The organism is Streptomyces sp. S4.7, from assembly GCF_010384365.1.
In the GTDB taxonomy this organism is placed as follows: domain Bacteria; phylum Actinomycetota; class Actinomycetes; order Streptomycetales; family Streptomycetaceae; genus Streptomyces.
In genome coordinates, this window is record NZ_CP048397.1 from 3097914 (window position 1) to 3155584 (window position 57671).

Below are 57671 nucleotides of genomic sequence, written 5' to 3' on the forward strand. Positions count from 1 at the left end.
CCGGGGGCGATGTCGAAGGGCCGGCTCAGATGGAAGCGGGTGCTGCGGCCCGCCTGCGCGTGCTCGTCGAAGAGCAGGCCGAGTCCGGTCGGTTTTTTCTTGGTACCCATGTCCTTTTGTCCTGTCCGGAGTTCGGGCCGCTGGCTCGGGCCGCGGCCGTCGCCCCTCAGCTCGCGAAGTGGATGAGGTTGGCCAGGACGATGCCGGCGACGCCCGTCCGGAACGCCACCACTCCTCGCCTGCGTGCCAGCAGTGCGTCTCCGTTACGGCTGAAGGAGGTGAACTGGCGCAGCCGCAGCGCCATTTCGGGCAGCAGGGCGGCGAAGAACCACCACGGTGCCCAGCCCACGGCCGATGCCCCGACGGTCAGCAGCAGGTCGACGGCGGACAGCGCGCCGATGAAGACCAGGTTGCCGCGCGCCGATGTGTGAACCGCGACCGTGCTGCGGCCGACGGCCGCGTCCCCGCTGATGTCCTTGGTGTTGGAGTAGCAGGACACCAGGATCTGCCAGAGGCCGAACAGCACCGCCTGCACGAGCACGATGGCGGGCAGATGGCCGGTCACGAAGCCGTAGGGAGCGACGACGATGACCAACGGGCAGCCCATGATGAGGACTTCGCCGAGGCCCCGGTAACTGAGCTTGAGACCCCAGGAGTACTGGAAGCCGGCGAACAGCACCAGCCCGGTGACGACGAGCGCCCAGAGGGGTCGCTCGGGGGCCGCGAACGCCGAGGCGGACCAGAAGACGGTGCCCCAGAGCAGGCTCAGATACCCGAACCGGGTGGCCTGGGGGACCGTCAGCGCACCGGTGAGCAGGGGCTTGCGCTCCAGGGGGCGCAGCGGAGTGCCGCCGGTGCCGAGGTAGTTGGCACGGTCGCTGCCGTCCTTGATGCCGTTGACGTCGTCGAGGGCCATGACGGCGGAGATGACGCCGATCTCCCCGAGGAGGAAGAGCAGCAGGGTCGTCCACGTGTCGGACGCGAACCGCACACTGCCGGCGAGCGCGGTCCACAGCACGAGCATGCTGAGGTAGTAGTCGAGGACGAACTCGAACTTGGCGAGCCGCGCGTACGCCACGAACCGGCCCCGGGCCCCGGATGCGGGTGCGCCGGCGGGCCCTGTGCCGTCGGTGCCCGCCGCGGACGCGGTGGCGACCCCGGACCGCCCGGCCAGTCCTACGCCGTCCGTGGCCTGGCGGGAGGCGTTCGTGACGGCGCCGCCGTCACCCGCGCCGGAGGCGCGACCGGAAGCCGGAGCGCCCGTGCCCGCACCGGGTGCGGTGCCGACGCCCGTATCCGCGCCGGAGGCGGAACGGCTCGCGACGGCTCCCGCCGCACGCCCGTCAACCGGAGCACCGGCCCCGTCGGTGGCCGTAACGCCACCGGCGCCGGTCCGCGTGCGGGACGAGCCGGCCGCACCGGCAGCCGCTTCCGACGGGCCGGACGCCGTACCCGACGTACCCTTCGCCGTGTCGACGCCGCCACCGGACCGGCGGCCTCCGGCACCGGATCCGGCGCCGCCGGAGGCGGGAGTGAACGCGTTCATCTCTTCTCCCCTGCTCTCCGCGGCCCGGCTCAGCCGGCCGTCGTCAGCTTTCCGGCCGTCGTCAGCTTCTCGGCGGCCCGGATGCCGGAGAGCATCGCCGCCTCCGAGATCGGCGAGGTGAAGTAGTCGCCCGCGAAGACCACCGGCGCGTGCTGGAGTCCGATGACGCGCGCGGACATCCGGTAGCGGCCGGGCGAGGGCAGCGGCATCGCGTGCGGGCGTACGGCGATCTCGAACGGCTCCGCCTCGTCGACCGGGAAGTCCGGCCACAGCTGGGTGACCAGCCGGGTCGTCTCCGCGTACTGCTCCTCCGGCGACAGCGCGAGGAGCCGGCGCGTCTCGGCGCGGCCCGGGTAGACGAACGCGAGGTGCTTGTCGACCGAACGCCCCTGCTCGTCCTTGACCTTGCGCGGGAAGGTGATGATCGTCTTGACCGGCGGGTCGTCCGCGCCCGCCGCCACGATGTGCGCCTCGGACGGCATGCTGCTGAAGTCGACCAGGTACGAGACCGACAGCGCGGGCTCGTACACCTGGGTCTCCAGGAACTCACGGGTGTCGCGGCCCACGATGTCGTTCGGCAGCGCGGCCGTCAGCTTGGCGGCGACCGGCGCGGTCGTGGCGACCACGACGTCGTCGAAGACCTCGGCGTGGCTCTCGCCGTCCGCCGACCGCGCGGTGATGTGCACCCGCCCGTCCGTCACCTGGAGGTCGGTGACCTCGTGTTCGAGCCGGATGTCCGCGCCCTCGGCGTTGCGCTCGGCGATGACCTCCATGCCGTTGCGGAACACGTAGAACTTCGCACCGGCCACCTGTGCCTGCATCGCCCGTACGTGCGCCGCGGAGATGTCCTCGCAGCGCCACAGCCAGAACGACTCGATCTCGGGCCGCAGCAGGTTGTCGAAGCCGCGCTGCGACAGGCTCTTGCGGGCGTACTCGGCCGCCGTCGTGCCGTCGTCGAACGGCGCCAGCTTGATCGGGTCGAAGATGTCGAGCTGCTTGCGCTTGAGCGTCTCCTTCATCGTCCCGGTCAGGAAGCCGATCCGGTCCTTGAGGGCGACGTGCTTGTACGTGAGCAGGCTGCGCAGCGAGTCGGAGAGCAGCTCGGCGGGCTGGCCCTTGTCCACGACGATGACGTTGTTGGACATCTCCACGAGCTGGTCCTCGAGACCGTACTCATGAATTCGCTCGAACATCAGCTTGTAAAAGCTGGTGAACCAGAGGTTGATGCCGACGGAGGGCTCGATCTCCGAACGGTGCCACGAGCGAGCCCGACCGCCGAGTCCGGCGGCCGCCTCGAAAATGACGACCTCGCGGCCCGCCTTGATCAACTCTTTGGCGGCGGCGCAGCCTGCCATCCCTCCGCCGATGACAGCGGTCCTCTCACGCTGGCTCATTCGCTTTACCCTCCAGGGAATGTCTCGGATTGCCCTCGACTGTTGTCGCCTGTTCTCGCCGCAATTTAGGAGGGTGAAGCGGCTGTTAGATATAGCAGTCATGCAGGGAATGACCCGCATACACCTGTCATTGTGCGCATTCACGCGCTGGTGGACCGTAGTGGGGGAGCATGCTGCCCAACCGTCGTCCCGACCCCCCGGACCACCCCGCGGTGGCCCGTCCGGGCCGGATGCGAAGGGCCGTGTGCGTAGGGCCGTGTGCGTAGGGCCGGCTGCGAGGAGTCGGGTACGAGGAGGCGGGTACGAGGAGGCGGGTACGAGGAGGCGGGTACGAGGAGGCGGGTACGAGGAGGCGGGCAGGAAGGGCCCGACCCGGCCCGCCGCCCCGAACCGCGCCCACCGCACCCGCGCGACCGTTCAACCGGGCGCGCCGCGCGAGGGGTTGTCATTGCCAGTGGGCTCGCGCGCTCCCTACCTTGATCGTGTGAACGGGATCGACACGCCGCCCCCAGAAACGGCGTTCCCCCTCGAAAGGTTGCCGAATGTTCGCCTCACTGGCCAGATTCACCACACACCGCAGCAGGCTGGTCCTCTATCTCTCCGGTGTGCTCCTCGTGCTCGCGGGAGCGCTGGGCGGTGGCGTGATATCGACTCTCTCCGCCGGTGGATTCACCGACAGTTCGACCGAATCCGCGCGGACGGCCGAGGTCCTGGACGGACGGTTCGGTTCGGGTGCCCCCAATCTGACCCTGCTGGTCTCGGACAAGCGCGGCGTCGACGATCCGGCCGTGGGCGCGGCCGGTGCGCGGCTCACCGAACGCATCGGCGCCGAGAAGGGTGTTGAACAGGCCCTGTCCTACTGGACGTTGGGCAAGGCCCCGGCCCTGCGCGGCGAAGGCGGGAACAGCGCCCTGATCCTCGTACGGATCACCGGCGACGAGGACCAGGTGCAGAAGACGCTGGAGCGGATCCAGCCGGAGTACGACACCAAGGTGGAGGGCCTCGACACCCGCGTGGGCGGCGTCGCGGTCGCCAACAAGGAGATCACGGACACCACCCAGGACGACCTCCTCCTGATCGAGATGGTCACCTTCCCGGTCCTGCTGGTCGTGATGCTGTTCGTCTTCCGCGGTGTGGTCGCCGCGCTGGTGCCGCTGATGGTCGCCGGACTGACCATCGTGTCCGTGCTTCTGACGCTCCGTATCCTCACGCTGTTCACCGATGTCTCGGTGCTGGCGACCAACGTCGCGACCGGCCTCGGACTCGGTCTGGCGATCGACTACGGACTCATCCTCCTCAAGCGCTACCGGGAGGAGTTGCACGGCGGCGCGGACACCGACACCGCCATCGCGACCGCGCTGCGCACCGCGGGCCGCACCGTCCTGTTCTCCGCGGTGACGGTCGCGCTCGCGCTCGCGGGCCTGCTGGTCTTCCCGTTCTACTTCCTGCGGTCCTTCGCGTACGCGGGCATCCCGACCGCCCTGCTGGCGGCGATCGTCTCCATCACCTTCCTGCCCGCGCTGCTGAAGGCGCTGGGCCCGCGGATCGACAAGGGCCGGATCCGCGTCCTGAACCGCGGCAAGGAGGAGCAGCCCCCGAAGCCGGAGGCCGAGCGCTTCTGGTACCGCCTCGCGACGACCGTGATGCGCTTCCCGATCCCGGTCGCGGTCGCCGTGATCGGTCTGCTGCTCTTCCTCGGCTCACCGTTCCTGAACCTGCACATGAGCCTCGCCGACGACCGCGTGCTGCCGGCCGACACCCAGTCGCGGCAGATCAGCGACATCGTGCGCGAGGACTTCAGCGCGCAGGAGTCGCAGGCGCTGAACGTGGTGCTGAACGACGCCCCGCCGACCGGGGAGCGTTCGATCGAGACGTACGCGCAGAAGCTCTCCACGCTCGGCAATGTGGCGCGGGTCGACAGCGAGGCCGGTTCCTTCGCGGCCGGTGAGCTTCTCGCCCCGCCCGGACCGGGCTCCGACCGGTTCAGCGCGGACAGCAGCACGTATCTCTCGGTGATCCCCAAGAGCGAGTCGCTGAGCGAGGAGGGCGAGCGCCTGGTCGAGGACATCCGGTCGACCGAGGCACCGTACGACGTCCAGGTCGGCGGCCCGGCCGCGGAGTTGGTGGACTCGCTGGACTCCATGTACGACCGGCTGCCGCTGGCACTCACGATCATCGGTGTCACGACGTTCATCCTGCTGTTCCTGTTCACAGGTTCCCTGGTGCTGCCGCTGAAGGCACTGGTCCTCAACTGCCTCAGCCTCAGCGCCACGTTCGGTGTGCTGGTGTGGGGCTTCCAGGACGGCCATCTGGAGGGATTCGTCGGTGAGTTCACAGTCACCGACACGATCACCTGGACCGTGCCGGTGCTGCTGTTCTGCATCGCGTTCGGCATGTCGATGGACTACGAGGTCTTCCTGCTCTCCCGCATCAAGGAGGAGTGGGACCGCTCGGGCGACAACCAACTCGCCGTGGCGCGCGGGCTGGAGCGCACCGGCGCGATGGTGACCGCAGCGGCGGGACTGATCGCCATCGTGTGGCTGGGCTTCGTCCTGTCGGGGATCTCGTACCTCAAGGCCATCGGGCTGGGCCTGGCCGTCGCGGTCCTGATGGACGCGACGCTCGTGCGCGGCGCGCTGGTGCCCGCGTTCATGCGCCTCGCGGGCCGCGCCAACTGGTGGGCACCGGGACCGCTGGCCCGCTTCCACCGCCGCTTCGGCCTGCGCGAGGCGCCGGACGAGCCGTCGGGTACGCCCGGGTCGCCGGGCACGTCCGACGGGAAGCCGACGCGCGAGAGCGTGCACTGAGGTTGTTCACCGAAGCCGGGCTCCTCGATCGCCGGGCGGGCGTTTCCGGCCCGTCCGGCGGTCGAGGAGAGGCGCGGCCTACGAGTCGCGCGCCTCTGAGCCCGCTCCCGTCTCGGAACCGGACGGGAGCGGGCTCATCCGGCCGGTGTCAGGACGGACGTGAAGCACGGCACGGGTGACTGCCCCGCCCGCGAGGGCGTCCCCGACATCAGGCGCAGCTCCGCGACCGCCATGTCCGGGGCCTGGGCCTGCGTCCGGGCGACGAGCCGGATCAAATCGGGGATGCGGTAGACCGTCACGGCGCCCGGCGCCGATTCGGCGATCTCGACCACGTGGTGGTCCAGCAGCCGGCCCACGAGCAGTTCGGCCGCCCAGGTGTCCATCGCCAGGGCCCGCGCCGCGCGGGGGATGTCGAACGGCGCCTCACCGGCACGGGCCAGACAGGCCAGCGCCTGGCTGTCCGGTGTGGCGAGCCGGGCGCACGCGCCCGCCATCCGCCCCCGGACATCGAGCGAGCCGCTGCCCAGCTCGGCCAGCCGGTGGTGGTCAGGCGCCAGCCGGGCGGCGAGTTCGGTGACGGACCACATCGGGCGGGCCGCGAGCTTCTCCCCCGCGGCCCGTACGCCCAGCGCACGGTTGCCGGCCATGCGTACGACCTGCCGGGCGGCGGCGACGTCCGCGCCGACGCGGTCCACCCCGGCGAGCGAGGCGAGCAGTTCGACGGCGTCGTCCGTCTCCATGGGGCCCAGCTCGACGTTGGCCGCGCCGGGCAGGCCCGGCAGCCGTACGCGCGAGGTGACGAGGACCGCGCTCCGCGAACCGCCGGGGAGCAGCGGGACGACCTGTTCGGGCCCGGACGCGTCGTCCAGGACCAGCAGCAGACTCCGGTCCGCGCTCCAGCTCCGGAAGATGCGCGCCAACTCATCCATCTGCTCCGGCAGTTCGTCCATCCGCATGCCGATGTCGCGCAGCAGGGAGCGCAGCGCCGCCGCGGGGTCGGTGGGCCGGTCGTTCTCGTCGTGGAGCCGTACGTGGAACTGTCCGTCCGCGAAGTGTTCACGCAGCAGATGCGCGGCCCGGACGGTCACGGTGCTCTTGCCCGTACCGGCGCCGCCGAGCACGGTCACGATCTGAGGAGCCGTCAGCAAAGTCGCGCTGCCCGACCGGGCGTGGGTGACGATGTGCGCCAGCTCCGCTCGTCGGCCCACGAAATCGGGCGTGTCGGAGGGGAGTTGGGCGATGACCTCGCGCCGGGGGCGGATGTCGGCGGCGGGCGCGGCGGCCCGTACGGCCGACTGCCTGCCCGGCGACAGTTCCAGCGACGGCGCTTCGTTGAGCACGTCGCGCTGGAGCCGCTGGAGCCGGTGCGAGGGCTCGATGCCCAGCTCCTGGACCAGATCGCGGCGGAGCTGTCCGAACGTCTCCAGCGCGGTACCGCGCTGGCCCGAACGGTACGCCGCGAGCATGAGCTGGGCGGCGAACTCCTCGTTCAGCGGGTGGTCCGCGGTGAGCTGCCGCAGCTCCGCCATCAGCCGGTGGTGCCGGCCGAGCCGCAGATCGGCCTCGACCCGCAGCTCCAGGGCGCCGAGGCGGGTGTCCGCCAGCTGTGAGATACGGGCGGCCAGCGCCGGGCCGGTCTCGATGTCGGCGAACGCGTCGCCGCGCCAGAGAGCGAGCCCGAGGCGCAGCGTGCGGGCCGCGCTCTCGGGGTCGCCGTCGCCCAGATCGGCGCGCGCCCGCGCGAGATGCCGCTCGAACTGCCACAGGTCCATCTCGTCGGGCGCGAGCCTGATCCGGTAGCCGTTCGGGCAGGTCTCCACCCGCTCCCCGGGGCCGCCCACGCCCGCGCAGTGCGGTGCCTTGCGGAGCTGGTACACGTAGGTCTGGATGGTCTTGCGGGCCAGCCTGGGCGGCTCGCCGTCCCAGAGTTCGTCGATGAGTGTGGAGGTCCGTACCTGTTCGTTGGCGTGGAGCAGCAGTGCCGCGAGCAGCCGCCGGGCCATCGGAGCGGACGGCGTACGGTCCCCTCCCTGGCCACTGATCTCCATCGGCCCGAGGATCCGGATGCGCAGTGGGTGGTCGCCGTCCGGATGAGAGCCGTCCGGGTGGGAACCGGAACGGTGAGCGCTTTCGGTCGCCGAGTGCGTCAAGACCTGTCGTGTCCTTTCGGATCGTCTCCTCGGGACGCCGTGAAAACGCTCAGCCCGAAACGGCCGCCGATGAACCGGCGGCGGCGGCTGCCGCGTGCGAACTGCTTCCCCGTTGCCCCGTTGATCTCTGACTCCGCTGAACCCTCCACGCCACGACGCCGATCCGGGGCCCCACGCCGGTGCGGCGGGGCTCGGTGTGGCGACCGTGAAGGTGAAGTGCTTTCTGCTGTAGAGTTTTTGATGATCTCTGCTGTCAAACGGAGTGTCAACAGCCTCATCGGGCTCACGGGTTCCCTCAAGCCCGATTCTCACACCCGCTCCACGGCCCCAGTTTTCGGAGTGTCCCTCCAGACACTTCCGCCCGCCGGACCTCCGTCCCTACAGGCCGAAGCTGTACAGGGCGACGAGCACGCAGATGACGAGCATGCTCACGGCGTTGAGAAACAGGTTGCGGCCGAAGTCCCGCGCCCGGACGTGCGTGAAGACCGCCACAAGAAAATAGAGAACGAGCGCCCACACGGTGACCACCCCGAGCCAGGGCACCCACACCCCGAGGACCAGCCCCGCGGCGGCGGCGAACTTCACGGGCGGCGTGACCCACCACCACTCCCGCGGAAAGCCCACACCCTCGAAACACTCACGCACGAACCGGACGGGCCCGAGACAGAGAACCCCGTCACCGACCTGGATCAGCGCCAGGACGACAACGGGCCACACGGGCTCGGGCAGGTCTCTCATCACCCGCGCAACGCCCGGACCCCCCTCGGGGTTGCGGCCCCACCCCCGCACTCCCCCTGATCGAGCGACCCATCCACCCCCGGTCGCCGACGCCGGCCCCCACACCGCGCCACCGCCCCTCACGCCCCACGGCAACCCGCTACACTGATGCGCGGTGCTCCGCGGCGACGGGGCACCCAGCGAATGCCTGGAACCCCCAGGGGCCGTGATCCACCCACCCGGGCGGATCACCACCAGCACTCTTCGCAACCATCCCCGCCTCCGTGGGATGTGTCGAAAACCCTTGAGGCCCAGGTCAGCGCCCTAGTACTGCAACGGCGTTTGGCATGACTGGTGGCCAGGTCTGTCGTTGATCTGACTATGGGTGGGGAACTCGGCGACATCAGGATGTGGGCGGCCGGGCTGGGCGAGTTGCACGAGCGGTTCGTGCACCGATTCGCCCGCTCCGAGCCGCGGGAGTCGGCACTTGCGTATATGCAGGGGCTGATCGCTCCGCTCGAGCGGAAGAACGGCTGGACGCTCGCGGAGGAGGCCGGGCACGCGGCTCCTGATCGAATGCACCGGCTGTTGAACCGGTGCGACTGGGACGCCGACGAGGTCCTCGATGACGTCCGCGACTACGTCGTGGAACATCTCGGTGACCCGGACGCGGTGCTGATCGTGGACGACACCGGGTTCCTGAAAAAGGGCGTCCGCTCGGCCGGAGTCCAGCGCCAATACTCCGGGACAGCAGGGCGAACAGAAAATTGTCAGGTCGGTGTCTTCCTCGCCTATGCCGGCGTCCACGGCCGCACGCTGATCGACCGCCGCCTGTATCTGCCCACGTCATGGACCGATGACCGCGAACGCTGCCGGTCTGCGGGGATCGAGGACACGGTCGCCTTCGAGACGAAAGTGGTGACCGCCAAGGCCATGGTCCGCCGGGCGATCACGGAGAAGATCCCGTTCCGGTGGGTGACCGCGGATGCCGCCTACGGCTTCTCCAAAGGGTGGCGGACCGAACTCGAGCAGGCTGATGTCTTCCACGTCATGGCCACCACCCGCCATGACACCGTCGTGTCCCTGAGGTTCCCCCGAGATGCGGAAGTCGATGACAGAGGGTCAGATGGTTCTCATGAGAGGAACATCGTCCATGGCTGCCCCCAGAAAGTACTCACTGGAGTTGCGTGAGCGTGCGGTGCGGATGTACCGCGCGTCGGATCCGAAGCCGCAGATCAAGAAGCTGGCCGTCGACCTTGGCGTCCACCCCGAGGCCCTGCGGGGCTGGATCCGGCAGGCCGAGGCCGATGCCGGCGAGCGGGATGACCGGCTGACTACCGACGAACACGCCGAGCTGGTGGCACTGCGGAAGGAGAACGCCCAGCTCAAGCGGGCGAACGACGTGCTGCGGACGGCCTCGGCGTTTTTCGCGGCGCAACTCGACCCGACCCGGCCCAGGTGACCGCGCTCCTCGACGAGCATCCACACCTGGGAGTCGAGTGCGTACTCCGGGAGCTTTCCATCGCCTCCTCCACCTACTACCGCTGGCGCCGCGCTGAGAAAGAGCCCTGCGAGCGGCGGCGCCGCGACGTCGAGCTCACCGAGAAGATCAAGGCGATCCATACCGGGTCCGGTGGCATCTACGGGTCGCCACGGGTGCACGCCATACTGAAACGCGAGGGCGTCCACGTAGGCCGCAAACGCGTCGAGCGGTTGATGCGCGAGGCCGATCTGGCGGGTCTCAGCCCGCGCCGGAGCGGTTTCACGCGCCGGGATCCCAAGGCCGCGCTCGCCCCGGACCTCGTCAACCGGGACTTCACCGCCCAGGGGCCGAACCGTCTGTGGGTCACCGATCTGACGATGATCCCGACCGCCGAGGGACCGCTGTGGCTGTCCGCGATCCGCGACGCATTCTCCCGCCGGGTCGTGGCCTGGGAAACCTCCGCCCGCGCGGACGCCGACCTGGTCCTGTCCAGCCTGGAGTACGCGCTCGCCTCCCGCGAGGTCGAGCCCGGCAAGCTCATCCACCACGCCGACCACGGCTGCCAATATACGTCCATCAAGCTGACAACACGCTTGATGAGGGCAGGAATTGACGCGTCGATGGGCTCGGTCGGCGACAGTTACGACAACGCCCTCGCGGAGAATCTGTGGATGCTGACGAAGACCGAGTGCGTCCGCGGCCGCGTCTTCACCACCAGGGCCGAAGCCAACCTCGCACTCTTCGAGTACTTCGACGGCTTCTATAACAGCCGGCGCATCCAGAGGCGGCTCGGCTACCTCAGCCCGATCGAGTTCGAGGAGAAGCACTACGCCGAGCAGGCAACGACCAAAAGAGCGAACCTGAAACCCCGTCAACCCTCCCTGACCAGCTGATCAGCACCTCCCGAGCAACGGGGGAACCTCACCCGCTGGGCGATGGACCACCCGGTCCACGACCTGTTTCCCTCACTGCCCCGGCAGAAATGGAAACGCCGTTCCTGCGGCAACGGCGCCCACGGCCCCCGCGTCTACGACTGGGCACGAGTGGAAGTCCGCCCGTGGCACCGCGAGGACCGCCGGCACTGGGTCATCGCCCGCCGCAGCGTCAGCCGACCCCAGGAAATCTCCTACTACATCGCTTACTGCCCCGCCGAGAGCACACTCGATGAACTGATCCGCGTCGCCGGCAGCCGATGGGCCGTCGAGGAATGCTTCCAGACCGCCAAGCAGGAATGCGGCCTGGACGACTACCAGGTCCGCCGCTACCCCGGCTGGCACCGCCACATCACCCTCGCCATGGCCGCCCACGCCTGCCTGACCGTCCTGCGGGCCCGCGCGCTCGTCACAGAGAAAGCAGAAACGGATCCTCCCAGCTCATCGCCCTGACCCTCCCCGAAATCCGGCGCCTGACCACCCGCCTGACCCGGCCCCACGCCCACCTCACCGACCACATCCTGCACTGGTCACACTGGCGCCGCCGACGACAATTCCAAGCCCGCATCAGCCACTACAAACGACGCGGCCACACACCACCAGAAACTGCCCACACATCAGAACAAAGACCGTTGCAGTACTAGCTCCGGAGCATTTCGCGTGTTGGACGGCTCCGTCGTCCGAGGCAAGCGGCCTGAAGCAGGGCGCATATTGGCATAGAGGCGGCCTTGACCAAAGTCCTTGGTAGCTGATGCGCTGGGGGAGTTGAGCGTTGAAACTCGGGGGGCTTCGTGGTCAGAGCGGTTCTCGGTGCGATGTGTCGCGCCCGTCGTAGCGAGGCGGATTCGCTCCTTCCGCTCGATGGACAGACGGCCCGCGCATGAGACTCCGGCGGGGGGTCACGATCGCCGTCGTGGCCGCCGGGGGTGCCGTGACGACGATGCTCGTGGGACTCGTCACGAACGCGGTGTCCGAGTCTGAGTGGCCTGGTTGGTTGGGGTGGTTGCAGCGGCACGCCTGGCTGTCGTTCGCCCTGCTGGGCGGGGCCATGGTCGGGCTGGCCGTGCTGCTCGCCGCGCTGTCGGAGACCCGGACACCCCCGCGGCCCACTGAGCCGCCTCATCCGGAGGACGGGTTGGAGCCTCCGGGGGCGGCTCTGGTGCTGCGATCGCTGCCGCGCGACACCGCGGCGTTCACCGACCGGAGCGCCGAACTCGAGGCCCTGATCTGGTCCGTGAGGGTCTCTCAGGAGAGCGGCTCGGCAATGCCCGTGCATGTGATCGACGGTATGCCGGGGGTCGGCAAGACGACATTCGCCGTGCATGCGGGGCATGTGCTCGCGGAGTGCTTTCCGGACGGGCAGCTCTTCGTGAACCTCAACGGGCATACGACGGGGCGCACACCGGTGCAGGCCAACGAGGCGCTGGCCTCGTTGTTGGCCGCGACCGGGGTGCCGGCGCAGCGGATACCAGTCGGCGACGACGTGGGCGCGGTCACCGAGGCGCGGGCCGCCATGTGGCGGAGTCGACTCGCGGACAAGAAGGCGCTGCTCATCCTCGACAACGCGGCCAGCTATCACCAGCTTGAGCCCTTGATCCCGGGCGGGAGCGGCTGTCTTGTGCTGGTGACCAGCCGGAAGCGGCTGGCGGCGTATGAGGAGGTGGTCCTGCCGGTGGCGGCGTTGCCGTCGGCGCACGCGGTCGACCTGTTCGTGCTGCTCAGCGGGCGTTCGGCAGACTCGCTCGACCGTGCCGTCCTCGCGGATATGGTGGGACTGTGCGGGCATCTGCCTCTGGGAGTGTCGTTGCTCGCAGCGCGGCTTCGCCACCATCCGTCATGGAGCGCCGATGACCTACGGGCGCGGCTGGTAGCAGCACAAGATCGGCTGGGAGAGCTCCGGGCCGGGGAGCGCGCGGTCGCCGCGACGTTCGCCCTGTCCTACCGGGATCTCGAACCGGATCAGCAACGCTTCTTCCAGCGTCTCGGCTTCTACCCTGGTACCGACCTCGACGTCTACGCCGGGGCCGCGCTCGGCTCGGTCCCAGTGGCCGCAGCGCGCGGGCAACTCGACGCGCTCTACGACGCCCATCTGATCGACGAACACCCAGGAAGCCGTTACCGGCTTCATGACCTCTTACGCGACTACGCCCGCGGTCTCGCCGACGAGGGAGGCACGATGGAACAAGTTCAGGCCGTTCAGCGCGTGTGCACCTACTACCTAGCCGCTCTCGCTGTCGCGAACGAACACATCCTGCGCAGCGGCGCCGCCGCACCAGCGCCGCCAGACGTTGACGTGCGGGTGGAGACCCCGCCCATGGAGTCGCGTACGGCGGCCCTGGGCTGGCTGGAGGACGAGCGGGCCAACGTCCTCGCCTGCATTCGGCGGGCGAACAGCCTCGCACTGCATGAGCTGGTCATCCGCATGGCCGCGGCCATGGCCCCCTTTCTTCGGCAGGCCGGCCCCTGGGACCAGGCCGTCAGCCTCCACCGCACGGCCGCCGAAGCCGCCCGGCATACCGGCGACCGGCGCGCCCTGGCCGGCGCGCTCGCCGAACTCGGAGTCGTACGACGCTTCATGGCCGCCTACCCCGAGGCGACCGAAGCCCTGAACGAGGCGGTGACGGAGTACGACGCGGTAGGTGAGCGGCGTGGCAAGGCGGACGCTCTGAACCAGGTCGGCATCGTCTCGTACATGATCGCGGACAACGACGCCTCGGCCAGCGCCCAGACCGATGCCCTCGCCCTCTACCGCGAACTCGGAGACCGGCTCGGCCAGGCCAACGCGCTCGCAGACCTCGGCATGGTGCGCCGGCAGACAAGCCAGTTCGACGCCGCGGTGGAAGCGCAGACCGAGGCACTGTCGATCTACCGTGAGTTGGGCGACCAGTACGGTGAGGCCAACTCACTGCGGGACCTGGGCATCGTGCACTGCCTCCTGGGTGAGTACCAGCTGGCCGCGCGGCGGCACCGTGAGGCGTTCGGCATCTACCAGGAGCTCGACGACCGGGTCCACCAGGCGTACGCCCTCAACGAGCTCGGAGTCGTACGGCGGCTTACCGGCGATCTGCCCGGTGCGCGGGAGGCGCACTCCGAGGCTCTGGAGCACTACACGGAGCTCGGCGAGCGGTTCGGGCGTGCGAACAGCCTCCGCCACCTCGGGGTGCTGGACCGCATGGAAGGGAACATCACCGAGGCGATCCGTGTCTTGGGGGACGCCCTGGGTGCGTACCGCGATCTCGGCAGCCGTGGCGGTGAGGCCGCCGCGCTGGGCGAGTTGGGTGTTGTGCAGGGAATGGTCGCGGAGCAGGGGGACGCTGTCGAGGCGTTCCGGCGGAGCCTGGAGATCCTCAGGGAGCTCGGCGACCGGTGCGGGGAGGCGGAGGTCCTGAACCACTGGGGAACGCTGCTGCACGCCTCTGGCGAGTGGGGAGCCTCGCGGGAGAATTTCGAGCAGGCGCTGGAATTAGCTCGTGACATCCGCTGTCCGTTGGAGGAAGCGCGGGGTCTGGAGGGGGTCGGCCGCTGCGACTGGATGGCCGACGGGCCCGCGCGGGCCGAGGGCTCGCTGCGCGAAGCACTCGCTGTGTACCGGCGGTTGGGCGCGAATGGGGCGGCTGACGCTGTTGAGCAACTGCTTGCGTCGCAGGCGGGGTGAGCCGGGCTTCTGACCGGATCACATCTGTCACCATGGGTAGTTGGGCTGCTACGTTGCGATCGGGTCTGTCGCCGCAACCGACGTCGTACCGTCACGAGGAGCGTTCAATGCCGTCACGCACGTCTGTTTCCGAGCCGCACGCCTCGGCGCCCGCCGGCCCGGAACTCACGCAGGGCGCGCTCGTTTTGGACCGAGTCGCGGCCCGCGTACGGCAGCGGCTGGCGGCCGAGCACGCCGCGGCGGACCGTGTCGGCGAGGGTGGTCACCAGGCTTCCCTGATCTGGTCCCGGCCTCTGTGAGCGTTCCCGCTCGATGACGCCGCGCGAGGACATCGCTCCCTTTCGGTCTTTCATTCTCAAGGTTGCCAACCGCTGCAACATCGACTGCGACTACTGCTACGTCTTCAACTCAACAGACCAGGCGTGGCGGCGTCTACCCGCCCGGATGAGCGTGGATGTGGCCCGAGCGGCTGGGCAGAGGATCGGTGAGCACGCTGCGGCGCACGGACTGGGGGACGTGCACGTCGTGCTGCACGGTGGAGAGCCGTTGCTCGCCGGTCCCCGGCACATGGCCGAACTGCTCGGCGCCGTACGGGAGGAAATCCCGGTCGGTGTGGAGGTCCGCTTCGAGCTCCAGACCAATGGGACGCTTCTCTCGAAGCCGTGGCTGGACCTCTTCGAGCGGCACGAGGTAGTCGTGGGCGTCAGCCTCGACGGACCACCGGCCGCGAATGACCGCCACCGGCTGACCCACGCGGCACGGTCAAGCATCGCCTCCGCCGTACGCGGCATCGAACTACTGCGTTCCCGACCGCACCTGTTCGCGGGACTGCTCGCCGTCGTGGACCTGGCCAACGACCCGGTCGACGTCCACGACTACCTGGCATCGTTCGAGCCTCCGGTGATCGACTTCGGTCTTCCGCACGCGACTCACGACGATCCGCCGCACCGCGACGATCCGAGCGTGCCCGAGTACGGCGTGTGGATGGGCCGCGTCTACGACGCCTGGCTCGGCCGGCCCGAGGACAGGCACAGCGTGCGGATGCTGGAAGACATCGTGGCACTCAGCTCCGGCGTGCGCGGCTCGGTGGAATCCCTCGGCCTGGCCCCGCCGACGAGCACCGTGATCGAGTCCGACGGCACGATCGAAGGTGTGGACACTCTGCGGTCCGTCGAGGAAGGCGCCTCCTGGCTGGGGCTCAGCGTCTTCAGGCAGTCCTTCAACGAGGTCCTTCATCATCCGAAGCTTCTGCACCGGCAGTACGGGAAGACCGCGCTCGCCGAGCAGTGCCAGAGCTGTCCCCTGGTGGAGGTGTGCGGCGGGGGCTACCTCCCACACCGCTTCAGCGCCGCCCGCGGCTACCAAAACCCCTCCGTCTACTGCGCGGACCTGGAGTACCTCATCCGGCATGTCCAGGGGTCCCTACGTCGGCACAGCTGGGACCCGCAGGCGGCGGCAACCCCACCCCCGTAGCCACGAGACCTGCCGCCAAGGAAAGATCAGGCGTTGCGACGCGCAGTGAAACGATGGAAGAGCGACAGGGAGATGTCGATGACCGTGACGATCCGCCCCGCCGACAGGCGGGACATCGTGGCTGTGGCCGAACTGATCGAGGAAATCGAGCGGTTCTACGGATCGACCGAGATCCAGCCGCTCGAGGAGCGCCGCTCCCAGGTAGAGGAGGCGCTCTTCGGCTCGCCGCCACTCGCGTCCGCACTCCTGGTCGAGGACGAGGCCGGCGACCTCGTCGGGCTCGCCGCCTACTCGTTCCTCTGGCCTGCGGCCGGCTCCTCCCACTCCCTGTTCCTGAAGGAGCTCTATGTCCGCAGCACTCTCCGCCGCCAGGGCGTAGGTGCCCGCCTCATGGACGAACTCCGCGCACTGGCCGCCGCACGCTCTGGGTGCAGCCGGGTCGAGTGGATGACGGACCGCGACAACCCGAACGCACGTGCCTTCTACAAGTCGCTGGGATTCGCGGAGTTCGATGGGAAGATCGTCTACCGGGTAGACACCAATAGGGGCTGAGGGCGGGTGCGACTGTGAAGGAAGAGCGGTGCGACCGGTGTGAATGCATCGTCGGGCTGGGATGCGCCTGCCCGCCTAACGGGGTCGTATCGGAGAAGCGTGCCGTGCCCCAGCCCACGCAGGAGTGGCGGCGCTTCCGTGCGGGCACAATCTTGATCTCGCCCACGCGGTACGCGCACCTGCCGGGCTGCACCCACCTGACCGAGGAGTTGGTGATGGCCCCGCGATGGGGCTGGATCACCGAACCGCCGCACGGGCTCTGGGACCGGTTGAACAGCAGCCACCCGGCGACCGCGACCGAGGGAAACACCAAACGGCAGGCGACACGACGGTGCGAGGAGTGCCAGTCGGCATTGTCGTGATGTAAGCCGCCGTAGGCACGGTCGCACGTGACCAACCTGGGCTCGCCAGGTCACCGTGCACAGGGCTGCAGCCGGACGCTGCAGTCCTGCGGGTTTGGGTGTGGACAGGTCTTTGCTTTCCGGCCGGTGGTCCATGTCGCGCAGCCGCCTTTGCTTACGGCGGCCCCGCTCCCCCATCGTGGCCAGGACAGCGGCTTGGTCGGCCGCCTGCGCCCAGGTCAAACTGCAGGAGTGGGGACGGCCGCGCGGCGGCTGCAAGTGCTGGTCGAGCTGTGCATGACCTTCACGGCTTCCAGGTGCAGGACTCAGGTCTCCCCCAAGGCTCACAGAGAGGGTGATCTGCGCATCGAGATGGAGATACGCACGGTTGCACCACAGCCCTCCGAGCTGGCGGCCTCGCCAAACGCACAGCCGCGCTTGGCCTGCCAAAGATGACGCCGCACACCGCCCCCGGCTCACGCCGCTGGTCGGACGTTCCTTGCCCTCGTCCTTCAGGACGGCGACAAGGCCACCGGCCGCCGGACGTTCTCCGGGCGTGCGGACTCGTGCTGCTCGAACCCGACACGCCTGGTGCCGCATGGGGCTGCCCGTCGTCTACATCCTCACGGCAGAGGAATCGGCAGCCTGGGGACCAGCACCTGGGACCTGAACTCGTTGCTTCGATTGGGACCAATACGTCCTCGACCAGATGGAGTTCGCCTCCATGGTTCAGTCAGGTGGCGCGGTGGTCAGCCGAGGGTGGGCCCACTCCCATGCCTGGTAACGGTCTTGCCGTTGGCGGCGGTAGCGGCCCTGGTGGCAAGCGCCGGTTCAGGCCCGCTATCGGGCTTGAGAAGCAGAGTTCCAGGGCGTGTCTCGGCTGGCGGCTACCCCACCCTTCAGCAGGCGCATCACACGGAGGGTCCCGTACGTGGCGAGGAACGCGCTCGAAGTATCAACCCGACAACCAGGGCACCTCACGCCCTTGTCCTTGTCCAGGTTCACGCCGGGCGGGACATAGACACTGGAGCCCAGGGGCCCGTAGAGAGCGCGGGATGACTGACCGGAAGTCATGTAGGGCTTGCGCCCCTCACGATGCAACACGAATTGCGTCTGTCACCTACGTACCCCTCTTGCCCCTCTATAGGGTGAAGATAAGAATCAGGGCACTGGGGCCTTCACCCGGAATCTTGGACACGGGCTATGCGGCTGGGGCCAGGGTAGTTGATGTTGAGTTGAGGGCTGTCTCGTAGGCGATGGGACTGCGTTGTCCGAGGCTGGAGTGGCGGCGTCGGGTGTTGTAGCGGTGGAGCCAGCGGAACAGGTCGAGGCGGGCTTCGCGCTCGTCGGCCCACGCCCTGCGGCCCTGGAGTGTCTCCCGCTTGCAGGTGGCGTTGAAGGACTCGGCGAGTGCGTTGTCCGCCGAGCTGCCGATGGCGCTCATGCTCTGCATCACGCCCGCCCGGCGACAGGCGTCGGCGAACGCCCTGCTCGTGTATTGGGCGCCGTGGTCGGTGTGCATGACGGCGCCGGCCAGGCTGCCGCGGCACCGTTCCGCGGCGGCCAGGGCGTCGGTGACCAGTTCGGCTCGCATGTGGTCGGCGATCGCCCAGCCTGCCAGGCGCCGGGAGGCGAGGTCGATGACCGTGGCCAGATACAGGAACTTCCCGCCGGTCAGCGGGAGGTAGGTGATGTCGCCGACGTACTTCGTGTTCACCTTCGCGGCGGTGAAGTTGCGGCCGATGAGGTCTGCTGCCTTCGCGGCGGTCGGATCCGCGATGGTGGTGCGGTGCTTCCTGCGCAGCCGCAGTCCGGCGAGTCCCGTGGTCTGCATGAGGCGGGCGACACGTTTGTGATTGATCCGCTCGCCGTTCTCGCGGAGCTCGGCGGTGATCCTCGGGACGCCATAGGTGCCGTCCGAGCTGTGGTGGATGGTGCGTATCCGCGCGGCGAGCTTCGCGTCGGCTGCCTTGCGGGCCGCCCTCGCGGCCGCGGTGTTGCGCCAGTAGTAGAAGCTCGAGCGGGCGATGCCCAGGATGGTGCACAGCCGCTTCACGCCGAAGCGGCGCTGGTGGTCGGCGACGAACTGGAAGCGGTTCACCAGCGCGTCTCCCCGGCGAAATACTTCGCCGCCTTCCTCAGGATCTCGCGCTCCTCCTCCAGCTCGCGGACCTTCTTGCGCAGGGCCGCGTTCTCCTCCTCCAGCGGCGTGGGCGGCTCCGCGGCTGTCTCCGCCCGGCGCCCCCTCGGCCGGTTCGCCCCGGCCGCCCGAACCCAGTTGCGCAGCGTCTCCGGGTTGACTCCCAGATCAGCGGCAACCGACCTGATCGTCGCTCCGGGCCGGGACCGGTACAGCGCGACCGCGTCCGCCTTGAACTCCGGCGGGTAGTGCTTCATGACCACGAGATGTCCGTTCTCAGATCCTCAGGATCCAGTGTCTCGTGTGCCCAAGATCAAGGGTCAAGGCCCAACCTCATACACCGCCCGCTCGCTCTTCAGCAGGCACTCGCTCAGGGAATCTTCCCCGAGCACGAGACCCGCTCTTGGAGCAGCCCTCAGCGACACCAGCTCATTGCAGCCGACGGGACAGTCCTGAAATCCCCGACCCTGGCTCGGGCCAGCCAGAGTGTGGACATGACGACCGGTGAGATCCGGTCTCACCGGATCGACCCCGCCTCCGTTGCCCAGATCGAAGGCGGTGGCGCTGAGGTATTTGGACCGAATTATGTCTTCTTCTCCGCCCGGAAGGGCGCCGACTACACGACCCGGGTCTTCCTCGACTCCCGGTATGTTCCCCACCTTCACCCCGGCGGAGAAGCAGCCGTTGCCGTTGAGGGGGTGCTCGACATCATGTCCTCCGCGCCCGGATGCATGGGAACCCTCTACGACGGCGCCATGCGGGGCGTGCACCGCGATGTCATCGCGAGATTCGGCGGTCTCGTCATCAACAAGCAGCACAAGGGAAATCTCCCGCAGTTCTACGAGACCCTGCGCCCGGGTCGCTGCAGCCACGAACTGTGGGCAGCCAACGGGCGCATCGCCGAGAAGATGCACTTCGCCGACGGAACCATTGAACTGGTCCCTGTGCCGATCAGGAAACTCGAACGGCGCGGTACTCGCACGTTCCGCTGGTACCACCTCTTGGTCAGGCCCTGCCGCCACGGTCGGCACGAATATCGGGTCGGAGTCGGCGCCACAAGCCGCACAGGCGAACGACCACCCGGCGAGAGCGACGACGAACGCGGCTTCCACCGCGCCGAGCATCTCCAGCAAATCCCCGAGTTCACCCGCACCCACCAGCTCGTCTACCCCTACCGCAGCGACATCGAGTCAGGCCACGCGCAACTCGACGCCTCACTATGGAACGGACGGCTGATCTCCTACGGAGTCGAAGCCCAGCAACTGCTCACCCTCGGCTTCGTCCTCGCGCAGAACTCGACCAGCCGCGCCCTGCACCAGAGCGGTATCCTCCTGCAGCCCGCGGGCTGATCCCAACCACGGCCAACCTCCTCCGCGCCCGTCCGGGACCCGATCCGCTACGATGTGGATCGAGCGCCCGGGCGGGTGCTGCACTGTGTTACATAAGAACCCCTCTCATCAGCACACCGCAGCCGCTCGATCCAGACGCTCACCACTTGACGGGAAGATCTGGACGCGGACTGTTCATCGACTTCCGTGCAAGGTTTCGCACAAGCCCCGCCTCCGTAGCTCAGGGGATAGAGCACCGCTCTCCTAAAGCGGGTGTCGCAGGTTCGAATCCTGCCGGGGGCACATGGGAAAAGGGCACCTACGGATCTCCGTAGGTGCCCTTCGGCGACTCAGGCGGCGTGTGGGGTGAAGGTGACGTGCGAGTCGCCTTCGTCGATTGTCAGGTTGAGAGTGCCGTCCAGGGCCTTGGCCAAGCGCCGCAGCAGCGGAAGAGTCGGCACGGTGTCTCCGCCCTCCATCCGGGAGACCTGGGGCTGCGTCATCCCGGCCCGCTCCGCCAGCTCCGCCTGGGACAGGCCGAGCTCGATGCGACGGTCGTAGACCGCCTGGCCGAGGTCGCCGGCCAGGCGGGCATCGACGTACTCCTGGTCGTACTCCACCGCCTCCCCCGCGAGTTGCCGGGTCCGGCGCGTCCTCCATGTGCTGTGGTTCATCAGCTCTCCTTGCGCCGTTCGTACGTGTACTGGGCATGGCCGTGCTCGGCCTCGCAGACCTTCTGGACCTGGTCTGCTCGGTGGCGTTCACCCCGGCCGCGTCCACCGTCACCCTCGGGGCCGTCCTGGACGCGGCGACGACCTCGGCAGTCGAACCGGGGTGGCGGCCGTACCGGGGGCCACGAAGGCCTGCCGAGCGTGGCGCGGTGAGCCGACCCAGGGGCGCGGCGAGGGGCTTCGGCGGCGTGTATGAGGGCGACGGCCACGTAGCCGGACGGTGGGGGGTCTGCTGGAGCAGTCGACGGTGGAGCTCGCCGGGTTCCCAGGGAATTCCGCCTCTTCAGATGCCGGGCGTGGAACGTTGAGGCAATTGATGATGGCGACGGATTTCCGCGATTCGCCTTTCGGCGATTGCGCGACAGCCGCCGGGGCGGGAATTACCGGGCCGGGCCGTGTCGGAAATCGGGAGTGCTAGCCGCCCCGATTCCCTGAATCCCCTCCACCCGTCCGGCGCGTCGTGCGGGAGCGGGGTCAGACCCGGTCGGGCGTTCCGTTCGCGGGCTCCTCCGAGGGGGCCGCGGGCTTCGCGGTGTCGGTTGCGCGGGGCCCCAGCCTGAGGATCACGGCGACGACGGCCAGGGCGAACAGCACCAGGCCCGCCCAGATCACCCACTTGTGGGACCACGGTACGAGAGCGTCGGCCTCGGGGGCCCGCCCGCCGTCCACGCCGGTGACCACGACCGCGAAGAGTCCCAGGACCGTGGCCCCCACCACGATCCTGCCGAGCAGCCGGGCGCTGACCGGCAGGGCGGCGTCGCGGCGCCGGGGGTCGCGCAGCCGCAGGCGTTCGCCCGGACGGGCCGGAGACATCAGGCGGACCAGGAGCAGGACGGCTATCGGGATCTGCAAGGCCCACACCATGGTGCGGAAGGGGCCGTCGAACCACGCCTGGCTGCTGTACAGCAGGGTGTGCCAGGCGCTGAGGATGTAGACGACGATGACGAAGCGGTGCAGGGCCAGCCACATGCGCGAACCGGTCCGGTGCCGCAGGTAGAAGGCGAGGCCGAGCGGGAGGGCCAGGTACATCGCCAACAGGCCGATCAGGATGGCGACACGGCCGGTGCCGGTGGCGTATCCGCCGGGTACGAAGACATCGACGAACGCGGTCCACACACTGCGCCCCAGCGACCACTGGTCCTGGTTGGTCCGGATCTGGTCGGTGAAGAAGAAGAACGCGTGCATGAACATCAGGGCGATGGTGGTCAGACTCGTGGTGCGGTGCCATTTCTCCAGCCGCGCGGCGGGCAGCCGGCGCCACCGGGGTCTCGGCCCGGAACGCAACAGCCCGAATATCACGGTCACATAGGCCCACAGCATCGCCGACCAGCCGAACGCCTGGCACATCCAGTACATCCAGAACTCGCCCGCGTCAGCCATGTCCGGCATGAGCTTGACGGTCGCCGAAGTCCCGTTCTCCGCACGGACGTAGAGCAGCCAGTAGATCAATACGGTGACCACCAGGGCCAGTGAGGCGTCCGGCACCGCTCCTCGCAGATCGGCGCGCAGCGCGGCCCAGTCGAAACGAGCGCGTTCTCTCGTCCGACGCGACGAAGGCGTCACAGATCCCGAGGACTTCGCCATCACTCAACTCCGGTTTCCGTACGGCTTGCCACGGGACACAGATGAGGGACAACCCGCGGCAACGTTGCTCTGTACCACGCTCCCTACGGGGGAGAGTAACGACGATTTTCCCGCCACGGTAGACAGCGATCCGGTCCCTCACAATTGACGGGCAAGAAAAACATCGCTGTCACCGGGAACTTATCGGCGGAGTTGAACGAGCGGGGCGCCTCGGTCGTACCGACGATTCGGTCAGGCCCGGGAACTGAACGCGGATGTCCGCCGACATCTCGTGCAGACGACAATTCCCGGGAGGTCGGTCATGGAACGACGTACGTTCTTGCGCGCTTCGGCTCTGTCCGTCGGTGCGGCAGCCGGAGTTGGGGCCATGGACGAGGGCGCGTCAGCGGTGTCGGCGGCGAATCCGCTGCGCGTGCAGGTGCCGATGTTCGACGGTGTGGAGGAGCAGGACTTCATCGCCCCTGTGGAGGTGCTGGGGCTCGCCGGCCGCGCGAGCGGCGGAGCGTTGACGACGACGATGGTGACGACCGGACGGCCGGCCACGGTCACCTGCACGTAGGCACGAAGGTCGAGGTGGACAAGGGCTGGTCGCCGCGGGAGGCGGGCGTGCTCGTGGTGCCGGGTGGCGGCTACACGGCCAAGGACGGACCGGGCGTGAACACGCTCATCACCGACAGAGGATTTCTGCGCCGGCTGGCCGCATCGCAGGCGCAGCCGGTGGGCATCTGTACGGGCGTCATGGTGCTGTCGGCCGCGGGGCTGACCAAGGGACGCAATGCCACGACCCACGCGGGCGCGAAGGCGGATCTGGCCGCTCAGGGCACGACGGTGATCAACGCGCGGGTGGTCGACGACGGCGACCTGATCACCGGCGGCGGCATCACCTCCGGGCTGGAGGTCGCGCTGTGGCTTGTGGAGCGCTACGTGGGCGCGGAACTGGCCCAGCGGGTGGAGACGGTGCTGGAGTACGAGAGGCGCGGCACGGTATGGCGGCGGCCATCGGGCTGAGCCACCCCACGGCCGCGAGCAGCACGGTGACGGCGTTGCGCCGAGGCGGACGGTCGGCGGAGGGCCTGGGCCAGGTAGAGGGCGCCGAGTGCGGTGGCCAGGGCGCCGAGGAGGAGGCGCAGAGCTGTCTCGGGGAGGTGGGGCTGGAGGCGGGCACCGAGGTAGCCGCCGATCGGGCCGCCGGCTCCGCAGGCAGTGCCGAGGGACCAGTCCGGTGCCACGTCACCGCTGCTGACCAGGGACAGCAGCGCGAAGGTGGCCGCGCCGACGACCGAGGTCGCGAAGGTGGAGGCGAGGGCGGCGAGGGCGGCGGGGGCGACCGGCAGGCCCCTGCCGACGAGGATCGGGCCGGGAAGCGAGCCGCCTCCGATGCCGTAGATCCCGCCCACCACCCCAACGGCCAGCGCCAGTGCGGTTACGGAACGGGCGGACGGTTCAGCGGTGGCGGTGCGCCGGTCGGCCCGGCGGAGCGTGCGGGCGCGCACAGCCACAGACCGAGCGGGAGGAGGAGGGCGGCGATGAGGAGCCGGAAGACGGTGGGCCCGGGGAGTGCGAAGACGCGGATGACGGCGCCGAGGACCACCCCGGGCAGGGTGCCGGCGACCAGGCGCCGGGTGAGCGGTCCGCGCAGGGCGCCGGTCCGGCCGTAGCGCCACAGGGCGCCCGGTCCGGCGATGACGTTGAAGAGGAGGTTGGTCGGCGTCACGGCGGGGTTCGGCACGCCGAAGACGCTCAGCTGGACGGGGAGCAGGAACACCGCCCCGGACACACCGACGGGCGCGGTCGACGTGGCGATCAGCAGCCCCGCGGCCAGCCCTCCCAGCACGGTCCACCAGTCCACCGTCGCCTCCGCCCGTCCGTCGCCGGACCAGTATCGACACCCCACGGCGGTGCGGCCGGCCGGCAACAAGATGTTCATGGCATGCACGGACTGCACGCCCGGAAACGCTCGCCGTGCCCGCCGGACGGACTTCCTCAACTGCCCCTGCCACGGCACCGTTTGACCACGGGATCGCAGGAGTTCGCGGCTCGCGGAGCGCACGGGAACGTACGGGGCGTACAGGGCGCAGAGAACCGGCAGCCGGCGCGCCTCGGCGCGGCGGAAGGTCCGGGGTAGGCCACGTGTACGTCGTCGGACGCGTCCCCGGTGACGACCCGCGCCGGCATGGCGGCCTCCACCGACGCCCTCCCGTCGAGTCCGTGGCCCAGCCCCCGTACCGCGGGATCACGGTCGGTGACTATGCCACGCAGAGCCCCGTTCTCGTACGAGCAGGGATCGGGGACCGCCCTCGGCCATCCTCCGGACCGCCCCGGCGGGCCGAACGTCCCGCACCTCATCGGCGGCGCGCGTCGTTCCTTCAAATGGACGATGATAGATGTACAGAGCACTCGTCGCACCGCTCGTTTCGCTTTCCTCTCGGGGCAAGGAGGTCGAGTCGTGTTGTTCATGGATCGCCGGGACGCCGGCCGTCGGCTGGCCGGTTCTCTGGGGCACCTCGGGGGCACCGGGATCGTGGTGCTGGGTCTGCCCCGTGGAGGGGTTCCGGTCGCCGCCGCGGTCGCCGAGGCGCTGGACGCGCCCCTGGACGTCTGTCTCGTACGCAAGCTGGGCGTGCCGTTCCACCAGGAGCTGGGGATGGGGGCGATCGGCGAGGGCGGCGTCCGCGTGATCAACGACGAGGTGGTGCGCATGACGGGCGTCACCGAGGACGAGCTGGCCGGTGTCGAGGCCCATGAGCGGCAGGTGCTGGAGAGCCGCGCCCGCCGGTACCGGGGCGGACGCGCGCCGATCGGGCTGGAGGGGCGCACGGTGCTGGTGGTCGACGACGGGGTGGCCACGGGGTCCACGGCTCGCGCGGCCTGCCGGATCGCCCGCGCCCGGGGGGCCGAGCGGATCGTGCTGGCCGTCCCCGTGGCGCCGCGGAACTGGACCGAGCGGATGGGCTCCGACGCCGACGAACTCGTCTGTCCGCACACCCCGCGCGACTTCTACGCGATCGGACAGTTCTACGTCGACTTCGCCCAGACCGACGACGACGAGGTCGTCGCCTGCCTGGCCGAGGCCGGCGATCGCCCGGCGGACGGCCGCCGGGCCGGATCAGGGCCTGTGGACATGGCCGGCGGGGATCGCCAAGCGTACCGGCCAGGGGGCGGTGAGGTGGGCGGTGAGATGGGCAGAGAGGCGTACATACGGATCGGCGGCGCGACGCTGCGCGGGCGGCTGACCGTCCCCGAGGGCGCGGCCGGGGTCGTCGTGTTCGCACACGGCAGTGGCAGCAGCCGGCACAGCCCGCGCAACCGTTTCGTCGCGACCGGACTGAACCGGGCCGGCCTCGGCACCCTGCTGTTCGACCTGCTCACCGAGGAGGAAGAGGCGGACCGGGCCAACGTCTTCGACACCGGGCTGCTGGCCGGACGGCTCACCGATGCCACCGGCTGGCTGCGCGGACAGCCCGAATGCGAGGGGCCGGCCGTGGGGTACTTCGGTGCCAGCACCGGTGCCGGGGCCGCGCTCTGGTCGGCCGCCGAGCCGGACGCCCGTATCGCCGCCGTGGTCTCGCGGGGCGGCAGGCCCGATCTGGCCGGGCCCCGGTTGCCGGAGGTGACCGCGCCCACGCTGCTGGTCGTCGGTGGCGACGACCTTCAGGTGATCGACCTCAACCGCGCGGCCCGGTCCCGGCTGCACTGCGAGAACCGGCTCGCGGTCGTTCCCGGTGCCACGCATCTCTTCGAGGAGACCGGCGCCCTGGAGCGGGTCACCGAGCTGGCCGGTGACTGGTTCACGGACCACATGACCCCGGCCGCTCACACGGCGGCGGGCTTCTGACCCACCCCCGGACGCCCCCTCGAACGCCACCCCCGGACGCCGGCTCCGGACGCCACCTCCGGACGCCCCCTCGAACGCCACCCCCCGACGCCGGCTCCGGACGCCACCCCCGGACCTCGGCGCCGGACGCCGTTGTCCGGCGTCAGCGTTCCGGCGCGGCCGCCGCCACCGTCGGCGGACCCCAACTCGTCAGCAGCCGGAGGTTCTCGGACGCCGACGACCCCGGGAGCGCGTGGTGGATCGTGAGGGTCTGGTCCGATCCGTCCGGGAGCTGGAGGGTTTCGAAGGACAGCGTCAGGGCGCCGACCAGCGGGTGGTGGAGACGGGTGGCGCCGTGGTGGTGTTCCTTGACGTCGTGGCGTGACCAGAGGCGGCGGAAGTCCTCGCTCCTGGTGGAGAGTTCGGTCACCAGTGACAGCAGCCGCGGGTCGTCCGGACGGCAGGCGGCGTGTACGCGCAGGGCTCCCACCGCGCCCGCGGCCCGGATCTCCCAGTCGTCGAACAGCCGGCGGGAGTCGGGCGACAGGAACAGCATCCGCGCCCAGTTCCGTTCCCTCGGGGGCAGTTGGTCCCAGTCGCCGAAGAGGGCCGCCGCCGTGCGGTTCCACGCCAGGAGGTCGGAGCGCCGGCCCGTGACGTACGCCGGTACGCCGTCCAGGGACCTCAGCATCTCCCGCAGCGCCGGGCGCACCCGCTCCCGCGCGGGCGGCGGCAGGGTGCGTCTGGTCGTGTGATGGCACTTGGCGAGCCGGGTGAGGTGGTCGTGCTCGGCGTCCGTCAGCCGCAGGGCGCGGGAGAGCGCGCCCAGGACCTCCGCCGACACGTTGTGGCCCCTGCCCTGTTCGAGACGGGTGAGATACGCGACCGACACCCCGGCGAGCTGCGCCAGCTCCTCGCGCCGCAGGCCGGGGACGCGCCGGTACCGCCCGTACGGCGGCAGGCCCACGTCCTGCGGACTCAGCCGCCCCCGGCGGGTGCGCAGGAACGCGCCGATCTCGGCGTGGGGGTCGAACACCCGACCGTCGCCGTCCGTCTCCACCGCCGTCTCCACCGCCCTCTCCGCCGCCGTCTCCGGAGCGTTCATAGCTCCCGACGGTACGCGCACGGCGCGAGCCGTGGCTGTCCCTGTCGGTAGCAGGAACAGGCGGCGCACGTACGACAGGGGACTGGCCGGTCCCCGGCCCGCCGGTGAGGCTCGCGGCATCCATCAGCAGCCGTGAGGGGACACGCCCATGTCAGAGAGCCCGGCCACGAGTGAACAACCGCCACCGGAGGTCTCCCGGCGCCTGCCCGCCCGGCTGTGGATCTCCCTCATGATCTTCAGCGGGGTGATCCTCCTCGACGGGCTCGACATCTCGATGATCGTCGTCGCCGTTCCCGAGATCCAGCACGAGCTGGGCATGACCACCGCCACCGCGCAGTGGCTGGTCAGCGCGTACATCCTGGCGTTCGGCAGCTTCCTGCTGCTGGGTGGGCGGGTCGCCGACCTGTTCGGCAGGCGGCGGGTGCTGGTGGTCTCGATGGCCGCGTTCGCCGTCGTGTCGCTGTTCGGCGCGCTCGTCGACGACGGGACGCTGCTCATCGTCTCGCGCTTCGTCAAGGGGATGGCCGCGGGCTTCGCCGCGCCGGCCGCCATGTCGCTGCTCACCACGACCTTCCGCGAAGGCCCCGAGCGCAACAGGGCGTTCGGGATCTTCAACGTCTTCGAAGCGTCCGGATACTCCTCCGGGCTGCTGGTCGGCGGTCTGCTCGCCGGGCTGAACTGGCGGTCAGTCTTCATCCTGCCGATCCCGCTCTCCGTACTGCTGCTGATCGGCGCGCTGCGCTTCCTGCCACCGGACCCGCCCCGTACGGCGCGCCCGCGGCTGGACATCGGCGGCGCAGTCACCCTTCTCGCGGGCATGCTGCTGCTCGTCTTCACGGTGGTCTCGGCGGCGGACGCCGGCTGGTCGTCGTGGCGGACGCTCGGCGGGATCGCCCTGTCCGGGCTGCTGCTCGCCGGGTTCGTCGCGATCGAGCGCACGGTGCGGGAGCCGCTGATCCGGTTGGGCATCTTCCGTAACCGGGGTCTGGTGGCCGCCAACATCAGCATCGCCCTGCTGTACGGGGGCGCCATGGGCTTCCAGTTCGTGCTGGCCCTGTACCTGCAGGATCTTCAGGGCTGGCGGCCGTGGCAGATGGCGCTGGTCCTGCTGCCCGCCGGGCTCATGGTGGTCGTCATCGGGCCCAAGCTCGGCGCGCTGATGAACAGGTTCGGCGTGCGCAGGGTGCTGATGGTGGGGCTGGTGGCCTTTCTGCCCTGCTATCTGCTCCTTCTGCGCATCGGTTCGGAGCCGGACCTGTGGACGGTCCTGCTGCCCGCCTCGCTGCTCTGGGGTGTGGGCTTCGCGCTCAGCATCGCGACGCTGATGGTCGCGGGCACCAGCGGGGTCCCCGACGAGGAGCAGGGGCTCGCCGCGGGCATGCTCAACAGCTCGCTCCAGGTCGGCGGAGCCGTCGGCCTCGCCGTCGTCACAGCCGCGATCATGCCAGGCGACGAGCTGTCCACGCTCCGGCCGGGATTGGTGGTCATCCTTGCGTTCGGGGTCCTGACGGTCCTGGCGCAGCTGCCCCGGAAGCGGAACTGACCTCGGGAAAGGGTCGCGGGAGGCCGGAGCGGCGGTACAGCGGCGGACCGGATCCTCCGCTTCCGCGGCCCCTGTCTCTCAACTGCGCTAATAGTGAGGGCTGTTGACTAACCGTCGATCCTCTGGCCAGGGTTCTGCTGGACAGCGGCGCGTACTCGGAGTGATCATGTCTCTGCCGAGACGCCAGAATTGGCATTTGCGACCGTGCGTACGACACCGTGAGGATGAGTCAGCTGGATGGAATTTCCGCTTCGACTATCTGACCGCACCGTTCTGGCTGCCCGAGGAAGGCTCGGCTCGTGACCCTTGAGGAGAACGAGTATCCGGTCGATCGCCGGCTCGATCACCCCGCCGACGGCCCCGCCGACCAGGTGGTCGACAGACCCTCCGATCAGCCCACCGACCCCCCGGGCGGTCGGCCCGCCGGCCACCTGGTCGGCCACTCTGCCGATCACCCGGTCGAGAAGGCGGCCCCGAAGACCACCGACCAGTCCGTCGAGCGAACCGCGGACCGGTCCGCCGGCCCCTCCGAACAGCGCCCGCCGACCCTGCTGCGGGTGCTGCTGGAACGACTCAACTGGGCCAAGTTCGCCGTCTTCGACGTGCAGTTCAGCCTGGCCGCGCGCCGGGCCGCGAAGGAGTACGGCAACAGCCGCGTCGGCAACGTCTCCGTCTCACGCATCACCTTCAAGCGGTGGCTGGCCGGCACGCAGTCGCCCCAGGGCGACGCGGCCACGGTCCTCGCCTACATGCTCGGCGTCGAGGTGGACCTGCTGCTCCAGCGGGTGCCCAGCCGCGAGGTCGTCCCCGCGCGGCTGCCGCACGGGTCGTCGCTCGCCACCGCCCGCTCGATGGACGCCCTGTGGTCCAGCTCCTCCCTCTCCCCCTCGGAGGCGGCGGCCGGGGCGGGCGGGCTCTGGTACCTCGACGGCATGCGGATCTTCGACGGTACGGCGGTGCCCGCCCAGATGTACGAGGCGACGTCGCAGGACGACGTGGTGTCGATCGCCGTTGAGGAGAATCCGCATCTACGCGCGTTCGTGGCGCCCGCTCGACGCGCCCTGCTCATAGCCTCGCTCGGCGGCAGCGGCGGCGAGGGACTCTACGTACTGGACTCGGCCCGCGCGCGCTACCAGCTCGACGCCGATCCGCGCGGGACGCTGCCGATACCGAAGCCGTACCGGCTGGACGACCTGACGTTCGGCATCGTGTGGGCGATGCTCAACCTGGAGGACAGCCTCCTCGCGGACGACCACATTCTCGACGGTGAACGACGTGAGCTGGAAAGCCATTTAGCGATGCCTCGCTCGGCCGTGGCGCGGTCGGCGATGCCGGAGCTGTCCCGGGTGGGTGCCGCCTGGCTGGGCTCGTACTTCTGCACACTGCACATCGAGCGCCATCTCGGTGAGGTGACGGAACCGCCTTTCCACTGGACGCGCGAGCAGACCGGCGAGGAGAGCGCGGCCTGGCTCTTCTTCCGGCACAAGCACGAGCACCTCGCCCGTGACGCGGCGCGGCGTGCCGATCCGTCCGTACGGCCGGGGCACGCGTTCTGCGTACCGGAGAAGGCGGTCAAGGACAGCGAGCCGTACGAGCGGATCCTGCTGTTTCTCAACGTCGCCCTGATGGAGATGCACGGACTGTCCGTGTGGATCTGCGCCGAGGAGGAGTACTCACAGATCGACGAATTCGTCCTGGCACCCGACGACCGGGTGATCGTGGCCAACTGGCTGCGCTCGGACGGTATCTGGCGTGTCGGCATTACGGATCAGCGGTCCCAGGTCCGTACGTACACCCAGGCGATCGACCATGCCCGCGCACGGAGCGTGATCGACGGACCCACCTCCGCGCACCGGCTGCGGGCCCTGGCAGACTATTTGTCGATCGACTGGCCCTGGCTGCTGCGCCGGTGTCAGGAGCTGGGGGCGTACGGGAGTTCCGGCATGCTCCGGCCGCGCAGCCGGCTGCTCAGCATGGACCAGCTGGACGAGGTCCTGCGCTTCGTCGGCGAGTTCGATCCGAAGTGACGGCCTGAGGGCGACCGGCTGTCCGAAGTGACCCGCGTCACGGGCAACCGCAGTCAAATCAAGCGCCGCCGCCGGCCATTCACGGCCTCCCTCACCAATTCTCCGCATCGTGAAGGACAAGCATGGTTGAAGCGCCTTGCCACTGGGCACAGTTGGGTAGAGGATTGCGATGCACTCTTTGAGAGGTTGTTCCCAGAGCCAGGCTCGAGTTCTCCTCACAAGCGACCCCCATACCGATCGCCGCACCCCGCGATATCGATCGTTTGGCGGTCGTATCGCCGTCGTGCCCTGCCGACGGCCTCTTTGCGTTCGCGCCAATAGCCGCTTTTGTGTGATTCACATTGTGAAGCCCATGGGGTCAAGCGACCGCTGAACGACCCCTTCCGGCCGTGGCGGCGAACGCGGCCACGCACCAAGCTTGTTATGGCTCTTAATGACGCTGGCATGTGCCTGTACCCGTCCAACTGCCCGTCTGTGAAGGCTCCCTAAACACATGGTCCGCTCCCTCGTGCTCGTTCCGCCGGCCCGGAATTGCCGGCCGGCCGACGCGGCGGCTCCCGAGGGCGGCGGACGGAACGGCGAGCCGGGGGCGTCTCGGAAGGCCCGTGGGGCCCGCGACGCCGGGCGAACGCCCACCCGGCACTCGCCCGAGCGGTATCCGCTCCAACGGCACACGCCCCCGGAGCCCCAAGCCGGCGCCGAAGCGCGGCCCTTTCACCTTCATCCGCCGGTCCCCGTCGTACCGAGGACATTTATGCCTGAACTCTCCCCGAACGTCGCCCCCGCCGACCGTCGTAGCGGTCGGCGGCGCGGACGTTCCGCTCGGAAGTCCCAGAACTCCGGGACCGCGCAGGCCCCCGCCACGGCCACGGCCAACCGGAATCTGGCCACCGAGAAGGGTCTGCGCTCACGGATCCGTTTTCTCGCCCTGATGCCGGTGGCCACGGTCGTGGTGCTGGGCGCGGGCGCGTGGTCCACGTGGCACTTCGCCCAGAACGCCGTGGCGACCTGGTCCGTCGTGGCCGCCGCCGCCGTCCTCGGCCTGGTGGCGACGGCCGCCGCCACCCGTAAGGCCGCCGCCGTCTCCGCCGCCGTGCACGAGCAGCGGGTCACGAACGCCGCCTCCGCCCGCCAGTGGGTCGAGCGGTTCGAGGCCGTGACCTGCGAGGGGCAGAAGAACATCGCCCGGCTGCTGGAACAGATCAGCCGCGGCGAGCGTCCCCAGCTCCTGGAGCCGGCGCCCCACGCCGTCGCCCAGGGCAATCCGTTCTCGGATCTCGAACAGACCCTGCGCCTCGCGCAGCACCAGGCACTGGCCGCGGTCGCAGAGGCGGGCGCGCGCCAGCAGGTGGACGTGTTCGTCAACATCGCGCAGCGCCTGCACGCGCTGGTCAACCGCGCGCTGGCCCGGCTGGACGATCTGGAGAGCGAGGTCGAGGACCCCGACCTGCTCGGCGGTCTCTTCGGCGTCGACCACCTCGTCACCCAGTTCCGCCGCCAGGTGGAGAGCCTGGCCGTGATGGGCGGCGCGGTCCCCCGCCGCATCAACAAGCCCGTCCCGCTGCCGACCGTGCTGCGCCAGGGTGTCGCCGAGATCGAGCAGTACGCCCGCGTACGTGTCATCCAGCCGCCCGAGGGCACTCTGCCCGGCTACGCCGCGGCCGAGGTCATCCACCTGCTGGCCGAACTCGTCGAGAACGCGGCCCGGTTCTCCGCCCCGGAGACCCAGGTGACGCTGCGCGCCGAGCGTGTCCCGGCCGGTCTCGCGATCGAGATCGACGACCGCGGGCTGCCGATGGCGCCCGAGAAGCTGGAGCGGATGAACCGGCTGCTCACCAGGCCGGACCAGTTCGACATCCGCGAGCAGCTGGAGGACGGCAGGATCGGCCTGTTCGTGGTCGCGCAGATCGCGCGCAGGCACGACATCGACGTCGCACTGCGGCGCAACATCTACGGCGGTACCCAGGCCATCGTCGTACTGCCGAGCGCGCTGCTCGACGCCGCCCCGACGCCGCCCACCCAGCGGCAGGCACCCAACCCGGAGCAGGAGCAGCGCCGGCAGCAGGAGCAGCGGGCGGAGCACGCGCAGCGTACGGGCCCGTCGAGCGAGCCGGCGTCGGGCGCGGCGTGGTCGGCCGCCCCGCAGGCCCCCCAGCCGTCCCCGCAGCAGGCGCCCCGGCACACGTCCCCGCCGGCGCCGCACCAGGTCCCGGGTCAGGTTCCGGGTCAGGTTCCGAACCAGGTGCCGCACATACCGAACCAGGTGCCGCACCACCAGCCGTACCAGGTCCCCCAGTCCACGTCCGACCACCGCAGCCCCCTGCCCGCCGAGGCCGGCGCCCTCGCCGCCCGCGGCGGTCGCGGCGGTCGCGGTACGCACGGCGAGACGCCGTCCGTACGCCGCATCGGCTCACCGAACGCCCACGCGGCAGCCACGGCGACGGCCTCGGCCGGATCCAACGGCGCAGGCGAGGCCCCGGCCCCGCTCCCCCAGCGGCAGCCCACGGCGTACGGCGCGAGCAACGGCCAGACCGGCGGCGGCCACAACGGCAGCCACAACGGCGGCCACCAGAACCCCGGTTACCCCGGCGGCGGCCGGCACTCCGCCACCGCCCACCCCGACTCCGGCCAATCCAGTGCCGGCCGCTCCACCACCGGCTCTGCCGACGTCACACCCCCCGAGGTCCCCCGATCCACCCAGGCCTCACCCCCGAGCGACGCCACCAACTCCCCCGGTCGCCGGCCCACTCTCCCCCGGCGGAGCGAGACGTACCGCGGACCGGAGTTCCCGCGGCTCGCCGACGCCGACCGGGAGGTCGTCGCCCCGAATCCGGATCTGATGGCTCGTTTCGCCTCAGGCATCAGGCTCGCCAGCTCGGAAGACGGCCCGCAGGGGCCCCCCGACCAGACGAGCTGACGCTGCCCGCGGCGGTCGCCCAACCACTTACGGAGTCACTCTCTTGCCAAACGAAGTTTTTTCGGCCCAGCAGCCCGATCTGGACTGGTTGATGGCTGATTTCATCAGGCGCGTCCCCGGTACGGAAGGCGCTGTCCTGGCATCCAGTGACGGAGTGCGCAAGCATTCCTACGGTCTGGGCATCGACTCGGCGGACAAGCTGAGCGCGATCAGCACCGCGTTGTGCTCACTGGCCGGCGGCGTCCGTGACATCAAGGGTCCCGCCGACGGCAGGGTCAGGCAGGTGGTGGTCGAGCACGACAACGGACTGCTCTTCGTTTCGATGGCCGGCCCCGGGGCCGTGCTGGGTGTGCTGGCTTCCGACAGCGCCGATCTCGGCGCCGTCGGTTTCGAGATGGGGCAGCTGGTCAAGAGCGTGCCCGAGCACCTGAGTACACCGCCGCGGCTGCGTCAGTCCTCCGTCGACGACCGGGTGCACTGATCATGGCGGCCTTAGACGGTACCCCCTGGGTGGACGACGACGAGCACGAGATCCGTCCGTACGCCCTGACGGGTGGGCGAACGCGGCCCACGAACGAGATGAGTCTGTCGTCGCTCCTCAAGGCACGCGCCACGGCACCGGAGGGCTATCTCAGCCCGGAGGCGGCGCACTGTCTGGCGCTCTGCCGCGGCGAGGCACGGTCGGTGGCCGAGGTCGCCGCCACCCTGGCCCAGCCGGTCCAGGTGGCGAAGATCCTGCTCTCCGACCTGCTGGACGAGGGTGCGTTGATCATGGCGATGCCCACGAGAACGGCCGACCCGAAAGATCCGAATCTGCTGGAGGCAGTGCTTGAGGGGCTACGAACCTATGTCGTCTGACGATCCCATCGCCCTGAAGATCGTGGTCGGTGGCGGCTTCGGCGTGGGCAAGACCACCATGATCGGCGCGGTCAGCGAGATCAAGCCGCTCTCGACCGAGGAGACCCTGACCTCGGCGAGCAGCGGGACGGGCACCGACCGGCTGGAGGGCATCGAGAACAAGGCCACCACCACGGTGGCCCTGGACTTCGGCCGGATCACCCTCCAGAAGCAGAACATGGTGCTGCTTCTGTTCGGCACTCCGGGACAGCAGCGCTTCTGGTTCACCTGGGACGATCTGTCGCTGGGTGCGATCGGGGCCGTCGTCCTGGCCGACACCCGCCGACTGCTGGACTGCTTCGCCGCCGTCGAGTACTTCGAGAGCCGTGACGTGCCCTTCGTCGTCGCCGTCAACGAGTTCGACGCGGAGGACGCCTACCGCTACAGCTCCGAAGAGGTCCGCGAGGCGCTCGAACTCAAGGCGGACGTACCGGTGTTGCTCTGCGACGCGCGCGACCCCGCGTCGGCGAAGCACGTACTGGTCTCCCTCGTCAGTTACGCGCACTCGGTCTCGCTCCGCCGCGCGCGGGAGCGGGCCGTCCACACCCCGCCCCCCGCATCACCCCTTCAGCACTCCAGCGATCTGGGAGCCACCTCATGACCTACGACACCGAAGCGGGCCTGCATCTCCCCGCGCCCGACATGGAATTGGCACACCGTGAGGCCCGGCTGCGTGAACTGGGCCTCGGGGACATGCCCGACGCCGAGTTCGACGCGTTCGCGACTCAGCTCGCGCAGGCGGCGGGCGCACCGTACGCGATGGTCAACTTCATCACCGGCCACCAGTTCTTCGCCGGTCTGCACACGCCGTCCGCGGCCCAGTCGGGTCCGGGCGGTCCCGAGGCGGGCGGCAACCCCGAGGTGAGCCGGATCATGGCCCGGGACCACGGGTACTGCCCGGACGTCCTCAACCGCCGCAAGGCGCTGGTGCTTCCGGACGTGTACGCCTACCCGCGGTTCGCCTCGAACGAGGTGGTGGACCTGATCGGTATCCGTACGTACGCGGGCGCCCCGCTCATCGACGAGCGCACCGACACGGTGCTGGGGACGGTCTGCTTCGTGGGTACGGACCCGCGTGGCAAGGAGACGGGCCGTGACACCCTCCAGCTCATCAAGGAGAGCCGCGACCAGTTGATGCGGCTGATCTACCAGCGCACCGGTGGCGGTCCGCGCTAGTCACCACCGCCGGCCTCGGCGGACGGACCGTGTGAGCGGTCCGTCCGCCGAGGCCGGCGAAAGACGGAATCAGCCGACGACGGCAGCCGCTCCCGCACCCGCGTGGGCGGCCAGTCGTCGTGACCAGTCACCCTTCGAGGTGCCGAGCGCCGTCTCCGCCAGCCGCTGGAGCTGGACGTCGGAGGTGCCGGCGGGCGCGAAGATGTGGAACGCGTCGCGCGTGTAGCGCTCGATGGGGCGGTCCGTCGAGAGGCCGATGGCCGCGTGGACCTCCATGGCGGCGCGGGCGGAGTCCATCGCCGACTCGACGTTCACCAGCTTGGCGTTCATCAACTCGGCGTCGCACGGCAGCCCTTGGTCGAGCAGGTGCACCGCGTGGTACGCCGTCAGCCGCGCCGTCATGAACGCCGACTGCATCTTCCCCAGCTTCTGCTTGATCGTGGGGAGTTCGGCGAGCGGGGCGCCGTAGCGCTGGCGTGCCGTCGCGAACGCGACCGTCTCCTCCAGGATCGCCCGGTGGATGCCCAGCGCGACCGCGGTGAGGTTGGCCCGGCCGTAGAGGATGCTCGACGAGTACGCGACGGGCAGCCCGTCGCCCTCGTTGCCCAGCAGATTGGACGCGGGCACCCGGCAGTTGTCGAAGATCAGCTCGCCGAACGAGAAGCCGTGGAGGCCCATGGCGGGCCGGTGCGGGGCCAGGGAGAAGCCGGGGCGGTCCGCCTCCACCAGGAAGGCGGAGAGGCCCTTGCTGCCCGGCCCTGTGCGCACCACGACACCGTGCAGATCGCCGACGTGCGAGTTGCCGACGAACACCTTGGCGCCGTTGAGGATGTAGTCGTCACCGTCGCGGTGGGCCGTCGCCTCCATGCCCAGCACATGACCGCCGGACCCGGCCTCGGTCACGGCGATGGTCGGCAGACAGCCGCCGGCCGCGATCTCCGGGAGCCAGGTCTTCTTCTGGTAGTCGCTGCCGAAGTGGATGATCTTCGCCACGCCGAGCTGGGACGCCTGCACCATGGCGCCCATCGCTCCGCTGACGCGCGACAGTTCCTCGATGATGACGGTCTTCGCGACATGACCGGCGCCCATGCCGCCGTACGCGGGATCGATGGTGACGCCCAGCCAGCCCTGCCAGGCGATGAGCTGTGACAGCTCGTGCTGGACGGCCTTGGACGCCTCCATCTCGGGTATTCGGGGCCGGACTTCGGCCTCCGCGAACGCCCGGACCTGTGCCCGGAGACGTTCATGGAATTCCGTGGTGAAATAGCCACTCATGCGCCTGTACAGCCCTCTCGAATGAGACATCTGTCAACTGTCAACATGGTCAGAACTGATCGGTGCTCTCTGATCGGCCAGCGGAACCGGAACTCGCCCTACCGGCGGCAGGCGCCCCTACACAGTGACCATTTCCCGCTCTCGTTGCAGCACCGGACAGGGGTCGTTTGTGGGTCGTTTGCTGTGATGACTACACCCCGTGTCCGCCTGACTCAGTGCCAATCCGGCCTTTCTCACGTTTTGGCCGACATGACACGAGACCCCATCCGAACGGCAAACGATCCCCTCGGAAGCCGTGAACGATCACGTTCGACAGTATGAAAGTCGCCAAGGGACGTTTGCGGGCTATTCGGACACGGTTCGGGCACTCTGTGGTCCCGTACGGGCACCGTGAGAGACGGCCGCGATCAGGTCGTCCTCGGTGAATCGCACGGCGACCGCGTACCCGTCCCGCTCCCCTTGAACCTGCCGCCCGTCGGCGGACTCCCGGGTCTCGAACCCGTGGCGCCGGAGATATCCGGCCACTGTCAGCCGCGGATCGTACGGGAACAGGTTCAGCGCCCTGTCCAGGAGACCTGTCAGCGCGCCGCCGTCGAACCCGGCCGCCGGAACCTCCGCGTCGTCCACGAGCACGAAGGCGCGGGCACCGGACTCCAGCGGCAGGCTCGCGAAGCCCCGGGTGCCGAATGCCCCCAGACTCACCGACGCCAGACGCCACGCGGCCCGTTCGGGCTCGGGGAACTCGGCCAGTTCGAGCCGGGGCGTCACGAACTCGTAGATCTGGTTGCGTTCACCGAAGTCCCGCAGTCACTCGGCGAGCGTCAGACGGCTCGAACCCGGCGGGTCGGTGCGCTCGTTCGCCCACGCCCACAGCCAACTGCCGTCGTTCCCGAGCGAACCGAGCGGCGACTGATGAACCGTCACCTCACCGATACGCGGAGTGCCCGCCTCGTAGTCGAGCGCCCACGCGCCGCCCACGGGCTGATGGCGCTCGTAGACGCCCAACTGCTCGACGGCGCCGGCGGCGTAGTGCGCCCCCGCCTGTTCGAACATGCGGCTGAAGCGGCCGTCGGGCTGCACGGGCATCGGCATCAGGGGCGGGACTCTCTGCTCGTCGGACGGAACGGCAAGCGTAAGGGCCGTCCCGTAGTCCCCCGGCGGGCGCACGGCGACAGCCACGGCTCCTCGCCGCGCCGCCGGATCGCCGAACCCTTGGGAGATGTCCTAGAGGTCCACGACGGCGAGGTGGTCGGCGGTGCCGCCGTGCCATTCGACGAGGAAGATCGTCGCGTCGTCGCTGGTGGTCCCGCCCCTCTCTCGTTTGAGCGCGTGGGACAGGTTCCGGGCCATGTGCTGCACGCTCCGTACGGTCGGGCTGACATGCTCGATGATGTCGATCATGCGGTCCTCGCCGAACTGCTCCTGACCCTCGCGGTGTTCCTCGACGAGACCGTCGGTGTAGAACATCACCCGGTCGCCCCGCTGAAGGTCGATGGAGAAGGTCAGGGGTTCGGCACCGCCGAAACCGAGCGGCAGCGTGCCCGGGTGCTCCAGGACTTGCACGACCCGGTGGCCCCGGATGAGCAGTGCCGCCGGGTGGCCGGCGTTGACCCAGTACAGCCTGCCCGTCCCGACGTCCAGGCGCATCATCTGCGCGGTGACGAACTGGTCCGGGCCGAACTGCTCGTCAATGGCCTTGTCCATGAAGGCGTACAGCTCGGCGAGGTCGACATCGGCGCGTCGGGCGTGCCGGTAGGCACCCACGGCCACGGTCGCCAGCACGGACGCGTTCAGACCGTGGCCCATCGCGTCGATGATGGCCATGTGCAGGACGTCGTCGTTGAGGGCGTAGTCCAGACTGTCACCGGCAACGGCGTAGGCCGGCTCCAGGATCCCCGCGACAGAGACCTGTGGGGTGGTCATCGACATCGGCGGCAGCAGGGACCACTGGATCTCCGCGGCCAGACTCATCGGATGGCGCCGCCGGGTCTGGAAGAACTGATCCGTGTAGGCACCCTTGGTCACCACCATGTCGGCGACCAGTCCGGCCAGCCGCCGCAGCAGCCGCCGGTCGTTGTCATCGACCGTGTCCAGGGTGAGCGCCATCACCCCGACCTCGTCGCTGCCGTCCAGCAGCGGGAGATACAGCCGTACGCCGTCGCCCAGCACCTCCTCGGCCGTGGTCTTGCGCAGAAAGACCTCCCCCGCGAGAGAACCGTCGATCGGCAGCGCCTCCCCGACGGTGAGCCCTCTTCCCGGCAGCGGGACCAATTCGAGCTGCTCGTAGCACTGGAGCAGGATCGACACGTCCCGGCCACCGATCCGGCGTACTTCCTCGGCCACCAGCGGAGCCATGAGCTGTGGCGGCATCTCGTGAGCCCGGTCCAGCAGCTGACCCAGCAGCCGCTCTCCGAATCCCTCCGACAGGTCCACCGCGACTCTGCGGCCCTCCGACCGGCCCTTCTCCATCGCGCGCTTCCCTCTCGCTCACCCGACGCCCTGCTCGGCTCGGCTCGGCCAACGATCACAGCAGACCATGAGGAACGGGGCAGCCGGACGTCACACGATGAGTGTCGGGAAACGAGAGTTCACTTCAATGGTCCTCGGCCAGGGATCGCGATCGGGCTCCGAGCGTTGCGGGGTCAGCCCGCCGCGCCGTCCAGCAGCCAGTGGTAGCGCAGCCGCAGGGCCCGCTCCATGGCGGCCGTCACACTGGTGACCGTGACCGTGATGTTGAGCCACAGCGGCAGACGGACGGGCGAGTCGAAGGGCCCGATGTGCTCGGCGACCGGGGGCACCTCGGTGAGCGGCTGGACGACCTGCGGGATGAGGACAAGCAGGGCGCCCACCAGCACGACCGCCGAGACGAAGCCGATCCAGCGGCTCAGCACGGGGTGCGCCCGGTCGAGTCGCGCGCGGCGGCCTTCGGCGGAGGCGGGGTCCGGGACGAGTTGGTACGCGGCCCCCTCGGCGGTGACGTAGTGGCAGCGCTTGAGCCCGAAGGCGCTCGCCCGCACTTCGACGGCGCCGCCCCGGACGGGGAGGACCGCCGGAAGTTTCGACCTGGCGTGGTGCCTGCCGTCGAGGTACAGATCGGCCTCGACCTCGCCGGACTCCCTGTTCCCCCACTGTCTGACGTCGACGGCGTAGACCGTCTGCCGGCCGTCGCCGTGCGGCAGCCGGAGGTAGAACAGTGAGCGGCCGATCAACTGCCACCACCGGAAGCGCTTCAGCGGGCGCCCGTCACCGGGCTTGACCCGCCGTACGGCCAGACGATTCCGCAAGCTGTTGAACATGCCCCCACTCCCCTGAGTACGTGCGAGTACCACGACCTCAAGTGTTCTTCCGGCGCCGCCGGGCGGGCAGTGACATACGTCATCACTTGGACATGACAGGTCAGCAACCGCGCCACAGCGCCACAGCGATCCAGCCGCCGACGGCGGTGACCGCGACGTTGAGCGCGTGGTCCCGGCGAGCGCGCGCATCAGCTCGTACGCGTGCAGGGGCGGGGTGTCCCCGTCGTACTCCGTCAGCAGCAGTTGCAGATGGCCGCGGAGTCGATGGGGGGCTCGCGGCCGAGGGCGGCGAGGAGCCGGCGAAGCGTGGCCGAATCCTGGGTGAACCCGGGCACGTCGTGACGCCAACGGGTGCCGCGCGTACGGCGCTTGGGTGTCACGGCCGGCTGTCCTGCACATGAACACCACCACTTCGCCGGGCGGGCCCTAAAGCGCGGCAGCCGCCGCCCGTTCCCCCTTGCCGCGTTCGACGCAGAACTCGTTGCCCTCGATGTCCGTCAGCGTCGCCCAGCCGAGGCCGTCCGGGCGGCGGTGGTCCGAGACCAGGGTGGCGCCCAGGGACAGGAGGCGTTCGATCTCCTCCTCTCGGGTGCGGTCCTGGGGTTCGAGGTCCACGTGGATGCGGTTCTTCGCCGCCTTGCCCTCCGGGACCTCCACGAAGAGCAGCGTGATGCCGTCGGCGGCCACCAGTGCCTCGTCGTCGCCGGGTTCGTCTTCGTCGGACACCTTGGCGCCGAGCACGTCCGCCCAGAAGGTGGCGAGCCGGTAGGCGTCGGCGCAGTCGATGGTCACGTGTCGTACGCGAGAAGTCATGGCGGTCACTGTGCATCAGCGGGCGGACCGTCCGCAGGTCAATTTCCGGTGCGTGCGCCCCACTCGCGGACCGCCGTCGCCATCGCCGCGACCGCGCGGGCCGTGCGTGCCGTGTCGCCCCGTACGGCCCGGCTCACCTCGATGTGCAGGAACGGCACGCCCTCTGCCGCCGCGAGCTTCCCCTGGGTGTTGTTGCGGCCTTCGAGCGGACACTTCTCCTCCCAGGCCCGGCAGACCCGGAACCCGTCGTCGTCCAGCGCGCCCGCGAGGGTGCGCGCCTGCGGGCGCGCGCGGTCGCCCGCGCCGGTGGAGACGACGACGTCGCGGCCGGGGACGCTGCTGTCGGCGTAGCCGTGCACCTGGATGCCGGGGAACCCGCGGTCGACGAGTTCGGCGGTGACCGCGTGGAAGACGGTGTCCCGGCGGTGTGCGACATCGGCCGCGTTCCCCTCGCCCGCCCGGCGGTGGGCGCCGGCGATGACCAGTACCCCGCCGGGGGCGCCGCGCAGCACGCCCGCGCCGAGCCGGTCGGTGTACGCGTCGGCGACGGGGTGCGGGACCTGGACGCTGTAGCGCGGGGCGGTGTCCAGGTCGACGTACACCCGTCCCCAGCCGCGCCGGGTCTCGTCCGTGCGGTCGGCGATCTCCGCGTAACGGCGGCCGGGTGCGTCCCCGCCGCGCGGGGTGTCCCGCACGATCCGTACGCCGAAGTCGACCTCGGCCAGTCTGCGCGCGGCGCGCTCGTGCTCGCCGTCCACGTACAGCGCCACGCCCTCGGCCAGGGCCTCGCGTTCGGCGCGGTCCGGTGGCCGGTAGCGGGCGTCGGCGACGACATCGGTGGCGTACGACGCGAGCCGGCGCTCCAGGCCGGTCGCGGCCCCGGTCGAGCCGGGGCCGGGCAGCGGGCCGTCGGTCCGGGATCGGTCGAGCACCGGGACGACCACGGCGACCGCCGCCACAAGGAGCACAACAAAAATGGCTTTTTTGGCCACTTTTGTCGTTACCGTTACCTTTTTGGTCGGATCATGGCTCATGTTGCAGTGAAAATACCAGGGTGAGACCACACCGACACACCTCCGACCGGGGCCTCCGCCTGCCCGGAAGCAGCGCCGCACTCGTGCTCGCGCTCCTCGCGACGACCGCCGCGGGCTGTTCCGTCGTCGGCGGCGGGAGCGACGACACGGCGCCCAAGGGCGATCCCGCGTTCACCGTCGCCGCCGCGGGCGACATCCTCATCCACCCGCAGCTGACCGAGCAGGCGTACCGGGACGCCGGTGTCACACAGGTCCCCGAGGCGGTCGGCAGGAAGGTCGGCGCCGGTGTCCCGGATCCGGACTTCGGCAAGATCATGGCCGGGGTCAAGCCCGTCATCAGCAAGGCCGACCTGGCGATCTGTCACTTCGAGCCGGTGGTCGCCGGGCCGAAGGGCCCCTTCCGCAGCTTCCCCGACTTCCTGGTGCCGCCGCAGATCACCACCGCGATCAAGAAGACCGGATACGACACCTGCTCGACCGCGTCCAACCACACGCTGGACGACGGCCCCCAGGGCGTCACCCGCACCCTCGACGCCCTGGACGCGGCCGGGCTGAAGCACACCGGTTCCGCGCGCAGCGCCGCCGAGGGCGCCAAGCCGCTGATCGTGGACGTGAAGGGCGTACGGGTGGCGCAGCTGTCGTACGCCTTCGGGTTCAACGGCCGCGAGATACCGGCCGACAAGCCCTGGCTCGCCAACGAGAACTCGTTCGACGCCATCGCCGCCGCCGAGAAGGCCGCCCGCGGAGCGGGCGCGGAGGCGGTGATCCTCAGCATCCACTGGGGGCGCGAGCACCATCCCGACCCCAGTGCCTCGCAGCTCAAACTGGGCCGGCGGATCGCGAAGGAGACCGGGATCGACCTGGTCATCGGTCACCACGCGCATGTGGTGCAGCCGATGGAGAAGGTGGACGGCACCTGGATCGCGTACGGCCTCGGCAACCAGCTCGCCCGGCACGACGTGCCGTCCGGGCTGACCGAGGAAGGCGCCATCGGCTGGTTCGAGTTCCGTGAGAAGCCGGGCGGCGGCTGGGACGTGGAGGCGTGGTACGCACCGACGTTCGTCACGATCCCGCCCGAGGAGGGCGAGGAGAGCGAGGCGGACGGCGCGGACGGCGCGGGCGTCGAGCAGTCCACCGACGGCGGCAAGGGCACGAAGGGCGCGGCGAAGGACCACCGGCTGCTGGACATCGCGGGCGCGCTGCGCGCGGACAAGGATCTGTCGGCGGAGGAGCGTGCCCAGTACCGGCTCGCCTTCGAACGCACCCGGGGCACGATGCTCAACCGGGGCGCCGCGGGTGACGGTCTGCGTCCGCTGAGCGAGCTGCCCGACTGAGCGGGCGCGCGGCGGCGCCACTGACGGAGCGGGTGCACGGCGGTGCGCCTGATCGGGCGAGCATCCAGCGGTTGGCGCCTGATCGGGCGAGCACTCAGGGGTGTGTGCCCGATTGGGCGGAAACCGTGACGACTCGCGCGCGTTGACGGAATCACTCGGTCCAAACGTCGCGTAGATCACACCCGTAACTCTTCGTGCAACCTTCACCAAGGCCTGCGAGTCGGACCCTTCCGGCTGGGGCTGTTCCCCGCGCGCCCGCACGCACGCACAGCGCCCGCCGATCACGAACATCCGAAAGGGAACGCTCATGGCCGCTTCGCCCGCGAAGCGACGGCACAAGGTCCGCCGACGGGCCGACATGTCCCTCCTGGGCGGTATCCGCCCACCCATCGCGATCCTGTCCGCGCTGCTGCTGTGCCTCGCCGGAATCACCGCCCTCGGCTTCGGCCGCGCGGGCGAGGAATCCGTGCCGAAGGCCGTCATGACCTCGCAGCAGCACTTCGCGGAGGACGGCGCGGTGGCGATGCGCGCCTCCATCGACGAGAGCGCAGCGGACCTGGCGAGAACCGCCGCGCTGTTCAACGCGGGAGACCCGGCTCAGCCGGACGCCGTCGTCGACAAGATCGGCAGCGTCTACCAGAAGTGGGTGGGCACCGCCGTCGTCGAGATCTCCTCGGGCAAGATGCTCGCGGCCCGTGGCGAGAACGTTCCCGTCGCCGCCATCGACACCGCCAAGCTCTCCGAGAAGGACGGGCTCAGCCCCCGTATGGTCCGCCTGGCCAACGGCGAGACCCGGCTGCTCTCCTTGCAGCTGCTGTCCTGGGAAGGACAGCCCCAGCAACTCCTCATCGCCTCCAGCAGCCTGCGCTTCCCCGGCATAAGCCTCGGCAAGTTCCGCTCCATCGCGGTCATCGACAGCACCGGGCGCATCCTCAGCAGTGACGGCATCCCGGAGAGCGAGCAGGTCCTCACCGAGGACCAGCGCACCGGCGTCAAGCGGTCCAAGAAGCAGCTGAAGGCGTTCGCCGAGGTCGCGGCCGAGCGGGCCGAGGAGCACCCCCTCAAGGCCAACGTGCCCGGCGAGGGCGGCTACACGGGCGTCAGCGGCAGCCTGCGCGGCGCCACCTTCCAGGGTGACCGCGCCGTCGCCGGTTACGCGGCCCTCACCGGCCCGGAGCCCGGCAAGGGCACCGTCGCCACCTCGCTCGGACTGACCGTCGTCGCCATGGTGGACGTGGCCGAGGACCCGACGCGCGTCACCGACCCGCTGTTCGGACTGCTGGCCGCCGGCGCGCTGCTGCTGATCGGCGCACTCGGCGTCGGCGTCCTGTTCGGTACGGTCCAGCGCCCGCTGCTGCGGCTGTTCCTGGAGAGCCGCCGGCTCACCCGCGGCGATCTGACCCGGCCGGTCCGGGTGCCCCGCCACGGCGAGGCCGCCCGGATCGGGCAGTCGCTGGAGCGGCTGCGCCGCCAGCTCCTCGGCGAGCGCGCCGAATCGGACACGGCCGGGGCCGGCCGCCGGGGCCGGATCGGGGCCCGCGCCCTGCTCCTCGTCTGCGGCGTCCTGCTGCTCCTCTGGTCCGGCCCGATGCTGCTCCTGGTGAACCGGGCCGATGCCACCGCCGTCGTACCGGAACAGATCACCAACGACCAGCGCGAGCGCACCGACACACTCTCCGACCGGGTGCGCCGCTCGCTCAACGAGGGCCACGCGGACCTGGTGTCCGTCGCCGGTCTGCTCGGCGAGCACACCTCGCCCGAGGACATGACGAAGGTCCTCGACCGCACCCGTAACGAGCACGCGCGCTACCGCTCGCTGTACGTACGCGCCGCGGACGGCACGATCCTGGCCCGCTCGGGCGAGTCCCCCCGGCTGTCCGACGAGCCGCGGGACGGTGAGGGCGACGGCGGGAGGAACGCCGGGCAGGACGGTGGCAAGGACGGCAGGCCGTTCGCCGACGACATCACCGTCCTCAACGACTCCGGTACGGAACCCGTCATCGCCGGCTACGCCGAGCTGTCCGGACGCGACGGCAGCACGGTCGTCGGTGAGTTCCGTATCGACTTCATCAACTCCCTCCTCAAGCGGCCGGGCCTCGGCGAGATCCGGGTCATCGACGCCGAAAGGCGTGTGCTCGGCGGCAACTCGGGCTATCTGGCCTTCGAGGACCTGCCCTCGGCACGGCTGGACGAACTGGCCGCCGGTACCGGTCAGAAGACCGGTATGAGCGCCCGCGCGGGCGCAGTCGTCTACCGCGACGGAGGCGGCGTGCAGGTCGCGGGCGCCGCGCCGTTCGTCGGCGGCGGAGCGGCCAAGTCGCTCAACTGGATGGTGGTCAGCTGGCAGCCGGCCGCCGGGCTCGCGATCCCCGAGTACAACCTCCAGAACCGCACCGTCCTGGCCGGTCTCCTCGGCATCACCGCAGCCGCCGCGTGTCTGGGCTGGCTGTACATCGTCGTCGTACGGCCGCTGCGCGAGGTCGCGGAGCAGGCCGAGTCACTGGCGGGCGGCGACCGCCGCACCGTGCTCTACCCACGCCACCACGACGAGGTCGGCGCCATCGCCCGCGCCCTGGAACTGCTGCGCCAGCAGGTGCTCGAACAGCGCAAGCGGGACGGCGCGGGGGCGACGACGGCCCCGGTCACCGTCCCCGCCCAGGCACCGGCCCACACACCCGCCGGAAGGAACTGACCACCCGTGCTCTTCCTCTACACCGTACTGATGGTGTGCTGCGCTTTCCTGCTGGTCGCGGGCGTCGTCGAGCAGCGCCGCCACTTCACCAACCTGAACCGCATCCCCACCCGCGTGCTGGTCAACGGCATCCGCGGCAAGTCCTCCATCACCCGGCTCTGCGCGGGCGCGCTGCGCGGCGGCGATCTGATCACCGTCGCGAAGACCACCGGCACGGCCGCCCGCTTCATCCACCCGGACGCCACCGAGGAGCCGGTCTACCGGAAGTTCGGCATCGCCAACGTGGTGGAGCAGATCGGGATCGTACGGCGCGCGGCGTCGTACAACCCGGACGCGCTGGTCATCGAGTGCATGGCCGTCATGCCGGCGCTCCAGGAGATCAACCAGTCCAAGCTGATCCGCTCCACGATCGGCGTGCTGTGCAACGTCCGTGAGGACCATCTGGCCGAGATGGGGCCGACGCTGGACGACGTGGCGCGCTCGCTGTCGCGCTCGATGCCGGAGGACGGCATCTGCGTCACGGCGGAGAAGGATCGTTTCGACATCCTCCAGGAGGAGGCGGACGCGCGGAACTGCCAGTTGATCTACGCCGATCCGGAGACCGTCAGCGACGAGGAGCTGCGCGGCTTCAGCTGGTTCACCTTCAAGGAGAACGTGTCCATCGCGCTGAAGGTCGCCGAACTGCTGGGCGTGGAGCGCGAGACGGCGCTCCAGGGCATGTACGACGCCCCGCCGGACCCGGGAGTCCTGTCGGTCGAGCGGTACGTCACGCCGGACGGCAAGCGGCTGCGGTTCGCGAACGTCTTCGCGGCGAACGACCCCGAGTCGACGCTGATGAACATCAACCAGCTCCTCGACCTGGGCGCGATCCACCGCCCGCTGAACGTGGTCGTCAACTGCCGTCCCGACCGCGTCGAGCGCAACGGCCAGATGGGCGAGATCGTCCCCGACCTCCAGCCGGACCAGGTCTTCGTCATCGGCCACCCGGCCAAGAGCGCGATCGACGCGATCCCGGCGCAGTGGCGCTCGCGCGCGGTGGACCTGGGCGGTGACAAGCGCGATCCGCAGGAGTTCATGCGGGAGCTGCTGTCGTGGCTCGGGCCGGACTCCTCGCTGGTCGCGATCGGCAACATTCACGGTCAGGGCGAGCTGCTGCTGGAGCAGCTCGCCGAACTGCCGGCGGACGAGACCCCGGACCCGGAGCAGGACGCGGTCCCGGCCGCCGTGACGGCTCCCGCGCCGGCCACCCAGGCCACCCCGGCTCCCGTTCCGGCTCCCGCGCCGGCTTCCGCTTCGACGGCTGTCGCGGTGCCCGACCCGGCCGGTGACCCGGCGGCGACGGCGGCGCTCCCGGTGGTCGTACCGGACCAGACCCCCCGGCGGGCGATCGAGCCGGCCACCGAACTGGTGGCCCGGCTGACCGCCCGGCCGCTCGCGCAGGCGTCCCCCAACCCGCCGGCCGCCGCGGCGCACCCGCGCCACGAGGAGACGCTGACGCTCCACCGCTACTCGCCGTACATCGACCCGTACCAGCCCTACCCCGAGGCGTACGAGCAGCGCTACCAGCACCAGCAGCCCGCCCGGACCCGCGGCCCCTTCGAGCCCGTACGGATGCCGGTCGATCCCGCGGACGACTCCGTGCCCCCGCCTCCGTCCGAGCCCGACCCCGGACAGCAGTCCCGGTACGGCCGCACCCCGCACCCCCCGCAGAGTCCTGGAGAACCCCGTTGATCCCCGCAGTTCTCACGCCCGAGATCGCCGCCATAGGTATCGGCCTGGGCCTGATGTTCTCCCTGATCTGCTACCTGACGACCAACCTCTCCCCCGGCGGCATGATCACCCCCGGCTGGCTGGCGCTGACCCTCGTCGAGGACCTCCAGCGCGCCGCCATGGTCGTCGGCGTGACTGTCCTGACGTACGTGAGCACGCTCCTCGTCCAGCGCTTCGTGATCCTCTACGGCAAGCGGCTGTTCTCCGCGGTCGTCCTCATCGGCGTGCTCCTCCAGGCGACGGTGATGCTCGTGCTGTCGCTGGAGTTCCCGCTGCTGTACGCGAACCAGACGCTCGGCTTCATCGTGCCCGGCCTGATCGCCTACCAGCTCGTCCGCCAGCCGAAGGGCGCGACCATACTCGCCACAGGCACGGTCACGCTCATGGCCTACGTCGTCCTCACCGCCGGCATCCTGCTCGGCGCCCTGCCCACCACATGAGCGGCCGTCGGACCGCCCACGTGACCGAGATACCTGGACCTGACGGAGCTGACCTCTCATGAGTGCCAAGTCCAAAAAACGTGGTGGCCGCCGTGTCCTGCACGCGGTGACCGTCATCGCGCTGCTCGCCGGCAGCGCGTACCTCACCGTCGAACTCCGCAAGGACGAGCAGGCGAAGGCGCCCGCCGTCCAGGCGATCACGGACACCCCGGACCTGACGTCCGCGGGGGACGCGGAGTCCGGCGAGCAGAAGTGGGAGCGGCTGAAGAACCCCGCCCGCTCCGTGCTGCGCTCCGGGAGCGGTGCCGTGCTGGCCACCTTCACCGACGGCGCGCGGACCGCGACCCTGACGGGGCCGAGCCGTACGTTCGCCGAACCGACGAGCACCAAGTCGCGGGTGGTGACGGAGAACTGGGTGCGGCTGATGCCCGAGCCGTGGATCAAGGACGGGCAGAGGGAGAAGTGGTTCAAGGACTGGTTCGAGGAGTTCTTCGGCAGCGAGGAGGACGATCTGTTCGCGTACTCCTTCCAGTACGTCGAGGGCGCCCCGGTCAAGGAGGACGGCGAGGGCACCCCGTACGCGGGTGACGCCGACTTCGGCCCGATCAACCCCGAAGGCAGCGAGGGCGCGGACTACCGGCTCGAACAGTCGGACTTCTACGACTACCTGGGCATCCCGTACACCTTCCGCGACGGCACCACCATCCAGCCGGAGCAGAAGCGCTACCGGTCCATCGACTGCTCGGGCTTCATCAGGACGGTCTTCGGCTACCGGGGCCGGTTCCCGCTGATGGCCGACGACAAGAGCGGTGACGGCCTGCCGCGCACGGCGAACGGGATGGCCCGCTCGAAGGCCGGCACGGACGTCATCAAGCTGTCGGGCGGCTCGCCGCCGTACGAGCGGCCGAAGTCGATCAGCGTCCTCCAGCCGGGCGACCTGGTCTTCTTCAAGCTCGACGCGCGGACCAAGGAGCGGCTGGACCACGTCGGTATGTACATGGGCGTGGACACCGACGGCCACCAGGTCTTCGTCTCCAGCCGGGAGGAGGTCAACGGCCCGACGATCGGCGACAAGGGCGGTACGTCGCGGCTGGACGGCAACGGTTACTACGCGAAGACGCTGCGCAGCGCGAAGCGGCTCTGAGCGGAAGCTCAGCGCTTCCGCGCGTGGAACGAGGGCCGCCCGGTCACGCCGGAACCGTGTGTCCGTACGCGTCCGGTCGCGCGCGAATGAGGGTGCCCGGTCGCCGCCGTGCCGGGGACGGGGTGTTGACCGTGCCCTGGACAAGGGCGTACGGCACCGGTCAGTCGGTGGCCGGAGGGCCGGCCACCGACTCCTTCTTCGCGCGGGCACCAGAGGTACCGGGCCTGCGCGCCGTCCCGGGCCGCTATCCCTTCACGGCGCCGATCATGATGCCCTTGGCGAAGTGCTTCTGAAGGAACGGATAGACGAACAGGATCGGCAGGATGCTCACCACGAGCATCGCCATCTGCAGCGACTGCTGCGGCAGGGCCGTGCCCGCGTCGCCGGTGCCTATCGTGGCGTTGTTGACGACGTAGGTGCGCAGCACCAGGGACAGCGGGTACTTCGCGTTGTCGGTGATGTACAGCAGGGCCGAGAAGAAGCTGTTCCAGTACCCCACCGCGTAGAAGAGTCCGATCACCGCGATGATCGCCTTGGACAGCGGGAGCACGATCCGGGCGAGGATGGTCAGTTCCCCGGCACCGTCGATCTTCGCCGAGTCGAGGAGTTCCTGCGGCAGTTCGAGGAAGAACGCACGCATCACGATCACGTTGAAGGCGTTGATGAGCGTCGGCAGGATGAGCGACCAGTAGCTGTCGAGCAGTCCCAGCTGCTTGACGGTCAGGTACATCGGGATGATGCCCGGCGAGAACAGCAGGCTGAACAGCACCAGCATCAGGATCGGCTTGCTCGCGAAGCTGCCGGGCCGGGACAGTCCGTAGGCGAGCAACGTCGTGCACCCCAGGGACAGCGTCGTGCCGACGAGCGTGATGACGATGGAGACGAGCACCGCGCGGGTGACCACGTCGCCGTCGAACAGTGCCCGGTACGCGTCGAGATCGGGGTGGTCCGGCCACAGGACGTAACCACCGGCCTCGGTCACCTGCTGCTGGTCGGCGAGGCTGGTGGAGACCACTGCCAGGAACGGCAGGATCACCAGCAGACAGCAGAGCGTCAGTACGACGCCCTTCGCGGCCTTGACCGGCGCTGCGGCCGGCGTCACCGATGCGCTCATTTCTGGTAGACCCCTCGCTCGCCGAACAGATGGGCGACCTTGTTGGCGCCGAGCACCAGGGCGACGCCGATGACGCCCTTGACCAGCCCGGCAGCGGCCGAGGCGCCCCAAACTCCGGAGCCGACCGCGTTGTTGAAGACGTAGGTGTCGAGCACGTCCGAAGCGCCGAGGCCGACCGCCTGCTGCTGGAGGATGATCTGCTCGAAGCCGACGCTGAGCACATCGCCCAGACGCAGGATCGCCAGCAGGATGACGACGGCCCTGATGCCGGGCAGCGTCACGTGCCACAGCTGGCGCAGCCGGGACGCGCCGTCGACCGCGGCCGCCTCGTACAGCGCCGGATCGATGCGGGACATCGCGGCGAGGAAGAGGATCGTGCCCCAGCCGGTGTCCTTCCAGATCACCTGGGCGACGACGAGTTCCTTGAACATCCCGGGGTTGCCGATGAGGTTGAAGCTGCCGAGGTCGTGGGTCTGGAGGAAGCCGTTGAGCAGTCCGGCGTTGCCCAGCATGTGCTGGAAGATCGCCACGACGATCACCCAGGACATGAAGTGCGGCAGGTAGAGCACGGACTGCACGATCCGTTTGAAGCGTTCCGAGACCAGCGAGTTGAGCAGCAGGGCCACCGCGATCGGCAGCGGAAAGACGAAGACCAGCTGGAGCAGCGAGATCACCAGCGTGTTGCTCAGCGCGTTCAGGAAGACCGGATCGCCGTTGAAGACGACCTGGAAGTTGTCCAGGCCGACCCAGGGCGAGTCGGCGATGCCGATGTACGGCTGGTAGTCCTTGAACGCGATGACATGGCCCAGCAGCGGGGCGTAGTGGAAGACAAGCAGCGCGGCCAGGCCCGGCAGCGCACACAGGAGCAGCAGCCGGTCCCGCCGTAGCCGTCGTCGGCGCCCCGCGGGTTGCGGGGCGGGCGGGGCCTGCGCGGCGACGATCGGTTTCTCGAGCACAGCCATCTCGTCCTGCCTCAGCTCGGGTCAGTTGTACTTCTTCTGGGTGCGCACCTCGCGCGGCCAGCTGAGCTCGACGCCGAGGTCGGTGAGCAGCTTCTGGTACTCGTCGAGCTTGACCGGGTCGGTGTGCACCTGGCGGGGCGCGGACCCGGTGTCGAGGCAGTACGCGGCGAGCGCGCCGACGGCCTCGCCGATGTTCCACTCGACGGGGTGCAGCCGGTAGCAGCCGTTGGTGATGTGGGTGGTGCCGATGTTCTTGCCGGCGGGCAGCAGGTTCTCCACGCGCACCGGCAGCAGCGCGCCGAGCGGGATCTGGAACGGCCAGCTCTCCACGTCCAGGTACTGGCGCGGCCCGGAGCCGTTGCCGGTGGAGGGGTGCAGGTCGATGCGGTAGCTGCCGATGCCGACCGAGTCGCGGAACTCCTCGGAGCCCAGCAGCGCGCCGCGCGCGGCCACCCCGACGTGCTGTTCGGTGACGGTGAAGTCGGCGCGGATGCGCCGCGATTCGCGGATGTACGGGTACTTGGCGAGGCCGTCGGCCGTGTCGGTGACGTCCGTGCGCAGCCGCAGCCCCGGATAGCCGGTGCCGCCCTCGTAGTTGGGTGCCTCGGTCTGCATCCAGTACAGGAAGGAGAGGCTGAGCTGCTTGGCTGCCGCGAGGTGGCGGTCGCGCTCGGCGTCGTCGACGCCGGTCAGCGGTCCGATCCAGTAGTCCACCTGCTGCCAGTTGACCAGGGTGATGTCGCTGGCGGCGAAGCCCTCGGCGAGGAGCGGCTTGTGCAGGATGCGGCGGAAGCGCCACAGGTCGAAGTCCTTGTCGGGCTCGAAGATGTTCTTCTCGTAGCGGACCAGCGTCTCGGGCGCGACCTGCACCCAGCTCAGCAGCCCGGGAGTCACGACAGTGGTGAAGTCCCGGTGGGGGGCGGTGAAGGAGAACTCGCTGAGCGCCGCGATGGACAGGTCGCGGGGCACAGACAGGCCGAGCTCCTCGGCGGCGGCGCAGGCGTCGCCGGCCCGGTCGCAGTCGTCCGCGACGAGGCAGGTGTAGCCCTGCTCGACCAGCCGCGGCACGAGCTCGGTGACGGCGGCGGCGTTCGGAGTGATGAACACGTCCGCGGCGTCGAGCCGGTCGGCGAGCAGTGCGCGGGCGGCGATGAATCCGGCGTCGCGGTCGACGATCGACTCGTGGCCGGAGCCGCTGTGCAGCCGGGCGATGCGGCGGTGGCCGAGGCCGCTGATCCGTTCGACGAGTTGGCGGGTGGCGGTGTTGTAGTCGGCGGCGGCGTACGAGGCCTCGATGCTGGTCAGTTCGCGGCGGCCGATGAACACCGCGGGGAAGCCCTCGCGCAGCAGGGCGGTCAGCTCGTCGCGGTCCTCGGCCTGACCGACGATGACGGCACCGTCGGCGAGCTGGAGCGTGTTCACGCCGTTCTTGTAGATCGCGCGGCGCCGGCCGTCGACGTGCGAGCCGGTGAAGAGCAGCAGGTGGCAGTCGAGGTTCTCGACGGCTTCCTCCACGCCCATGAGGAACGGGTGGTAGAAGCTCATCGCGTCCATCGGGAACAGCGCCTCGTAGGTGAACACGCCGATGATGTTGCTGCGGCCGCCGGCCAGGTTGCGGGCGGCCACGTTCGGTACGTAGCCGAGCTGCTGGATCGCCTCCTCGACCCGGGCCGCGGTGCGGTCGCCCACCCGAACGCTCGCGGCCGCCGCGGCACCGCTCGTCGCCGCGTGCGGCAGCGGCGCCGGCGGTGGTGGTGGCGACGTCGCCGCCAACGCCCGGCTGAAGTTGCCCACTTACGTCCCGTTCGCCGGGGTGAAGCCGGACCTGCCGTTCGGCGACAACCTGCTGCCGGGCTTCTACGGCTATCCGGCCGACCCGGCCGCCGCTGTCACCGGCAAGCCCGGGGAGGGCGCCGGGAAGGTCGACATCCTGGTCAACACGTTCACGCCGGTGCCGCCGGCGCCCGGCAGCAACAAGTACTGGCAGGCACTGAACGAACGGGTGGGCGCCGAGCTGGCGTTCAACATCGTCCCGGACGCCGACTACGGCATCAAACTGTCCACCACGCTGACCGGCGGCGACCTCCCGGATCTGGTCATGCTGCAGTCCTGGACCCCGAACCTGCCCGCCGTCCTCAAGGCGAAGTTCGCCGACCTCACGCCCTACCTCTCGGGCGACGCGGTCAAGGAGTACCCGTTCCTGGCCAACATCCCGGAGTTCTCCTGGCGCCCGATGGTCGCCAACGGCGGCATCTACGGACTGCCGACCCCGCGGGCCGGTATCGGCAACGTCATGTTCACCCGCGACGATCTGATCGCGCAGCGCTCGCTCAACCCGGCGCCGAAGAGCTTCGAGGAGTTCGTCGAGCTGTGCGAGGGCCTGACCGACGCCAAGGCCGGGCGCTGGGCGCTGGGCGACACGGGTGTCGGGGGCGGCGGGGCCCTGATGTTCGCGCTGACGATGGCCGGTGCGCCCAACGGCTGGGCGGTGAAGGGCGGCAAGTTCACCAACGCCGTCGAGACCGACTCCTACACGCCGACACCCCGAACGGCACCGATCTCGGCGCGAATCAGGGCTGCAAGTACGTCAGCCCCGTCGACCTGTCCGCGGGCTACCACACGTACAGCCTCATCTGGGAGCCCGGGCCGAAGCTGACCTATTTCGTGGACGGGCAGCAGACCTGCCAGTTCAGTCCGGCCGGCAACTACTTCAACACCCCGATGCACATCATCATGAACACCGCGGTGGGTGCCTCGTGGATCGGCCACCCCGACGCGAGCGTCACCTTCCCGCAACAGTTCAAGATCGACTCGGTGCGCGTCCACCAGGACGCGAACCTCGGCTGACACCGCCGGCACTCCGCTTCCCCCGGCACCTGACAGCCGGGGTAAGCGGCACCCCTGCCAGAGCGGCGGCCCCGGACAACTCCCTCGTGGCCGACGCCCGGCGAGAAGGTCGTTGGCCCGGGATCTCGGAACCCCCGCACACGAGCGGGGCGGCCCTCATCAGCGCCCGTCAGCGCCCGTCAGCGCCCGTCAACTTCCTCGCGCAGTTCGTCCGGGCAGGGCGTGCCCGGACGCAGCTGGTACGGGGCCGCGATGCGGTAGGTCCCCGGGCGCGGGGCCAGCAGCTCCGTCCACTCGTCGCCGTCGGTGTTCTTCTCCGCCCGGAACACACAGCCGTTGGGGTTGGTGAACTCCTTCGGACCGTCCTCGTCCGCCTTGGACGCGGCGGTCTCCTCCGGGCGGTCCAGGCTCTCGCCCTTCTCGTCGACGACGGCGAGCCAGCGCGAGTACGGGATACGGATCAGCACCTTCCCGGCGGTCTTCACCTCTATCGTCAGCTCGTCGGCCGACGCCCGCCGCACGACGGCGGGCGGGTCGGCCAGCGGCATCGGGTCCTGGACCTCGTAGAGCTGCCAGTTGGCGTCGCCCCACAGGTGGTTCAGATAGGGCAGGCCGCGCTGTACCAGCTCCGCCTCCTGGCCCGCGCCGTTGTCCGGCCTGCCCTTGGGCAGCACCACATAGGCGACGGCCCAGCGGTCGAGCCAGGCGCGGTAGCTGTCGTCGGTGAGACTGTCGTCGTAGAAGAGCGGGTTGCGCTCCATGTCGGCCTGCCGGTTCCAGCCGCGGGCCAGATTGACGTACGGCGCGAGCGCCGAAGCCTCGCGGTGGCTGCTGGCCGGGACGACCTCGACCCGGCCGCGCTCGGCGCCGACCTCCTGCAACTCGTTGACCAGCGGCGCCAGTTCACGGGTCCAGGACGCGGTGGGGGCGGTGCGGATGATGTCGTCGACGCCCTTGAAGCCGATCCAGAAGTTGAACGCGACGAAGGCCAGGACGAGCGCGTACCACTTGCGTGAGCGCGGCGCCGCGTACGGCAGCGCGGCGAGCAGCACGACACCGCCGACGATCATCGCGAGCCGCGAGACGTTGGAGCCGATCTGCGAGTCGATCCCCCAGGTCAGCAGGACCCCGATGCCGTAGACGGCGGCGGCGGTGCGGACCGTGTGCCAGTCGCGGGGCACGAGGAAGAAGGCGACGACGGAGAAGATGAAGGGCAGCGACGCCGTCCCGAGCGACATCGGCTGGGTGCCGGAGAACGGGAACAGCCAGGCGGAGAGCGCGACGACGGCGACCGGGGCGAGCCCGACCGCGTACGCTCCCGGGCGCCGCTTGTTGAGGAAGAGCGCGGCGGCGACGACCCCGAGGAACAGTCCCGCCACCGGGCTGGAGGCGGTCGCGAGCCCGGCGAGCGGCGCGGCGACCACGCCCTTGGCCCAGCGCTTGTAGCGCCAGCGGCGCGGCCAGCAGAAGACGGCGGCGACGGCGCCGAGCGCGAACATGGTGCCCAGGCCGAACGTCACGCGGCCGGAGAGCGCGTTGCAGAGGAAGGCGAAGACCCCGGCGAACGAGCACGCCAGCGGATTCCGGACGGCCTTTACGCGGTAGAGGATCAGCGAGGTCAGGGCGGCCGAGACGGTCCCGGCGATCATCATCGTCGTCCGGACGCCGAACAACGACATCAGATACGGCGAGACGACGCTGTACGAGACGGGGTGCATCCCGCCGTACCAGGCGAGGTTGTACGCGGAGTCCGGGTGGCGGCCGACGAACTCGGCCCAGGCGTCCTGCGCGGCGATGTCGCCGCCGCTGTTGGCGATGAAGAAGAACCAGCTCAGGTGCACGATCCCGGCGACCGTGCCGGTGAGCAGGACGGGGTGGCGCAGCACGCGGCTGCGCAGGTCCTTGGCGGGCTCCGGGATCCCGGCCGCCTCCCCGTCCGGCTCGGCGGGCTCGGTGATGCTGCCGTCGGCGCGCTTCGGCTCAGCGGCGCGCTTCGGCCCGTCGGCGCGCTTCGGCTCAGCGGTGGTCACTGCGACTCTCCCCGTCTCACCGTCAGCCCGGTGTGCCGGCCCTCCCGAGGTCCGTCCGGCCCTGGAGGAAGTAAGGACGCCGTCCCCGCGTCCTGAGTTGCCTGGCTGCCCTGACCTCGGTCGGATCTCGGCCGGATCGTGGACGGATCTCGGACGCTAGCACGCGGCCGAGGTCGGGGAGGACGCCGTTTCCGGCGCCCTCCCGTGCTCGTCGGGCGGGCGGCTCAGCCGACCCGGGTCAGCTTGTCGCCGAACGTGGGCTCGGCCAGATCGCCCTGGAGCGCGACGGCGACCTCCACCCGGCTCTTGCCCTCACCCACGGTGAGCAGACCGACATGGGTCCCGGCGGCGGCCGTTTGCGGCAGGTCCTTGCCCTCGTCGGACAGTTCGAGCTTGACGGTGAGGCCCGACCAGCCGACCGCCTTCACGTCCTTGGTGGCGACGACCGGCGTCTTCGTCCCCATGTTGTTGTCGAACTCGCCGACGACCTGGCCTTTCTTCACCACCGTCGCGCCCTCCAACTCGTCCTGCGTCGCGAGCATGACGTCCTCGCTCACCGCGTTGACGGTGTCGATGATCGGCGCCTTGTGCTGGCCGAGGACGGCGCC

The 57671-nt window shown here is 69.8% G+C and carries 46 protein-coding genes, 1 tRNA gene and 4 pseudogenes (2 of these 51 cut by a window edge); 29 read left to right on the forward strand and 22 right to left on the reverse strand.

The annotated features are described in order from the left end of the window. The 3 genes in view from SSPS47_RS13510 to SSPS47_RS13520 are tightly spaced (at most 56 nt apart) and all read right to left on the reverse strand, a layout consistent with a single transcriptional unit that may run on beyond the window. Positions 1 to 110, reverse strand: the beginning of a protein-coding gene (locus SSPS47_RS13510; protein ID WP_164251329.1) for a class I adenylate-forming enzyme family protein. The gene continues 1495 nt to the left of window position 1, outside the view; 110 of the gene's 1605 nt are visible here — the first part of the coding sequence; it begins with the start codon at positions 108 to 110; its stop codon lies beyond the left edge, outside the window. Positions 111 to 166: 56 nt separating this feature from the next. Continuing rightward, complete coding sequence (locus SSPS47_RS35345; protein WP_239064891.1) at positions 167 to 1546, reverse strand: UbiA family prenyltransferase; 1380 nt, start codon at positions 1544 to 1546, stop codon at positions 167 to 169. A 29-nt stretch (positions 1547 to 1575) separates the two neighbouring features. Beyond that, complete coding sequence (locus SSPS47_RS13520; protein ID WP_164251331.1) at positions 1576 to 2940, reverse strand: FAD-dependent oxidoreductase; 1365 nt, start codon at positions 2938 to 2940, stop codon at positions 1576 to 1578. Between the two features lie 542 nt (positions 2941 to 3482). Between SSPS47_RS13520 and SSPS47_RS13525 the strand changes: the two genes are divergently transcribed. Further along, positions 3483 to 5747, forward strand: a complete 2265-nt coding sequence (locus tag SSPS47_RS13525) for an MMPL family transporter (protein ID WP_164251333.1) — start codon at positions 3483 to 3485, stop codon at positions 5745 to 5747. 134 nt (positions 5748 to 5881) lie between these two features. Here SSPS47_RS13525 and SSPS47_RS13530 read toward each other — a convergent pair whose 3' ends face one another. Together SSPS47_RS13530 and SSPS47_RS13535 are read right to left on the reverse strand one after the other, a co-directional pair. After that, positions 5882 to 7795: an AfsR/SARP family transcriptional regulator gene (locus tag SSPS47_RS13530; protein WP_164251335.1), complete on the reverse strand. Its 1914-nt coding sequence runs from the start codon at positions 7793 to 7795 to the stop codon at positions 5882 to 5884. 480 nt (positions 7796 to 8275) lie between these two features. Further along, entirely contained in the window at positions 8276 to 8635 is a 360-nt protein-coding gene (locus tag SSPS47_RS13535) for a DoxX family protein (RefSeq protein WP_164251337.1), read from the reverse strand. Between the two features lie 360 nt (positions 8636 to 8995). On the opposite strand from SSPS47_RS13535, the pseudogene SSPS47_RS13540 reads away from it, so the two are divergent. The 9 genes and pseudogenes from SSPS47_RS13540 to SSPS47_RS13580 all read left to right on the forward strand — a co-directional run. Next, positions 8996 to 9697, forward strand: a pseudogene (locus tag SSPS47_RS13540) (IS701 family transposase); the annotation flags it as partial. A 70-nt stretch (positions 9698 to 9767) separates the two neighbouring features. After that, a complete protein-coding gene (locus SSPS47_RS13545; protein ID WP_164247473.1) occupies positions 9768 to 10076 on the forward strand; it encodes a transposase in 309 nt (102 codons plus the stop codon). Beyond that, on the forward strand, positions 10073 to 10990 hold the full coding sequence (locus tag SSPS47_RS13550; RefSeq protein ID WP_164251339.1) for an IS3 family transposase: 918 nt from the start codon (positions 10073 to 10075) through the stop codon (positions 10988 to 10990). The genes SSPS47_RS13545 and SSPS47_RS13550 overlap by 4 nt, the downstream gene beginning before the upstream one ends. A 27-nt stretch (positions 10991 to 11017) precedes the next feature. After that, positions 11018 to 11482, forward strand: a pseudogene (locus tag SSPS47_RS13555) (IS701 family transposase); the annotation flags it as partial. A 427-nt stretch (positions 11483 to 11909) separates the two neighbouring features. After that, complete coding sequence (gene haaT / locus SSPS47_RS13560) at positions 11910 to 14684, forward strand: cyclophane-containing RiPP biosynthesis TPR protein HaaT (RefSeq protein WP_164251341.1); 2775 nt, start codon at positions 11910 to 11912, stop codon at positions 14682 to 14684. Between the two features lie 107 nt (positions 14685 to 14791). Further along, entirely contained in the window at positions 14792 to 14983 is a 192-nt protein-coding gene (gene haaA, locus SSPS47_RS36195) for a HaaA family cyclophane-containing RiPP peptide (RefSeq protein WP_343234881.1), read from the forward strand. A 13-nt stretch (positions 14984 to 14996) separates the two neighbouring features. Beyond that, a complete protein-coding gene (locus tag SSPS47_RS13570) occupies positions 14997 to 16157 on the forward strand; it encodes an FxsB family cyclophane-forming radical SAM/SPASM peptide maturase (protein ID WP_164251345.1) in 1161 nt (386 codons plus the stop codon). 78 nt (positions 16158 to 16235) lie between these two features. Then, positions 16236 to 16709: a cyclophane-containing RiPP N-acetyltransferase HaaN gene (haaN, locus tag SSPS47_RS13575; protein ID WP_164251347.1), complete on the forward strand. Its 474-nt coding sequence runs from the start codon at positions 16236 to 16238 to the stop codon at positions 16707 to 16709. Between the two features lie 104 nt (positions 16710 to 16813). After that, positions 16814 to 17071 carry a hypothetical protein gene (locus tag SSPS47_RS13580; protein ID WP_203557837.1) on the forward strand — a complete coding sequence of 86 codons (258 nt, stop codon included), beginning with the start codon at positions 16814 to 16816 and terminating at the stop codon, positions 17069 to 17071. A 1180-nt stretch (positions 17072 to 18251) separates the two neighbouring features. Here the strand turns inward: SSPS47_RS13580 and SSPS47_RS13585 are convergent. Then, positions 18252 to 19453, reverse strand: a protein-coding gene (locus SSPS47_RS13585; RefSeq protein WP_164250193.1) for an IS3 family transposase whose coding sequence is annotated in 2 segments (ribosomal slippage) — positions 18252 to 19162 and positions 19162 to 19453 — 1203 coding nt in all. Because the reading frame shifts where the segments join, the coding sequence is not laid out codon by codon here. A 231-nt stretch (positions 19454 to 19684) separates the two neighbouring features. Here SSPS47_RS13585 and SSPS47_RS13590 point away from each other — a divergent pair. After that, entirely contained in the window at positions 19685 to 20539 is an 855-nt protein-coding gene (locus SSPS47_RS13590; protein WP_164251350.1) for a hypothetical protein, read from the forward strand. Between the two features lie 209 nt (positions 20540 to 20748). Beyond that, a tRNA-Arg gene (locus SSPS47_RS13595) sits at positions 20749 to 20821 on the forward strand. 47 nt (positions 20822 to 20868) lie between these two features. Here SSPS47_RS13595 and SSPS47_RS13600 read toward each other — a convergent pair. Both SSPS47_RS13600 and SSPS47_RS13605 read right to left on the reverse strand, forming a co-directional pair. Next, positions 20869 to 21192 carry a helix-turn-helix transcriptional regulator gene (locus SSPS47_RS13600; protein ID WP_164251352.1) on the reverse strand — a complete coding sequence of 108 codons (324 nt, stop codon included), beginning with the start codon at positions 21190 to 21192 and terminating at the stop codon, positions 20869 to 20871. A gap of 531 nt (positions 21193 to 21723) precedes the next feature. Continuing rightward, positions 21724 to 22734, reverse strand: coding sequence for a ferric reductase-like transmembrane domain-containing protein (locus SSPS47_RS13605; protein WP_239064893.1), 1011 nt, complete (start codon positions 22732 to 22734; stop codon positions 21724 to 21726). A gap of 400 nt (positions 22735 to 23134) precedes the next feature. Here SSPS47_RS13605 and SSPS47_RS35350 point away from each other — a divergent pair, with 400 nt between their 5' ends. Continuing rightward, positions 23135 to 23392, forward strand: coding sequence for a hypothetical protein (locus SSPS47_RS35350; protein WP_239064894.1), 258 nt, complete (start codon positions 23135 to 23137; stop codon positions 23390 to 23392). A 14-nt stretch (positions 23393 to 23406) separates the two neighbouring features. Then, positions 23407 to 23841, forward strand: a complete 435-nt coding sequence (locus tag SSPS47_RS35355) for a DJ-1/PfpI family protein (RefSeq protein WP_239064895.1) — start codon at positions 23407 to 23409, stop codon at positions 23839 to 23841. 56 nt (positions 23842 to 23897) lie between these two features. On the opposite strand, the pseudogene SSPS47_RS13615 reads toward SSPS47_RS35355, so the two are convergent. Then, positions 23898 to 24682: pseudogene (locus SSPS47_RS13615) on the reverse strand (sulfite exporter TauE/SafE family protein); the annotation flags it as partial. Between the two features lie 597 nt (positions 24683 to 25279). Here SSPS47_RS13615 and SSPS47_RS13620 point away from each other — a divergent pair. After that, positions 25280 to 26668 carry a phosphoribosyltransferase family protein gene (locus tag SSPS47_RS13620; RefSeq protein WP_164251356.1) on the forward strand — a complete coding sequence of 463 codons (1389 nt, stop codon included), beginning with the start codon at positions 25280 to 25282 and terminating at the stop codon, positions 26666 to 26668. Between the two features lie 142 nt (positions 26669 to 26810). Here the strand turns inward: SSPS47_RS13620 and SSPS47_RS13625 are convergent, their stop codons facing one another. Next, entirely contained in the window at positions 26811 to 27752 is a 942-nt protein-coding gene (locus SSPS47_RS13625) for a helix-turn-helix transcriptional regulator (protein ID WP_164251358.1), read from the reverse strand. Between the two features lie 148 nt (positions 27753 to 27900). Between SSPS47_RS13625 and SSPS47_RS13630 the strand changes: the two genes are divergently transcribed. The 7 genes from SSPS47_RS13630 (at position 27901) to SSPS47_RS13660 (ending at position 36312) form a co-directional block, all read left to right on the forward strand. Further along, entirely contained in the window at positions 27901 to 29295 is a 1395-nt protein-coding gene (locus SSPS47_RS13630; RefSeq protein ID WP_164251360.1) for an MFS transporter, read from the forward strand. 299 nt (positions 29296 to 29594) lie between these two features. Further along, entirely contained in the window at positions 29595 to 31322 is a 1728-nt protein-coding gene (locus tag SSPS47_RS13635) for a hypothetical protein (RefSeq protein WP_164251362.1), read from the forward strand. A 754-nt stretch (positions 31323 to 32076) separates the two neighbouring features. After that, complete coding sequence (locus SSPS47_RS35965; protein WP_164251364.1) at positions 32077 to 34239, forward strand: sensor histidine kinase; 2163 nt, start codon at positions 32077 to 32079, stop codon at positions 34237 to 34239. A gap of 91 nt (positions 34240 to 34330) precedes the next feature. Beyond that, on the forward strand, positions 34331 to 34720 hold the full coding sequence (locus tag SSPS47_RS13645) for a roadblock/LC7 domain-containing protein (RefSeq protein ID WP_164251367.1): 390 nt from the start codon (positions 34331 to 34333) through the stop codon (positions 34718 to 34720). 2 nt (positions 34721 to 34722) lie between these two features. After that, complete coding sequence (locus SSPS47_RS13650; protein WP_164251369.1) at positions 34723 to 35097, forward strand: DUF742 domain-containing protein; 375 nt, start codon at positions 34723 to 34725, stop codon at positions 35095 to 35097. Continuing rightward, positions 35087 to 35737 (forward strand): ATP/GTP-binding protein, encoded by a 651-nt coding sequence (locus SSPS47_RS13655; RefSeq protein WP_147878532.1) that lies wholly within the window; start codon positions 35087 to 35089, stop codon positions 35735 to 35737. The genes SSPS47_RS13650 and SSPS47_RS13655 overlap by 11 nt, the downstream gene beginning before the upstream one ends. Beyond that, a complete protein-coding gene (locus SSPS47_RS13660; protein WP_164251371.1) occupies positions 35734 to 36312 on the forward strand; it encodes a GAF domain-containing protein in 579 nt (192 codons plus the stop codon). The genes SSPS47_RS13655 and SSPS47_RS13660 overlap by 4 nt, the downstream gene beginning before the upstream one ends. Positions 36313 to 36381: 69 nt before the next feature. Here the strand turns inward: SSPS47_RS13660 and SSPS47_RS13665 are convergent, their stop codons facing one another. The 7 genes and pseudogenes from SSPS47_RS13665 to SSPS47_RS13700 all read right to left on the reverse strand — a co-directional run bounded on the left by SSPS47_RS13665 (position 36382) and on the right by SSPS47_RS13700 (position 42664). Further along, a complete protein-coding gene (locus tag SSPS47_RS13665) occupies positions 36382 to 37587 on the reverse strand; it encodes an acyl-CoA dehydrogenase family protein (RefSeq protein WP_147878534.1) in 1206 nt (401 codons plus the stop codon). A gap of 345 nt (positions 37588 to 37932) precedes the next feature. Then, a pseudogene (locus SSPS47_RS36200) lies at positions 37933 to 38679 on the reverse strand (DUF6882 domain-containing protein). Positions 38680 to 38811: 132 nt separating this feature from the next. Continuing rightward, on the reverse strand, positions 38812 to 40056 hold the full coding sequence (locus SSPS47_RS13680) for a PP2C family protein-serine/threonine phosphatase (RefSeq protein WP_164251377.1): 1245 nt from the start codon (positions 40054 to 40056) through the stop codon (positions 38812 to 38814). A gap of 173 nt (positions 40057 to 40229) precedes the next feature. Next, the gene (locus tag SSPS47_RS13685; protein ID WP_164251379.1) at positions 40230 to 40883 is read right to left on the reverse strand and encodes a hypothetical protein; all 654 of its coding nucleotides are present in this window, start codon (positions 40881 to 40883) and stop codon (positions 40230 to 40232) included. 233 nt (positions 40884 to 41116) lie between these two features. Beyond that, the gene (locus tag SSPS47_RS13690) at positions 41117 to 41263 is read right to left on the reverse strand and encodes a hypothetical protein (protein WP_164251381.1); all 147 of its coding nucleotides are present in this window, start codon (positions 41261 to 41263) and stop codon (positions 41117 to 41119) included. Between the two features lie 46 nt (positions 41264 to 41309). Next, on the reverse strand, positions 41310 to 41696 hold the full coding sequence (locus SSPS47_RS13695; protein ID WP_164251383.1) for a VOC family protein: 387 nt from the start codon (positions 41694 to 41696) through the stop codon (positions 41310 to 41312). A 38-nt stretch (positions 41697 to 41734) separates the two neighbouring features. Continuing rightward, a complete protein-coding gene (locus tag SSPS47_RS13700) occupies positions 41735 to 42664 on the reverse strand; it encodes a hypothetical protein (protein ID WP_164251385.1) in 930 nt (309 codons plus the stop codon). 86 nt (positions 42665 to 42750) lie between these two features. On the opposite strand from SSPS47_RS13700, the gene SSPS47_RS13705 reads away from it, so the two are divergent. From SSPS47_RS13705 to SSPS47_RS13725, 5 genes are all read left to right on the forward strand, one after another. Continuing rightward, positions 42751 to 44064: a CapA family protein gene (locus SSPS47_RS13705; RefSeq protein WP_239064896.1), complete on the forward strand. Its 1314-nt coding sequence runs from the start codon at positions 42751 to 42753 to the stop codon at positions 44062 to 44064. A gap of 307 nt (positions 44065 to 44371) precedes the next feature. Then, positions 44372 to 46756, forward strand: a complete 2385-nt coding sequence (locus SSPS47_RS13710) for a HAMP domain-containing protein (RefSeq protein WP_239064897.1) — start codon at positions 44372 to 44374, stop codon at positions 46754 to 46756. Positions 46757 to 46762: 6 nt separating this feature from the next. Next, complete coding sequence (pgsB, locus tag SSPS47_RS13715) at positions 46763 to 48487, forward strand: poly-gamma-glutamate synthase PgsB (RefSeq protein WP_164251387.1); 1725 nt, start codon at positions 46763 to 46765, stop codon at positions 48485 to 48487. After that, positions 48484 to 48966 carry a poly-gamma-glutamate biosynthesis protein PgsC/CapC gene (locus SSPS47_RS13720; RefSeq protein ID WP_147878540.1) on the forward strand — a complete coding sequence of 161 codons (483 nt, stop codon included), beginning with the start codon at positions 48484 to 48486 and terminating at the stop codon, positions 48964 to 48966. The genes pgsB and SSPS47_RS13720 overlap by 4 nt, the downstream gene beginning before the upstream one ends. Before the next feature lie 58 nt (positions 48967 to 49024). Then, a complete protein-coding gene (locus SSPS47_RS13725; protein WP_164251389.1) occupies positions 49025 to 50110 on the forward strand; it encodes an NlpC/P60 family protein in 1086 nt (361 codons plus the stop codon). Between the two features lie 244 nt (positions 50111 to 50354). Here SSPS47_RS13725 and SSPS47_RS13730 read toward each other — a convergent pair whose 3' ends face one another. Genes SSPS47_RS13730 through SSPS47_RS35365 form a run of 3 tightly spaced genes read right to left on the reverse strand, consistent with a single transcriptional unit; the run spans position 50355 to position 53875 of the window. Then, positions 50355 to 51224, reverse strand: a complete 870-nt coding sequence (locus SSPS47_RS13730; RefSeq protein WP_164251391.1) for a carbohydrate ABC transporter permease — start codon at positions 51222 to 51224, stop codon at positions 50355 to 50357. Then, on the reverse strand, positions 51221 to 52186 hold the full coding sequence (locus tag SSPS47_RS13735) for an ABC transporter permease subunit (protein ID WP_164251393.1): 966 nt from the start codon (positions 52184 to 52186) through the stop codon (positions 51221 to 51223). Before SSPS47_RS13735 ends, SSPS47_RS13730 begins: the two co-directional genes overlap by 4 nt. Before the next feature lie 21 nt (positions 52187 to 52207). Then, positions 52208 to 53875: an FAD-dependent oxidoreductase gene (locus SSPS47_RS35365; RefSeq protein WP_239064898.1), complete on the reverse strand. Its 1668-nt coding sequence runs from the start codon at positions 53873 to 53875 to the stop codon at positions 52208 to 52210. Here SSPS47_RS35365 and SSPS47_RS13745 point away from each other — a divergent pair. Together SSPS47_RS13745 and SSPS47_RS34815 are read left to right on the forward strand one after the other, a co-directional pair. Next, a complete protein-coding gene (locus tag SSPS47_RS13745; RefSeq protein WP_164251395.1) occupies positions 53862 to 54842 on the forward strand; it encodes an extracellular solute-binding protein in 981 nt (326 codons plus the stop codon). The two genes, SSPS47_RS35365 and SSPS47_RS13745, sit on opposite strands and share 14 nt — an antisense overlap. After that, the gene (locus SSPS47_RS34815) at positions 54818 to 55033 is read left to right on the forward strand and encodes a hypothetical protein (RefSeq protein ID WP_239065259.1); all 216 of its coding nucleotides are present in this window, start codon (positions 54818 to 54820) and stop codon (positions 55031 to 55033) included. The genes SSPS47_RS13745 and SSPS47_RS34815 overlap by 25 nt, the downstream gene beginning before the upstream one ends. 179 nt (positions 55034 to 55212) lie before the next feature. Here the strand turns inward: SSPS47_RS34815 and SSPS47_RS13755 are convergent, their stop codons facing one another. Then, positions 55213 to 57063 carry an MFS transporter gene (locus SSPS47_RS13755; protein WP_164251397.1) on the reverse strand — a complete coding sequence of 617 codons (1851 nt, stop codon included), beginning with the start codon at positions 57061 to 57063 and terminating at the stop codon, positions 55213 to 55215. A 224-nt stretch (positions 57064 to 57287) separates the two neighbouring features. Then, positions 57288 to 57671: the 3' portion of a hypothetical protein gene (locus tag SSPS47_RS36205; RefSeq protein WP_343234882.1), read on the reverse strand. 1317 nt of this gene lie beyond the right edge of the window; the window shows 384 of its 1701 coding nt (coding positions 1318–1701); its start codon lies beyond the right edge, outside the window; its stop codon occupies positions 57288 to 57290.

Excerpts from the sequence above, each read along its gene's own strand:
- SSPS47_RS13545 (WP_164247473.1), top strand. The coding sequence starts at position 9,768 with ATGGCTGCCCCCAGAAAGTACTCACTGGAGTTGCGTGAGCGTGCGGTG.
- haaT (WP_164251341.1), top strand. The coding sequence starts at position 11,910 with ATGAGACTCCGGCGGGGGGTCACGATCGCCGTCGTGGCCGCCGGGGGT.
- SSPS47_RS35350 (WP_239064894.1), top strand. The coding sequence starts at position 23,135 with ATGGAACGACGTACGTTCTTGCGCGCTTCGGCTCTGTCCGTCGGTGCG.
- SSPS47_RS13625 (WP_164251358.1), bottom strand. The coding sequence starts at position 27,752 with ATGAACGCTCCGGAGACGGCGGCGGAGAGGGCGGTGGAGACGGCGGTG.
- SSPS47_RS13630 (WP_164251360.1), top strand. The coding sequence starts at position 27,901 with ATGTCAGAGAGCCCGGCCACGAGTGAACAACCGCCACCGGAGGTCTCC.
- haaN (WP_164251347.1), top strand. The coding sequence starts at position 16,236 with ATGACCGTGACGATCCGCCCCGCCGACAGGCGGGACATCGTGGCTGTG.
- SSPS47_RS35345 (WP_239064891.1), bottom strand. The coding sequence starts at position 1,546 with ATGAACGCGTTCACTCCCGCCTCCGGCGGCGCCGGATCCGGTGCCGGA.
- SSPS47_RS13735 (WP_164251393.1), bottom strand. The coding sequence starts at position 52,186 with ATGGCTGTGCTCGAGAAACCGATCGTCGCCGCGCAGGCCCCGCCCGCC.
- SSPS47_RS35965 (WP_164251364.1), top strand. The coding sequence starts at position 32,077 with ATGCCTGAACTCTCCCCGAACGTCGCCCCCGCCGACCGTCGTAGCGGT.
- SSPS47_RS13730 (WP_164251391.1), bottom strand. The coding sequence starts at position 51,224 with ATGAGCGCATCGGTGACGCCGGCCGCAGCGCCGGTCAAGGCCGCGAAG.
- haaA (WP_343234881.1), top strand. The coding sequence starts at position 14,792 with ATGCCGTCACGCACGTCTGTTTCCGAGCCGCACGCCTCGGCGCCCGCC.
- SSPS47_RS13650 (WP_164251369.1), top strand. The coding sequence starts at position 34,723 with ATGGCGGCCTTAGACGGTACCCCCTGGGTGGACGACGACGAGCACGAG.
- SSPS47_RS13660 (WP_164251371.1), top strand. The coding sequence starts at position 35,734 with ATGACCTACGACACCGAAGCGGGCCTGCATCTCCCCGCGCCCGACATG.
- SSPS47_RS13685 (WP_164251379.1), bottom strand. The coding sequence starts at position 40,883 with ATGTTCAACAGCTTGCGGAATCGTCTGGCCGTACGGCGGGTCAAGCCC.
- SSPS47_RS13725 (WP_164251389.1), top strand. The coding sequence starts at position 49,025 with ATGAGTGCCAAGTCCAAAAAACGTGGTGGCCGCCGTGTCCTGCACGCG.
- SSPS47_RS13530 (WP_164251335.1), bottom strand. The coding sequence starts at position 7,795 with ATGGAGATCAGTGGCCAGGGAGGGGACCGTACGCCGTCCGCTCCGATG.
- SSPS47_RS13655 (WP_147878532.1), top strand. The coding sequence starts at position 35,087 with ATGTCGTCTGACGATCCCATCGCCCTGAAGATCGTGGTCGGTGGCGGC.
- SSPS47_RS13590 (WP_164251350.1), top strand. The coding sequence starts at position 19,685 with ATGACGACCGGTGAGATCCGGTCTCACCGGATCGACCCCGCCTCCGTT.
- SSPS47_RS13695 (WP_164251383.1), bottom strand. The coding sequence starts at position 41,696 with ATGACTTCTCGCGTACGACACGTGACCATCGACTGCGCCGACGCCTAC.
- SSPS47_RS13600 (WP_164251352.1), bottom strand. The coding sequence starts at position 21,192 with ATGAACCACAGCACATGGAGGACGCGCCGGACCCGGCAACTCGCGGGG.
- SSPS47_RS13525 (WP_164251333.1), top strand. The coding sequence starts at position 3,483 with ATGTTCGCCTCACTGGCCAGATTCACCACACACCGCAGCAGGCTGGTC.
- SSPS47_RS13710 (WP_239064897.1), top strand. The coding sequence starts at position 44,372 with ATGGCCGCTTCGCCCGCGAAGCGACGGCACAAGGTCCGCCGACGGGCC.
- SSPS47_RS13570 (WP_164251345.1), top strand. The coding sequence starts at position 14,997 with ATGACGCCGCGCGAGGACATCGCTCCCTTTCGGTCTTTCATTCTCAAG.
- SSPS47_RS13680 (WP_164251377.1), bottom strand. The coding sequence starts at position 40,056 with ATGGAGAAGGGCCGGTCGGAGGGCCGCAGAGTCGCGGTGGACCTGTCG.
- SSPS47_RS13520 (WP_164251331.1), bottom strand. The coding sequence starts at position 2,940 with ATGAGCCAGCGTGAGAGGACCGCTGTCATCGGCGGAGGGATGGCAGGC.
- SSPS47_RS13665 (WP_147878534.1), bottom strand. The coding sequence starts at position 37,587 with ATGAGTGGCTATTTCACCACGGAATTCCATGAACGTCTCCGGGCACAG.
- SSPS47_RS13535 (WP_164251337.1), bottom strand. The coding sequence starts at position 8,635 with ATGAGAGACCTGCCCGAGCCCGTGTGGCCCGTTGTCGTCCTGGCGCTG.
- SSPS47_RS13645 (WP_164251367.1), top strand. The coding sequence starts at position 34,331 with ATGGCTGATTTCATCAGGCGCGTCCCCGGTACGGAAGGCGCTGTCCTG.